This window comes from Roseomonas acroporae (assembly GCF_023223525.1).
In the GTDB taxonomy this organism is placed as follows: domain Bacteria; phylum Pseudomonadota; class Alphaproteobacteria; order Acetobacterales; family Acetobacteraceae; genus Roseomonas_E; species Roseomonas_E acroporae.
The window spans coordinates 1-46152 of record NZ_JALPRX010000120.1; the positions used below are offsets into that span (position 1 = coordinate 1).

General features: G+C 70.3%; 41 protein-coding genes and 1 pseudogene. 26 read left to right on the forward strand and 16 right to left on the reverse strand.

All coding sequences use genetic code 11. The features are described 5' to 3' along the window. Window positions 1-412: 412 nt before the first annotated feature. Together M0638_RS23630 and M0638_RS23635 are read left to right on the forward strand one after the other, a co-directional pair. The gene (locus M0638_RS23630) at window positions 413-955 is read left to right on the forward strand and encodes a DUF4365 domain-containing protein (RefSeq protein WP_248669418.1); all 543 of its coding nucleotides are present in this window, start codon (window positions 413-415) and stop codon (window positions 953-955) included. A gap of 115 nt (window positions 956-1070) precedes the next feature. Next, window positions 1071-1652, forward strand: a complete 582-nt coding sequence (locus tag M0638_RS23635; protein ID WP_248669419.1) for a hypothetical protein — start codon at window positions 1071-1073, stop codon at window positions 1650-1652. 182 nt (window positions 1653-1834) lie between these two features. Here M0638_RS23635 and M0638_RS23640 read toward each other — a convergent pair whose 3' ends face one another. Next, window positions 1835-3466 carry a peptide chain release factor 3 gene (locus M0638_RS23640; protein WP_248669420.1) on the reverse strand — a complete coding sequence of 544 codons (1632 nt, stop codon included), beginning with the start codon at window positions 3464-3466 and terminating at the stop codon, window positions 1835-1837. 280 nt (window positions 3467-3746) lie between these two features. Here M0638_RS23640 and M0638_RS23645 point away from each other — a divergent pair, with 280 nt between their 5' ends. The 9 genes and pseudogenes from M0638_RS23645 to M0638_RS23685 all read left to right on the forward strand — a co-directional run. Then, window positions 3747-4805: a ferritin family protein gene (locus M0638_RS23645; RefSeq protein WP_248669421.1), complete on the forward strand. Its 1059-nt coding sequence runs from the start codon at window positions 3747-3749 to the stop codon at window positions 4803-4805. 351 nt (window positions 4806-5156) lie between these two features. After that, the gene (locus tag M0638_RS23650) at window positions 5157-6119 is read left to right on the forward strand and encodes an alpha/beta fold hydrolase (protein ID WP_248669422.1); all 963 of its coding nucleotides are present in this window, start codon (window positions 5157-5159) and stop codon (window positions 6117-6119) included. A gap of 75 nt (window positions 6120-6194) precedes the next feature. Next, window positions 6195-6620 carry a transposase gene (locus tag M0638_RS29280; RefSeq protein ID WP_248669423.1) on the forward strand — a complete coding sequence of 142 codons (426 nt, stop codon included), beginning with the start codon at window positions 6195-6197 and terminating at the stop codon, window positions 6618-6620. 470 nt (window positions 6621-7090) lie between these two features. Continuing rightward, window positions 7091-7792 carry a peroxiredoxin gene (locus M0638_RS23660; RefSeq protein ID WP_408903664.1) on the forward strand — a complete coding sequence of 234 codons (702 nt, stop codon included), beginning with the start codon at window positions 7091-7093 and terminating at the stop codon, window positions 7790-7792. Beyond that, complete coding sequence (locus tag M0638_RS23665) at window positions 7789-8232, forward strand: ArsR/SmtB family transcription factor (RefSeq protein WP_248669424.1); 444 nt, start codon at window positions 7789-7791, stop codon at window positions 8230-8232. Before M0638_RS23660 ends, M0638_RS23665 begins: the two co-directional genes overlap by 4 nt. Continuing rightward, window positions 8229-8999, forward strand: coding sequence for a sulfite exporter TauE/SafE family protein (locus tag M0638_RS23670; protein WP_248669425.1), 771 nt, complete (start codon window positions 8229-8231; stop codon window positions 8997-8999). The genes M0638_RS23665 and M0638_RS23670 overlap by 4 nt, the downstream gene beginning before the upstream one ends. A 32-nt stretch (window positions 9000-9031) precedes the next feature. After that, window positions 9032-9925, forward strand: coding sequence for an MBL fold metallo-hydrolase (locus M0638_RS23675; protein WP_248669426.1), 894 nt, complete (start codon window positions 9032-9034; stop codon window positions 9923-9925). A gap of 16 nt (window positions 9926-9941) precedes the next feature. Then, window positions 9942-11615: a bifunctional protein tyrosine phosphatase family protein/NAD(P)/FAD-dependent oxidoreductase gene (locus tag M0638_RS23680; RefSeq protein WP_248669427.1), complete on the forward strand. Its 1674-nt coding sequence runs from the start codon at window positions 9942-9944 to the stop codon at window positions 11613-11615. Between the two features lie 250 nt (window positions 11616-11865). Next, a pseudogene (locus M0638_RS23685) lies at window positions 11866-12213 on the forward strand (efflux RND transporter permease subunit); the annotation flags it as partial. A gap of 166 nt (window positions 12214-12379) precedes the next feature. On the opposite strand, the gene M0638_RS23690 reads toward M0638_RS23685, so the two are convergent. The 5 genes from M0638_RS23690 to M0638_RS23710 form a co-directional block, all read right to left on the reverse strand. Further along, on the reverse strand, window positions 12380-13534 hold the full coding sequence (locus tag M0638_RS23690; RefSeq protein WP_248669429.1) for a 2-methylaconitate cis-trans isomerase PrpF family protein: 1155 nt from the start codon (window positions 13532-13534) through the stop codon (window positions 12380-12382). 397 nt (window positions 13535-13931) lie between these two features. Continuing rightward, window positions 13932-14921: an asparaginase gene (locus tag M0638_RS23695; RefSeq protein ID WP_248669430.1), complete on the reverse strand. Its 990-nt coding sequence runs from the start codon at window positions 14919-14921 to the stop codon at window positions 13932-13934. Window position 14922: 1 nt separating this feature from the next. Then, window positions 14923-16581, reverse strand: coding sequence for an MFS transporter (locus tag M0638_RS23700; RefSeq protein WP_248669431.1), 1659 nt, complete (start codon window positions 16579-16581; stop codon window positions 14923-14925). Between the two features lie 48 nt (window positions 16582-16629). After that, a complete protein-coding gene (glsA, locus tag M0638_RS23705) occupies window positions 16630-17631 on the reverse strand; it encodes a glutaminase A (protein WP_248669432.1) in 1002 nt (333 codons plus the stop codon). A 357-nt stretch (window positions 17632-17988) separates the two neighbouring features. Further along, a complete protein-coding gene (locus tag M0638_RS23710) occupies window positions 17989-18246 on the reverse strand; it encodes a DUF6538 domain-containing protein (RefSeq protein ID WP_248669433.1) in 258 nt (85 codons plus the stop codon). Between the two features lie 157 nt (window positions 18247-18403). Between M0638_RS23710 and M0638_RS23715 the strand changes: the two genes are divergently transcribed. The 4 genes from M0638_RS23715 to M0638_RS23730 all read left to right on the forward strand — a co-directional run bounded on the left by M0638_RS23715 (window position 18404) and on the right by M0638_RS23730 (window position 23268). Beyond that, window positions 18404-18745 carry a Uma2 family endonuclease gene (locus M0638_RS23715; RefSeq protein ID WP_248669434.1) on the forward strand — a complete coding sequence of 114 codons (342 nt, stop codon included), beginning with the start codon at window positions 18404-18406 and terminating at the stop codon, window positions 18743-18745. Between the two features lie 129 nt (window positions 18746-18874). After that, on the forward strand, window positions 18875-19237 hold the full coding sequence (locus M0638_RS23720; protein ID WP_248669435.1) for a hypothetical protein: 363 nt from the start codon (window positions 18875-18877) through the stop codon (window positions 19235-19237). Between the two features lie 37 nt (window positions 19238-19274). Continuing rightward, a complete protein-coding gene (locus M0638_RS23725; protein WP_248669436.1) occupies window positions 19275-22676 on the forward strand; it encodes a DEAD/DEAH box helicase in 3402 nt (1133 codons plus the stop codon). 274 nt (window positions 22677-22950) lie between these two features. Further along, complete coding sequence (locus M0638_RS23730) at window positions 22951-23268, forward strand: hypothetical protein (protein ID WP_248669437.1); 318 nt, start codon at window positions 22951-22953, stop codon at window positions 23266-23268. Between the two features lie 186 nt (window positions 23269-23454). Here the strand turns inward: M0638_RS23730 and M0638_RS23735 are convergent, their stop codons facing one another. The 3 genes from M0638_RS23735 to M0638_RS29285 form a co-directional block, all read right to left on the reverse strand. Next, complete coding sequence (locus M0638_RS23735; RefSeq protein ID WP_248669438.1) at window positions 23455-24375, reverse strand: SMP-30/gluconolactonase/LRE family protein; 921 nt, start codon at window positions 24373-24375, stop codon at window positions 23455-23457. Window positions 24376-24582: 207 nt separating this feature from the next. After that, complete coding sequence (locus M0638_RS23740) at window positions 24583-25557, reverse strand: Bug family tripartite tricarboxylate transporter substrate binding protein (protein WP_248669439.1); 975 nt, start codon at window positions 25555-25557, stop codon at window positions 24583-24585. A gap of 76 nt (window positions 25558-25633) precedes the next feature. Beyond that, window positions 25634-26272, reverse strand: coding sequence for a transposase family protein (locus tag M0638_RS29285; RefSeq protein ID WP_408903665.1), 639 nt, complete (start codon window positions 26270-26272; stop codon window positions 25634-25636). Between the two features lie 185 nt (window positions 26273-26457). Here M0638_RS29285 and M0638_RS23750 point away from each other — a divergent pair, with 185 nt between their 5' ends. The 6 genes from M0638_RS23750 (at window position 26458) to M0638_RS23775 (ending at window position 32819) form a co-directional block, all read left to right on the forward strand. Then, window positions 26458-27207 carry an IclR family transcriptional regulator gene (locus M0638_RS23750; RefSeq protein WP_248669440.1) on the forward strand — a complete coding sequence of 250 codons (750 nt, stop codon included), beginning with the start codon at window positions 26458-26460 and terminating at the stop codon, window positions 27205-27207. 123 nt (window positions 27208-27330) lie between these two features. Beyond that, on the forward strand, window positions 27331-28161 hold the full coding sequence (locus tag M0638_RS23755) for a VOC family protein (RefSeq protein ID WP_248669441.1): 831 nt from the start codon (window positions 27331-27333) through the stop codon (window positions 28159-28161). Between the two features lie 153 nt (window positions 28162-28314). After that, window positions 28315-29160, forward strand: a complete 846-nt coding sequence (locus M0638_RS23760; RefSeq protein ID WP_248669442.1) for a fumarylacetoacetate hydrolase family protein — start codon at window positions 28315-28317, stop codon at window positions 29158-29160. A 50-nt stretch (window positions 29161-29210) separates the two neighbouring features. Further along, on the forward strand, window positions 29211-30866 hold the full coding sequence (locus M0638_RS23765; protein ID WP_248669443.1) for a bifunctional 3-(3-hydroxy-phenyl)propionate/3-hydroxycinnamic acid hydroxylase: 1656 nt from the start codon (window positions 29211-29213) through the stop codon (window positions 30864-30866). Window positions 30867-30918: 52 nt separating this feature from the next. Then, complete coding sequence (locus M0638_RS23770; RefSeq protein ID WP_248669444.1) at window positions 30919-32292, forward strand: MFS transporter; 1374 nt, start codon at window positions 30919-30921, stop codon at window positions 32290-32292. A 182-nt stretch (window positions 32293-32474) separates the two neighbouring features. Next, complete coding sequence (locus M0638_RS23775) at window positions 32475-32819, forward strand: hypothetical protein (protein WP_248669445.1); 345 nt, start codon at window positions 32475-32477, stop codon at window positions 32817-32819. Between the two features lie 231 nt (window positions 32820-33050). Here the strand turns inward: M0638_RS23775 and M0638_RS23780 are convergent, their stop codons facing one another. Continuing rightward, the gene (locus M0638_RS23780) at window positions 33051-34832 is read right to left on the reverse strand and encodes a gamma-glutamyltransferase family protein (protein WP_248669446.1); all 1782 of its coding nucleotides are present in this window, start codon (window positions 34830-34832) and stop codon (window positions 33051-33053) included. 137 nt (window positions 34833-34969) lie between these two features. Here M0638_RS23780 and M0638_RS23785 point away from each other — a divergent pair, with 137 nt between their 5' ends. The 3 genes from M0638_RS23785 to M0638_RS23795 are packed head-to-tail and all read left to right on the forward strand — an operon-like array spanning window position 34970 to window position 37228. After that, window positions 34970-35749 carry a FadR/GntR family transcriptional regulator gene (locus tag M0638_RS23785; protein WP_248669447.1) on the forward strand — a complete coding sequence of 260 codons (780 nt, stop codon included), beginning with the start codon at window positions 34970-34972 and terminating at the stop codon, window positions 35747-35749. Next, entirely contained in the window at window positions 35746-36753 is a 1008-nt protein-coding gene (locus tag M0638_RS23790) for a Bug family tripartite tricarboxylate transporter substrate binding protein (protein ID WP_248669448.1), read from the forward strand. Before M0638_RS23785 ends, M0638_RS23790 begins: the two co-directional genes overlap by 4 nt. Then, window positions 36746-37228, forward strand: a complete 483-nt coding sequence (locus M0638_RS23795) for a GAF domain-containing protein (protein ID WP_248669449.1) — start codon at window positions 36746-36748, stop codon at window positions 37226-37228. The genes M0638_RS23790 and M0638_RS23795 overlap by 8 nt, the downstream gene beginning before the upstream one ends. 1146 nt (window positions 37229-38374) lie before the next feature. Here the strand turns inward: M0638_RS23795 and M0638_RS23800 are convergent. From M0638_RS23800 to M0638_RS23815, 4 genes are all read right to left on the reverse strand, one after another. Continuing rightward, window positions 38375-39595 (reverse strand): patatin-like phospholipase family protein, encoded by a 1221-nt coding sequence (locus M0638_RS23800; RefSeq protein ID WP_248669450.1) that lies wholly within the window; start codon window positions 39593-39595, stop codon window positions 38375-38377. A gap of 191 nt (window positions 39596-39786) precedes the next feature. Next, a complete protein-coding gene (locus M0638_RS23805) occupies window positions 39787-40368 on the reverse strand; it encodes a hypothetical protein (RefSeq protein ID WP_248669451.1) in 582 nt (193 codons plus the stop codon). An 84-nt stretch (window positions 40369-40452) separates the two neighbouring features. Next, a complete protein-coding gene (locus M0638_RS23810) occupies window positions 40453-41925 on the reverse strand; it encodes an arylsulfatase B (RefSeq protein WP_248669452.1) in 1473 nt (490 codons plus the stop codon). A gap of 4 nt (window positions 41926-41929) precedes the next feature. Next, on the reverse strand, window positions 41930-42862 hold the full coding sequence (locus M0638_RS23815) for a formylglycine-generating enzyme family protein (protein ID WP_282572257.1): 933 nt from the start codon (window positions 42860-42862) through the stop codon (window positions 41930-41932). A 41-nt stretch (window positions 42863-42903) separates the two neighbouring features. On the opposite strand from M0638_RS23815, the gene M0638_RS23820 reads away from it, so the two are divergent. Next, window positions 42904-43953: an AraC family transcriptional regulator gene (locus tag M0638_RS23820; RefSeq protein WP_248669454.1), complete on the forward strand. Its 1050-nt coding sequence runs from the start codon at window positions 42904-42906 to the stop codon at window positions 43951-43953. A gap of 100 nt (window positions 43954-44053) precedes the next feature. On the opposite strand, the gene M0638_RS23825 is transcribed toward M0638_RS23820, so the two are convergent. After that, window positions 44054-44884 carry a porin family protein gene (locus M0638_RS23825; protein ID WP_248669455.1) on the reverse strand — a complete coding sequence of 277 codons (831 nt, stop codon included), beginning with the start codon at window positions 44882-44884 and terminating at the stop codon, window positions 44054-44056. Window positions 44885-44901: 17 nt separating this feature from the next. Then, on the reverse strand, window positions 44902-45489 hold the full coding sequence (locus M0638_RS23830; protein WP_248669456.1) for a hypothetical protein: 588 nt from the start codon (window positions 45487-45489) through the stop codon (window positions 44902-44904). A 241-nt stretch (window positions 45490-45730) separates the two neighbouring features. Between M0638_RS23830 and M0638_RS23835 the strand changes: the two genes are divergently transcribed. Next, window positions 45731-46152 (forward strand): transposase (locus tag M0638_RS23835; RefSeq protein WP_248669457.1); only part of this gene is annotated, 422 nt, incomplete at its 3' end.

Consider the following 46152-nt stretch of genomic DNA (forward strand, 5'->3'; position numbering starts at 1 on the left):
AGTTCTCCGTGGCGAAACCGTCCAGTTCCGGATGTCGCTTGATAGGGGCTCTGCCCCGGACCCCGCGAAGGGGTGAAGCCCCCTTCGAGACCCCCGTTTGTTTGGGGGGTTCGGGTGGGGGATGGTTCGGGTTCGGGTTCGCCCCGCGTGGCTGGTGCCGCGCGGGGCTTTTCGTATGCGCGGCGTGGCGGGGGGGACGGTAGGGCGGCTCACAGAACAAGGTGAAAGCAACGGGGAAGGCGCTGGATGCCGTCGGCGAAGGGGAGAAGGGTACGGAACTGCTCGGGGGGGTGGGGGCGGTAGCGGGGTTTAGGGCCGCGCGCATGACGCCGCGACAGGCGGCCTGGGCTAGGGAACTCCCTCTTGGTAAAGGGAGCAGAGGAAGCCGTACTCAGGAGTGGGTTGCGAGAGTATGCAGTCAGTGATTCAGTGGAAACAGGGAACTAACGCGCAAGAAGATGTATCACAAGAACACGGCAGGAACTCGTTTGGACTGCCGCAGCGCGTTATTCTGCAAAATGAACCGGCCGTGCTTGACAATTTTCTGAAAGTAAGATGCAAATTCGCAACAGGTACATGTGCGCAGGATATGGTGTTCATGCCCATTACGACGCATCCGAACGACATTAAAGAGCGTCTTTCAATTGCCTACGTGACTGCTGTGGCAGCCCGCGCGGGATGTCAAATTAGCAAGTGTGATATCGATAAACAAAGCATTGATGTTACAATCAGACCGATCCTGGGTAGAAAAATATCCATCGATTTCCAACTTAAGGCAACTTCAATAGACTGCTTCAGTAACGATATGATATCATTTGATTTGCCAGTCAAGAATTACGATGACCTTCGCGACCCTCATTGCACGGCTCCGCATTATTTAATTATTTTGGTACTTGATTCAGATGATAATGCTTGGCTTGTAAACGACGAGGAGGCTTTGCTGATAAAGGTTTGAAGAGGTTAGTTCATATCTCGACAATGTTCGTCTTGGTCAAACTCAACGAGGCGGCTTTGTACTAACGATACTAAGCCCTTGGGATTTTACGCCGGATCAATTGCCATCATTGGACTTGGGTGAAGCGACTTTTGGCCGGCGCGTCACCAAAGCTCTCGCATCAGCACTCAAAGCAACTCAGACAGCAATCCAAAAATCTGTTGTTGATGGTGTTGCGCCTCTTGTCAATGCCTATAAAGACGGGGTCAGTTCTAACTTGTGTCAATCTCTCGCAAAACTTGCGCGTGACGGAGAAGGCGTCGATATTTCTATCGGGTGGAGCCCTGTGCAACCAGAAGAGGCGCCGGTAGAGATCAAGCTAATGAGGGAAGATGCTGCGGTATTAGTCGAGGCCGCAAAAATGCTTGCTCGGCAGGAGGACGAGCCTAACGTTAGTATTGAAGGGTTGGTTGCTCGCATTGACGAAGCGCCCGAGAGATTTGACGGTTCAGCCGTGCTCGAAACGGCGATTGGAGGTGTTGTACGTAAGGTGCGAGTGCAATTTCAGGAGGGTGACCGGCTGAAAATATATGACGCCGCCAAGGAAAAACGTTGGGTCCGAGTACTTGGTGATTTAAGTCGAGAAGGGCAAAAGCTTTCACTGCTAAATCCGAGAGATATAACTTTGATAGAAGCTTCCGATGCTGATCTTGCTTGAGCTTCAGTGCCACAAAGCAACCTCGCCGAGGTTTTCCAATATTTGACAGAAGTTGCAATGAACTAAAGATACTATCGTAGCGACACCCACGACATCGCGCCGGCGCAAATGAAAGGGAGGTCCAGGAGGGCTTCGCCTCCTGGTGGGGTTCGGGGCAGAGCCCCGATGACGGGTGCCTGCCGCTAAAGCGAAAGCGCGTGCTGCTCCCGCACCTCGTGGAATTTCAGCCCCGGGTGTTCTTCCTCCGCCCGCCGCCGCCGCCAGTCCGACGCGAAGAACGCCACCAGCGCGTTGTCGTGGTCCTCGGCGCTGTCGTGGGAGGCCTCCCGCCGGAATCGCTCCAAGGCCGCCGGGTCGTCCGAAGTGACCCAGCGGACGGTGTTCCAGGGCGTCGCGTCGAAGGCGGTGGGGACGCCGTATTCGGCCTTGAGGCGGGAGCCCAGCACGTCGAGCTGGAGGGAGCCGACGACGCCGACCACCCAGGGTGTGCCGTCGAGCGGGCGGAAGAGCTGGACGACGCCTTCGTCGGCGAGCTGTTCCAGGGCGCGCTTGAGCTTCTTCGCGGCCATGGCGTCCTCGATGCGGACGCGGCGGAGGATCTCGGGGGCGAAGGAGGGGACGCCGCGGAAGGCGAGGTCCTCGCCCTCGGTCAGCGTGTCGCCGATGCGCAGGATGCCGTGGTTGGCGATGCCGACGACGTCGCCGGGGAAGGCCTCCTCCGCCACCTGGCGGTCCTGGGCGAAGAAGAAGAGCGGCGCGTTGACCGGGACCTGCTTGCCGGTGCGGACCTGCTTCAGGCGCATCCCTTTCTGGAGGCGGCCGGAGCAGATGCGGAGGAAGGCGACGCGGTCCCGGTGGTTGGGGTCCATGTTCGCCTGGATCTTGAAGACGAAGCCGGTGAGGGCGGGCTCCTCGGGGGTCACGGTGCGGCCCTCGGCGGCGCGGGGGCCGGGGGCGGGGGCGTAGCGGCCGAGGCCGCGCAGGAGCTGGAGGACGCCGAAATTGCGCAGCGCCGAGCCGACATAGACGGGGGTGAGGTGGCCGGTGCGGAACGCCTCCAGGTCGAAGGCGGGGAAGCCGGCCTCGACGAGGAGGGCTTCCTCGCGCAGCGCCGTGGCGCGTTCGGGGGGGATGGCGGCGTCCAGGGCGGGGTCGTCGAGGGAGGTCAGGGGGACCTCGCGGACGGTCTCGCCCTCGATGAGCAGGAGGCGGTTGTTGAGCAGGTCGTAGGTGCCGCGGAAGTCGCGGCCCATGCCGACGGGCCAGGTGACGGGGCAGACGTCCAGCGCCAGGGTCTTCTCGATCTCGTCGAGCAGCTCGAAGGGGTCGCGGCCCTCGCGGTCCATCTTGTTGATGAAGGTGATGATGGGGATGTCGCGCAGGCGGCAGACCTCGAACAGCTTGCGGGTCTGCGCCTCGATGCCCTTCGCCGCGTCGATGACCATGACGGCGGCGTCGACGGCGGTGAGGGTGCGGTAGGTGTCCTCGGAGAAGTCCTCGTGGCCCGGCGTGTCGAGCAGGTTGTAGACGAGGCCCTCGTGCTCGAAGGTCATGACGCTGGTCGCGACGGAGATGCCGCGGTCCTGCTCGATCTTCATCCAGTCCGAGCGCGTGCGGCGGCGGTCGCCCTTGGCGCGCACCTGGCCGGCGAGCTGGATGGCGCCGCCGAACAGCAGCAGCTTCTCCGTCAGCGTGGTCTTGCCGGCGTCCGGGTGCGAGATGATCGCGAAGGTGCGGCGGCGGGCGGCGGGGGAGGACGGGAGCGCGCCGGCGGCGGCTTCGAGGATGGCGGCGTCGGGCGGGAGCTGGTCCATGGTGGGGGTTAGATAGGCCGGCGCGGCGGGGATTGACAGCGCGGCGGTGGCATGGCGGGGCGGCGGGCGGCCCGGCCTGCCGGGGGCGTTCCCGCGGGCGCGCGCGGGGCGTGGCCGGGGCGGTGGGACGGTGGTGCCGAGGCGTGTCGGGCGGGGTTGTCGGGGGCGGTTTCCCGGGTGAGTGGGCAATGCGTCGCAATTGCGTTCAAGTCATTGATTTTACGCGTTTTTCATAGAGATCAGGGCGGACAGGCGGGTGGCGATGCCGTAGCCTCGGCGCATGCGGGATTTCAGCGATTGCGACGAGCGGGACGTGCTGGCGCTGGCCATCTCCAGCGAGGAGGAGGACAGCCGGATCTACGCCGACTTCGCGGCCGGGCTGCGGGAGCGGTATCCGGACACGGCGACGGTGTTCGCGGCGATGGCGGCGCAGGAGGACGGGCATCGGCGGGCGCTGATCGAGCAGTACCGGCGACGCTTCGGGGAGCACATCCCCTACATCGCGCGGCGGCATGTGCGCGGGGCGCCGGTGCCGCCCGAGGCGGCCTCGGTGATGCGGCGGGGCATCGCGGCGGTGCGCGAGCAGGTGGCGCGGATGGAGGCGGCCTCGGCGCGCTTCTACCAGGAGGCGATCCCGCGCAGCACGGAGGCGGGGACGCGCAAGCTGCTGGGCGACCTGGCGGCGGCGGAGCGGCAGCACGAGCGGATCGGGCGGGAACTGGCGGCCGAGGCCCTGCCGGCGGCGGCGCTGGCGCGGGAGGACGAGGCGGAACGGCGGCGCTTCGTGCTGCAGGTGGTGCAGCCGGGGCTGGTGGGGCTGATGGACGGCTCCGTCTCCACGCTGGCGCCGGTCTTCGCGGCGGCCTTCGCGACCGGGCGGCCCTGGGATGCCTTCCTGGTGGGGATGGCGGCGAGCGTGGGGGCGGGCATCAGCATGGGCTTCGCCGAGGCGCTGGCCGATGACGGGCGGCTTTCCGGGCGCGGGGCGCCGCTGCTGCGCGGGCTGGTCTGCGGGCTGATGACGATGGCGGGCGGGGTCGGGCACACCCTGCCCTTCCTGATCGGCGATTTCCGGCTGGCGGTGGCGGTCTCGGCGACGGTGGTGGTGGTGGAGCTGGGGCTGATCGCCTGGATCCAGTGGCGGTTCATGGAGACGCCGCCCCTAACGGCCGCGCCGGACGTGGTTCTTGGCGGGGCGCGGGTGGGGGGGGTGGCGGGGGGGCTGATCGCCTGGACCCTGGGGCGGTTCTTGGCGACGCCGCCGCCCGCGGCGGCGGCGAAGGTGGTGCTGGGCGGGGCGCTGGTGCTGGCGGCGGGGGTGCTGATCGGCGGGGGGTAGGGCGGCCGGGGGGCAGGCGGCGCAAGCCGCCGGCGTGGCCCGCCGACGGGGCGTTGTCGGGCCGGCGAACCTCGGGTGGCGATCCTTGGGCGGGGCGCGGGCGTGGCGGCGGGAGGCGGCGGGGCGGCGGGGGATGCGCGGTTGCGGGGCGCATCGTCGGGGCGGGAGGGTGCCTGCGGGGTGGATGGTGTACAGGGGGCGCGGCCGGGCAGGACACGCCGCCTCGTTCGTCGCCGCGCCCGCTTCCATGGGTCCGGCTTTGGTGCCAGCCTGGAACATGGCGCAGCATGCCTCGGCGGCAACCGCGACGCGACCGAAGACACGAACGGAATGCGACCAGGGGAGACGGGAATGAACCAGTATCCGGCAGGCCGGCGGCAGGCGATGGGGGCGGCGGTCGTCGGACTCGGGCTGCTTTCCATGGCGCCGGCGGCGCCGGCCCGCGCGCAGCAAGCCGCCGCGCCGGCGCAGCGGGCGGCCTACGTGCCGCGCTTCGTCACCTCGCCCGACGGCGTCCGCCTCGCGACCTACGAGTTCGGCAACCCGCAGGGGCCGGCGATCCTGTTCCTGCACGGCTACGCGCAGGCCGCGCTTTCCTGGGACCGGCAATTGCAGGACCCGGAATTGGCGCGCGCGTTCCGCATGGTCGCGATCGACCTGCGCGGCCACGGGATGAGCGCCAAGCCGGAGGGGGATGCGTTCTACAAGCCGGGCCGGGTCTGGGCCGACGACGTGCGGGGCGTGATCGACGGGCTGGGGCTGCGGCGGCCGGTGCTGGTGGGCTGGTCCTATGCGGGGCGGCTGATCGGCGACTACCTCACCGCGCACGGCGCGGAGGCGCTGGCGGGGATCAACTACGTCGATGCGAGCAGCACGCTCGGGGATCCCGCCTTCCTCGGGCCCGCCGCGGCGCTGCTCGGGCCGCAGGCGATGCTGGCGCCGGCCCTGGATGGGTTCATCGAGGGGACGGCGCGGTTCCTGCGCGAGTGCTTCGCCACCCAGCCCGAGGCGGCGGACTTCCAGACCATGCTCGCCTTCAACATGCTGGCGCCGCACCATGTGCGGTCGGGGCTGGCGGGGCGGCCCGCCGACTACGTGGCCGTGCTGAAGGCGCTGCGGCTGCCGGTGCTGGTGACGCATGGCGAGAAGGACCGGGTCCTCACCCCGGCGCTCGCGCGCTTCACCGCCGCGACGGTGCCGGGGGCGCGGCTTTCGCTCTATGCCGAGAGCGGGCACTCGCCGTTCTGGGAGGAGCCGGCGCGCTTCAACCGGGAGCTGGCCGAGTTCGTGAAGCAGGCGCAGGGGACGCGCTGAGGCGCCGGCCGGGCAGAGGCGGCCGCCCCGGCGACGGCGTTGCCGACGCGGGCGAGCCCATGCGCCCCGGCGGGTATGCCGCCGCCCTGCCCAGCGCGGGCGGCGGTCGGGGGATCAGGCGGTCGGCAGGGGTGGCCCGGGCGGCGCGGCGCGCAGCGCGTCGGCGATGCCCCGCAGGACGGCGAGGCGGGGCGAGCGGTCCTCGGCCCGGAAGCTCATGAGGACGGGCGAGGTGACGCGCTCCTCGGCCAGGTCGACATAGGCGATGTCGTCGCGGCCGAGGCGGCGGACCGAGGCGGGCACGAGGTCGTCATCTCCCAGCATCCCCGCCGCACCAAGCCCCTCGCCATCGACAAGGAGAGGTACAAGCGGCGGCATCTCATCGAGAGCTTCTTCGCCAAGATCAAGGAGTTCAAGCGCATCGCCATGCGCAGCGACAAGACCGACCGCAGCTTCGCCGCCATGATCCATCTCGCCGCCGCCGTCATCCACTCACGATGAATCCCGACAAACCCTAGGCCGAACGGGTTCGACCCGCGCGCCTGGCTCGCCGACGACACCTTCACCGACGATCATGCCGTGGTCGCACGACGTGATCGACACCGTTTCGCCCAGCAGTACGGCACCCCCAGGTGACGGACGGTCCCCGAGTCATCGGGCGGGCCCGCGACCGCGTCGGTCGAAACCCGGTCCGTGATGTCGCCCCGATGCACGAGGAAGCCGTCATGCACGACCCGGTCCTGGGCCTTGTATGGCGCCCGCGGTCCGCCTCGACGACCTCGCACCGACATCGCGCGATCACCTCCCTGTTCGGCCGTGAGCCGGCCCATCACGGCAACGCCCGCAGGCTTGCCGCATCAATGCCCCGTCCGCCCCCGATGCCATGCCCCCGGGGCGCGAAGCGCAATCGGCTCTCGATTGACAATATAAGATATCGATAAGTATATATCGTTGAGCGAGGACGAGGACGCATGACCTTCACGCCCGGCACATCCCAGGCCCCACCCACCGGCGACGCGGCACCGGCCGCGTTCGAGGCCGCTCTTCGGATGCCCCGCCTCGGCGAGCCCGCCATTCCCTTCCGCGTCCGCACCACCATGGGCGAGCGGAGCCTGGCCGACTACCGCGGCCGCTGGCTGCTGCTCTTCTCCCACCCCGCCGACTTCACCCCGGTCTGCACCAGCGAGTTCATCGCCTTCGCCCGCGCGCACGACCGCTTCCGGGCGCTCGGCTGCGAGCTGCTCGGCCTCTCCGTGGACAGCCTCTTCGCCCACCTCGCCTGGGTCCGCTCCATCGAGGCCGGGTTCGGTGTCGCCATCCCCTTCCCGATCGCCGAGGACATCTCCATGGCGATGGCCCGCGCCTACGGGATGATCCACCCGGGCGACGCCAGCACGGCGACCGTGCGCGGCAGCTTCCTGATCGACCCCGCGGGCACGATCCGGATGCTCGCCTACTACCCGATGACCACCGGCCGCAGCGTCGAGGAGCTGCTGCGCACCCTCGCCGCGCTGCAGGAGAGCGACGCCTCGGGCGCCTCCACCCCGGCCGATTGGCAGCCGGGCGAGGAGAGCGTGCTGCCCCCGCCGCTCACCGTGCAGGAGGCCGCGGACCGCAAGGCAGGCGGCGCTCCCGCCTGGTACTACCAGCCGCAATCGGGCACGCGGCGATGAGCGCGCCCGGCTGCGACCCCGACCAGGCGGCGGAATTCCTCCGCGCGCTGGCGCATCCCATGCGCCTGCGCATCCTCTGCCGCCTGCTCGAGGGCGAGCTCGCCGTCGCGGGCTTCGAGAGCGAGCTCGGCCTCAGGCAGCCCAACCTGTCGCAGCAGCTCGCCGCGCTGCGCGAGGCGGGGCTCGTCGCCACGCGGCGCGAGTCGAAGTCGATCGTCTACAGCCTCGCCGATGCGCGCGTCGCCGGCGTGCTGGAAGCCCTCCGCGCCGCACTCCCGGCCGGCGCGCCCGAAGCCGCGCCGCCGTCCCGCCCCGCGCCATCGGCACCCCCGCCCGCTGCCGCCCCGACGCGGCCCGCCCGGCCCCAGCCGGGTGGCGAGGCGGGGATCTTCGCCATCGCCGGCTGGGACGTGCCGCCGGGCGGGGGGAGGAGAGGATGACGCAGACGATCCTGGCGCTCGGCTCGGGCGGCCTCGTCGGCTTCGTGCTCGGGCTGATCGGCGGCGGCGGCTCCGTCGTCGCGACGCCGCTGCTGCTCTACGCCGTCGGCCTGTCGCCGCACGTGGCGCTCGGCACCGGGGCGCTCGCCGTCTCGGCGAATGCCCTCGTCAACTTCGCCGGCCATGCCAGGGCCGGCAACGTCCGCTGGAACGTGGCCGGCATCTTCTCGGTCGCCGGCGTGCTCGGCGCGCTCCTGGGCTCGACTCTGGGCAAGGCGGTGGACGGGCAGCGCCTGGTGCTGCTCTTCGCCGCGATGATGGTGGTGATCGGGATCGCCATGCTGCGCCCGCGGCGCGGCGGCGGTCAGGCCGGGCCGATTGCGCTGACCGCGCCCATGGTGCTGCGGATCGGCGGCGTCGGCCTCGGCGTCGGGCTGCTCTCCGGCTTCTTCGGGATCGGTGGCGGCTTCCTGATCGTGCCCGGCCTGATCCTCGCCACCGGCATGCCGATGATCCACGCCGTCGGCACCTCGCTCCTCGCGGTCGGCGCCTTCGGGCTGGCGACGGCGCTCAATTACGCCGCCTCGGGCCTGGTGGACTGGGGCATCGCGGCGGAGTTCATCGCCGGCGGCATCGCCGGCGGCGCGCTCGGCATGCGCGCCGCCTGCCGGCTCGCCGCCGACCGCAACACGCTCAACCGCATCTTCGCCGCCATCGTCTTCGCCGTGGCCGCCTACATCGTCTGGCGCTCGGTCGGCCACGCCTGACAGCCGTGCACCGCAGGAGGAGGCCAACCAGGATGTCCCACATCGCCGCCGGCACCGACCTCTCGATCAAGCCCGAGGTCACGCCCTTCTTCGATCCGGACACCAACACCATCAGCTACGTGGTGAAGGATCCCGGCTCCTCCGCCTGCGCCGTCGTGGACGGCGTGCTCGACCTGGACTACGCCGCCGGCCGCATCGCCACCCGCTCCGCCGATACGATCATCGCCTACGTGCAGGGCCATGGCCTGACGGTGGAGTGGCTGATCGAGACGCACGTGCATGCCGACCACCTCTCGGCCGCCCCCTACATCCAGGCGCGGCTCGGCGGGAGGATCGGCATCGGCGAACGCATCACCGTCGTGCAGGAGACCTTCGGCAAGGTGTTCAACGAGGGCACCGAGTGGCGCCGCGACGGCAGCGAGTTCGACCGCCTCTTCAAGGACGGCGACACCTACATGGTGGGCGGGATGCGCTGCGTCGCCCTGCACACGCCGGGCCATACGCCCGCCTGCACGACGCATGTGATGGGCGACGCCGCCTTCGTCGGCGACACGCTGTTCATGCCGGATGGCGGCACGGCGCGCGCCGACTTCCCGGGCGGCGACGCCCGCGTGCTGTTCCGCTCGATCCGCCGCGTGCTGGAGCTGCCGGGCGGGACGCGGCTCTTCATGTGCCACGACTACGGCCCGAACGGCCGCGAGATACGCTGGGAGACGACGGTCGCCGCCGAGCGGACGGGGAACATCCATGTCCGCGACGGCATGACGGAGGAGGCGTTCGTCGCGATGCGCACCGCGCGCGACGCGACGCTCGCCATGCCGCGCCTGATCATCCCCTCGATCCAGGTGAACATGCATGCCGGCCGACTGCCGAAGCCGGCCGGGGACGGCAGGCGCTTCCTCAAGGTCCCGCTGGATGCGTTCTGAAAGGGAGGCGGGTGCCATGGAGGTGAAGTCCCTGACGCCGACCGTCTCGGTCGCGCCGCAGATCCTGCCGGAGGAGGTCGCCGCGCTCGCCGCCGCCGGCTTCCGTGCGATCCTCTGCAACCGGCCGGATGGCGAGGGCGCCGACCAGCCGGGCTTCGGGGAGGTGGCGCGGGCGGCGTCCCTCGCCGGGCTCGAGGCCGCCTACCTGCCGGTCGCCTCCGGCAAGGTCACCGATGCGGAGGCGGAGGCCTTCGCGCGGCTGCTCGACCGCCTGCCGAAGCCGGTGCTGGCCTACTGCCGCACCGGCACGCGCTCCGCGACGCTCTGGTCGCTCGCCGAGGCCGCGCGCGGCCGGCCGCTGCCGGAGATCGTCGCCGCCGCGAAGGCGGCCGGCCACGACATGGCGGCGGTGGCGCGCCGCATCGCCAATGGCGGCCGCACGCCGACCGGCGGCGGCGGGATCCGGCACGAGGTGGTGGTGGTCGGCGGCGGCGCCGCGGGCATCGCCGTCGCCTCGAGCCTGAGGGCGCGCAAGCCCGACCTCGACATCGCCATCGTCGATCCGGCCGACATCCACTACTACCAGCCCGGCTGGACGATGGTGGGCGGCGGCGTCTTCGACCCGCGTCGGACGGCGAAGACCATGGCCTCCCTCATCCCGCCCGGGGTGACGTGGATCAGGGCCGCGGTCGCCGCCTTCGAGCCGGAGAACGACGCCATCATCCTCGATGGCTGCCGCGTCGTCACCTACGGGAAGCTCGTCGTCGCGCCGGGGCTCAAGCTCGACTGGGGCGGGATCGAGGGGCTGGCGGAAACGCTCGGCCGCAACGGCGTCACCTCCAACTACCGCTACGACCTGGCGCCCTACACGTGGGAGCTGGTGCAGGGCCTGAAGCGCGGCACGGCGGTCTTCACCCAGCCGCCCATGCCCATCAAGTGCGCCGGCGCGCCGCAGAAGGCGATGTACCTGGCGGCCGACCACTGGCGCGCGGCCGGCGTGCTGAAGGACGTGGACATCCGGTTCTGCAACGCCGGCGCGGTGCTGTTCGGCGTGAAGGACTACGTCCCGGCGCTGATGGAGTACGTGCGGCGCTACGGCATCAACCTGCACTTCCAGGAGACGCTGACGCGCATCGACGGCCCGGCCCGCACCGCGTGGTTCACCCGCATCGGCCCCGGCGGCGCGACGGAGACGGTGGAGCGGCGCTTCGACATGATCCATGTCGTGCCCCCGCAGGTCGCGCCGGACTTCCTGCGCGTCTCGCCGCTGGCGGACGGGGCGGGCTGGATGGACGTGGACCAGGCGACGCTGCGCCACAGGCGCTACCCCGGCATCTACGGCCTGGGCGACGCCTGCAACGCGCCGAACGCCAAGACGGCCGCGGCCGCGCGCAAGCAGGCGCCAATCGTCGCCCACAACCTGCTGCGCGACATGGGCGCGGTGCAGGGAGGCGACGCGATCTACGACGGCTACGGCTCCTGCCCGCTGACCGTCGAGCGGGGGAAGATCGTGCTGGCCGAGTTCGGCTTCGGCGGCAGGCTCCTGCCGAGCTTCCCCGCCTGGCTGATCGACGGCCGCCGCCCGAGCCGCCTCGCCTGGCTGCTCAAGGAGCGGATGCTGCCCTGGATGTATTGGAAGGCGATGCTGCGCGGGCGCGAGTGGCTGGCCAGGCCGGAACTCGCGGCCTGACCGGCGGGGAAGGGGATCACCGATGACGGGCTTCAGCCCGTCGCCGCCGCCGGCGGCGTGCTGATCGGCGCCTCGGCGTCCCTGCTGTGGCTGGCGCCGGGCCGGATCGCCGGGATCAGCGGGATCCCGGGCGGGCAGCTCTACGGCTAGAGCATTTTCAAGCTGAGCGTCCTCGCTCAGCGGCTCGGAAAATGCGAAAAATCAAAAGGCTAGAGCCGTTCCGGCCTGATACAGTCAGGCTGGATCGGCTCTAGCGCGCATGGCGGCCCTGGCGCACGACACGCTGCCGGAGGGCTTCGGCTTCGAATGGACCGGCCTTGCCCTGCAGGAGCGCGAGGCAGGTGCCGAGACCCTGCTGATCGTCCTGGCGGGCATCATCTTCACCTACATGTTCCTCGTCGCCCAGTACGAGGGCTGGAGCGTCCCCGTCGCCGTGATGCTGTCGGTCTCGGGAGCGGGCGCGGCGAGCCGGCGGTCGATCGGGATGACGCTGTTCGGCGGACTGCTGGTGGGAACGCTGCTCGGCCTGATCGTGATTCCCGTTCTGTACGTGGCAGTCCAGACCATGCGCGAGAGGGTCAAGAAGCTTTTCCGATAGGAGGTGCTCGTTTGACGGATCGTGACACCCGCCGGCATCCGGCCGGCCTCGCGCGGGCGAACTCCTGGCCGAGCGGGACATCACCGTCACCCACGAGAGCATCCGCCGCTGGCGCCTGCGCTTCGGCGCCGGCTTTGCCCCGCGGATGCCTCTCTTCGAAGGGCGGTCAGGCGGCGGCCCTGGGCACCCAGACACGGCCGTCGAACAGGCGCCGCGCGGTGCGGTAGAAGGAGCCGGCGCGCGCCACCCACTGCCCGCCTTCCTCCGCGACATCCGCGCCGACGGTGAGGATGCCGGAGGGCATGCCGATGCGCAGCGGACCGGCCGCCGCGATCCCGGTCGGCAGCATCTCCGCGACCACCGTGCCTTCGATGCGCGCGGCGACGGCGGTGCAGAGCGAGACGGTGAGCGGCAGGGCGCGATGCGGCTGGCCGTTGGAGATCACCCGCGCCGCGAAGTCCATGTCGCCGGTGCGGATGGCCTCGCCCGAGAGGGTCGGCGCTTCGGCGGCCGGGCTGACGAAGCCGACATAGGGCACGGTGCTGATCCGCCGCGCCGACTCCACGTCCGGCGCGATGCCCATCAGCACCGAGCCCTGCACGCGGATGTCGTTGAGCAGCGTCAGGATGTCGGGATTGGCCTCGATCTGGTCCGGCAGTTCCAGCCCGGTCAGGCCGATGTCGCGCGCGCGGACGAAGACGGCGGCGTTGGCGGCATCGATCAGCGAGGCCTCGACCGTGCCGAAGCCCGGCACGTCCAGCCGGTCGAGCACCTTGCCGCTCGGCAGCAGCCGGCCCGTGGTCGCGCCGCCCGGCTGCACGAAGTCCAGCCGGATCGGCGCCCCGGTGCCGCCGACGCCGGGGATGGCGAGTTCGCCCTCGTACACCACCCGGCCCTCCGCCACCGGGAAGGTGGCGTGGATGATCTTCCGCGTGTTGGTGTTGTAGATGCGCACCGTCGCGCTGTCGCCGTCGGCGCGCACCAGCCCCTCCTCCACGGCGAAGGGGCCGACGGCGGAGCTCATGTTGCCGCAATTGCCCTTGTAGTCGACCCGCGCCTCGCGGATCAGCACCTGGCCGAAGGTGTAGTCGATGTCGGCATCCTCGCGCGCGGAGGGGGCGAGCACGCAGACCTTGGAGAGCGAGGAGACGCCGCCGCCCATGCCGTCGAGCTGCCGGCCGTTGGGATCGGGCGTGCCCATGGCGGCGGTGAAGATGGCGTCCCACTCGGCACGGTCGGCCGGCAGGTCGCAGGCATGGAACATGATGGCCTTGCTGGTGCCGCCACGCATGAAGACGGCGGGGATGGGGTACTGGGGCATGGCGTTTCCTCGGACGATCGGGGGTGGAGGGAGCGTCACCGCGGCATGCGGGCGGGGATTCGGGCAGGCGGGTGACGGGCGGCCCACCGGCCCGCTCCGCGACGATGCCGGCAAGGTCATGAGGCCTCCTCGTCGCGCGCGGAGGCGCCCGGCAGCCCGGTCGGCCCGCCGTCGCGGGGCATCCGCACCTTCTCGCGGCCGGCATCGGTCCGGTGATCGGCCAGCAGGCGGGACGCCTCGGCGCGCTCGCCCGGCTCCGGGAACGCGATGCCGGCGAGCGGCGTCGGCCTTGAAGGGCAAGCGGGTTTCTTCCCGATGGTTGGGGGCAACCTCGATCCTACCGCAAGCCCTTCCCGTCGCCGACCCATGGACCACGCTTGCCGGCCCGGAACATCGCCTACCGGTAGGGCAGGAAAGCGCCGGCCACCGTGTCCCGTCCGCTGCCCTCACGCAGCGCGCAGCCGAGCAGCAGCCTGGCCTTGAGGCCGGAGAGGATGCCCGCCGGCACCACGCCGCGCGCGATGAGGTCGATCTCGGCGCCGGGATAGGCGTAGGTGCGCGTGAACACCGGCCCGGTCATGCAGCGCGAGGCCAGCACCACCGGGATGCGCGCCGCCAGCTCGCCCACCAGCGGCGCGGCCTCGGCGGGTACGTGGCCGGCGCCCATCCCCTCCAGCACCGCGCCCTCGTAGCCGAGATCCGGCAGGGTGCGCAGCAGCCTTCCGTCATCGCCCATCGCCCACTTCACCAGCGCCACCGGCCGCGGCGGGCCGGCATCGGCCGGCAGGGTCGGCAGCCGCGCCACGCGGGCGAAGAAGCGCGGCTCGCCTTCCGCCACCGCGCCGACCGGGCCCATCAGCGGCGAGGCGAAGGCCGAGGGCAGGGTGGTGTGCGACTTCTGCACGAAGCGGGCGGCGTGGATGTCGTAGTTCAGCACCGCCAGCGCGCCGAGCCCGCGCGCCTCGGCCGAGGCGGCCACCCGCACCGCGGCGAGCAGGTTGGCCGGGCCGTCGGCGCCCGGTGCGTCGGCGCCGCGCATCGCGCCGGTCACCACCACCGGCCGGTCGCCGCCCACCAGCAGGTCGAGCAGGAAGGCCGATTCCTCGATCGTGTCGGTGCCCTGGACCACCACCGCCCCGTCGCAGCCGGCGGCGAAGCCCGCCCCGATCCGCCGCGCCACCGCGACGAGGTTCTCCGGCGTGAGCGAGGGGCTGGGCAGCCGGAACGGGGTCTCGGCCTCGATGTCGGCGACGGCCGACAGGGCCGGCACGGCGGCGATCAGCTCCGCCGCGCCGAGGCGGGGCACGATGCCCCCCGCCCCGGCCGCCGCCGGCACCATGGTGATGGTGCCGCCGAGCGAGAGGATCAGCAGGCGCGGGCGGCGCACCTTACGCCCCCTTCCCCGCCGCCCCGACTCCCGCCCCTCGGTCGGGCGGGATCTCGCCCGGCCGGTAGGCGGGCAGGCGGCTGGCCGGGATCAGGGCGAGCAGCGCGACGCCGGCCATCAGCAGCAGCCCGATCTTGAGCGCCTGCAACCGCGCCTCGGCGTTGATCCGCACCGCCTCGGCCACCTGCGCCGGATCGGCCGAGGTGCGCGCCATGATGTCGCCCAGCCGGTCGTTGCTGACGAAGTTGAGGCTGTCGAGATCGACCTCGGCCTGGATGTTCGCCGGCAGCAGCGGGTTCTCGTTGAGGCGGTAGAGGATGCCGGCGCTGAGCAGCCCCACCAGCAGCGCGCCGGCGACGGCCGTGCCGACGCCGGCGGCGAGGTTCTGCGTGGTGCCGCGCAGCGAGCCGACATCGCCGGCCAGCTCCTTCGGCGCCGCCGTCACCAGCACGTTGAACACCAGCGTCACCAGCGCGCCCTGGCCGATGCCGAACACGATCAGCCCGAGCATGACGGCGACCGCCGTCCAGTCGTTGCGCACCACCCAGGCGAGCCAGAGCAGGCCGACGATGCAGAGCGCGAAGCCGCCCTGCGCGATGCGGCGCGGCGTGACCGTCTTGTAGAGGCGCACCACCAGCATCGCGGTGAAGAACACGGTGAGGTTGAAGGGCAGCATCGCGATCGCCGTCTCGATCGGGGTGCGCCCCTGCACGATCTGGATGTAGAGCGGCACGGTGAAGTTCAGCATCGCCTCCAGCGCGACGACGGTGAACATCGCGTAGACCGCGGCCCGCTCCTCGCCCGAGGTGATCACCCGCAGGTCGAGCAGCGGCGTGCGCCCCGCCGCCGCCTGCCGGCGCGACCACAGGATGAAGCATTGCAGCAGGACGATGCCGACCACGATCATCGCCGGGGCGGGCGAGAGGCCGAGCAGGCTGAAGGGCGCGCCCGGCCGCGCGACGCCGAGGCCCCAGCGGTTCAGGTTGTTGAAGCCGAAGACGATGAGGATGATCGAGGCGGCGGCCAGCACCACGCCGACCAGGTCGATGCGGACCTCCGGCCGGCCCGGATCCGGCTTCAGCCGGAAGGTGAGGAAGAACACCAGGAAGGCCAGGACGACGAGGATGCCGAAGACCGGCCGCCAGCCGATGAAGGTGCCGAGCAGGCCGCCGATCAGGAAGGCGGCGACGCCCGCCCCGGCGCGGGCCGAGCCGAGCGCGCCGACCGCCGTCGCCTGCTGCTGCCCGCGGTAGTGGTTGGCGATCAGCGCCACCAGCGCCGGCACGATCACCGCCGCCGCCAGCCCGGCGAGGAGCTGCGCCGCCAGCATCACGGTGGCGACCGGGCTGATCACCATCAGCACCTGCGCCACCGCGAACAGGCCGATGACGGCGCGGAAGACGCGCGTCGCGCCGAAGCGCTGCACCAGCTTGGCGCCGAGCATGACGAAGCCCGCCACCGCCAGCGAGTACATCACGATGCCGGTGGCGACCGTGGTCGGCGGCACGCCGAAGCTCGCCACCATGCCGCTCAGAGAGACCGGCAGCGCCGCGACGTTGAAGGACATCAGCACCTGGGCGAGCGCGATGCAGATCATCGGCGTCCAGGATTCGCGCGCCTCCGCCAGCGCCGGTGTATCGGCAGCCGCTGTACCACTCATGAATCGTTTCCTCCGCTGGCGGTTTCGGGCGTCGTCCGGCGGCCGCCGTCAGGCCGCCTGCGAGGCGAAAAGGTTCAGGCCCAGCCGCTCCGACAGGAAGCGGGTGACGAGCTGGCCGCGCACGCTGTTGCCGGCGGCATCGAGCGGGGCCGAGAAGGTACCGACCCCGCCCTTGCCGGGCGAGATCGTCACGAGGCCGCCGGAGACGCCGCTCTTGCCCGGCAGGCCGGTTTCGTAGAGCCAATCGCCCGACTGCTCGTAGAGCCCGGCCGTGGCCATCACGGCGAGTACCCGGCGGCAGCGGTCGGGATCCACGACGCGCTCGTGCGTCACCGGGTTCACGCCGCCATCGGCGAGTGTCGCCCCCATCACGGCGAGGTCGCGCGCGGTGACGTTCAGCGCGCATTGCCGCGTGTAGACGTCGGTGGCCTCGTCGGGATCGGAATACATGCGGCCATAGGCCTGCAGCAGCCGCGCCATGCCCCGGTTGCGCTGGTTGGTCGCGGCCTCGGATTCGTAGACCGCCGTGTCCATCGCCAGCTCGCGCCCGGCGAAGCGGGACAGGCCCTCGCGGATGAAGCGCCAGCGTTCCTCGGCGTTGGCGCCCGGGGCGAGGCTGGTGGTCGCGATCGCGCCGGCGTTCACCATCGGGTTCATGGTGCGCTCGGCGTTCAGCTCGATCGCCATGACCGAGTTGAAGGGCAGGCCGGTGGCGTTGACGCCGATGCTCTCCCGCGCCCGGCCGCCGCCGAGTGCCTGGCAGACCAGTGCGAAGACGAAGGGCTTCGAGATGCTCTGGATCGAGAAGGGGTGGTCCACCTCGCCGGCGGCGTGCACCACGCCGTTCACCCCGACCAGGCAGATGCCGAACAGATCGGGCGAGACCCGAGCCAGGGCGGGGATGTAGTCCGCCACCTTGCCGTCGCCCACGCCCCGGTAGCGCTCCCAGGCCTCCAGCACCAGCGCGTCCACGTCCGGGTCGGCGGGCAGGTGTCCGGTCGAGACCTGGGCCGGGCCCATCGCCTCGTCGGCATGCAGTCGGCTGTCCATCCTCGCTTCCCCCTTCCCTGCGTCGCGGGCCGGCGCACCGCGCTCGGCATCCGCCCCGTCCGGCCGCCACCTCGGCCGCCGGGAGTCACCCATCGCAGGATACGCCCGATCACGACCCTGCGGATCAGCATTCCATCTCTGGACTGCGCCCTGCATCCCAATGGCAAGGCAGGCCGGGGCGGGATTGGCCCGGCGGTGGGTCGGCCGCCTCCCTGCTGCCGGGTGCCGCGTCCACGTCGCGGGCAAGGTATCGTTGGAGCATTTTCAAGCTGAGCGTCCTCGCTCAGCGGCTCGGAAAATGCGAAAAATCAAAAGGCTGGAGCCGTTCCGGCCTGATACAGTCAGGCTGGATCGGCTCTAGAAGCCGCCGGCCAGGACCGCCAGCCGGTTGTCCGGCACCGAGGCCACGGCTCCGCTCGCCTGCAACCGTGCCCGGTCCGGCTCGGCCTGGCGTGCCGTCATGGCCGCCGGATGGAGTCGCCTGGCCTCCTTCGGGTCCTTCGCGTTGAGGGACCGGCGCAGTTCCACGCGGCCGACCGCCGCCTGCAACGCGACGGGAGCGGCGAGGCGGGCCATGTAGGTGCCAGACTTGGGGCATTTGAAGGGACGGGGCATCGGCAGAGGCACGTCGGGTCACCCGATTGGATCACCGGGTGCACGCAATCTACTGATTTGCCGAAATATCTCCCGGGGTCAACACCTTGCGGTGGATGTGGCGTCCTGACCTACACACAAACCACCACAGATTTCACCCGCGTCGTGGTTTATCACGGTGGAGATCGGCGAGGACACCGACTACGAGCCGGATGCGGTGGTGAACTGTGGCGAGCCCATGCCGGACGACGCGGTCGCCGCGCCGAACCCGGTCATCGTGGTCGAGGTGCTGTCACCATCGACCCGCGCGGTCGACACCGGCGCGAAGCTCGCCGACTACTTCCGCCTGCCCTCGGTGATGCACTACCTGATCCTGCGCGCGGACCGGCCGCAGGTCATCCATCACCGGCGCAGCGGTCCGTCCCTGCTGACGGAGATCGTCACGACGGGCGCCATCAGCCTCGATCCACCCGGCATTGTCATTGGGATCGACGAGATCTATCCGTCACCTACGCGCTGATCGCCATGGTGGAATCACAACTCGGGCTGCTGGCTTGCCCTGCGCGTGATAGCCTCCACGGCATGAGCCGTTCCCCTGCCACTGCCGTCGTGTCGTCACGAGGTGGCTACCACGGCCACGGCGCCGGCGATGTTGACCGCCAAGGAACGCGAACTGCTCCGGCGCGAACTGGGGATGCGTTTCGGCCAGTACCCCAGCCTGGCCGAAGGGCTGTTCCTGCGCAACTGGCGGGGTGGTCCGCGGCAGGGCCAGCCCAAGCTGCCACCGGCGGTGCAGAGCATGCTGGCCCGCGGCCTCGTCGAGATCGGCCCAGGGCGGATCGGCTACCGCGCCTGCTTCACCGCGGCCGGTCTCACCGCCCTGCGCCAGTTCCTGCAAGGACGCCACGCCCTGGAGCCCGGCTTGCTCGCCCATCTGCGCCAGGAACTCGGGGTCGATGGCGTGACACCGCGATCATGCGGCGGCGTCCCGCGTGCCCCGGCGTCGGCCTGACGCAGGGCTGGCGCGATCGGCCAGCCAGGCAAACGCCATGCTGATCACGGACGCGGACCTGCGCCGCACCTTCACGGCCAACAGCTACCGCGCCGGCCAGGACTATCATCACGACGGCATGGTGGAGGAGATTGATCTGTCGGCCGACGGCAGGCTGCTCCGCGCCGCCGTGCGGGGCACCACCGCGCGTCCCTACCGCCAGACGATCCGCCTCGCCGCCACGCGCGCGGATGGCGTGTCGATCACGGGCACCTGCACCTGCCCGGTCGGCTTCAACTGCAAGCACGTCGCCGCCGCCCTGTTCGCGCTGCAAGCATGGCAGGAGCGGGAACGGCCGGCACACGCCGTGCCGTCACCGGCCGGCCGCGCCACGCCCGGCAACGCCCCGCCGCCCGCGCCGGCCCGGCCGGCGGTGTCGCCGGACATCACGGCGTGGCTGGATGCCATGGCCGCCGCCGGCGAGGCGGATGCCGAGGCCTACCCGGCCACGGTCCGCCGCCGCCTCCTCTACGTGCTGCAGCCGGGTCCCCGGCCGGGCGGCCTCGTCGTCCGGCTGGCCAGCGTCGAGACCAGGCGCGACGGCAGCCTCTCGGCGCAGACCCGGGACTACCTGCCCGGGCACCTGCTGCATACCACGCAGCAGCCGCGCTTCCTGCGCCCCTCCGACCACCGCATCGTGCGCCGCCTCGCCCTGCTCGGCAGCACCGCCGAGGGCGGCGAGGAATTCATCGAGACGCTCCGCCTCGTCCTCGCCACGGGGCGCGCCCGCTGGGGCGGCCATGACGGGCCGGCGCTCGCCGAGGGCAAGCCGGTCGCCGCGCCGCTGCGCTGGCGCGTCCTGGAGGATGGCGCCCAGCGGCCGGAACTCGACCTGCCGGCAGGGCTGCACGCGCTGCACCTCGCCGAGCCCTGGTACGCCGACCCGCAGGCGGGGCTGCTCGGTCCGGTCGCGCCGGACGGCCTGCCGCCGCGCCTCGCCCGCGCCCTGCTGGCCGCCCCGGCCCTGCCGCCCGAGCTGGCTTCCGAGGTCGGCGCCGAGCTGGCACGCCGCCTGCCCGGCGTGGCGCTGCCCGCCCTGGCGGACCTGCCGCCGCCGCAGCCGCTGGCCGGCCCGCCGGCGCCGCACCTGCTGCTGCTGGCGGGCGAACTGCCCTTCGACCCGCACGAGGCGATGCTGCACGGCAGCTACTACAGGGCGCCGGTGCCGACGCGACTGCCGCTGGCGCGCCTCTCCTTCCGCTACGGCCCGGTGCTGCTGCCGCTGACCGCCCCGGCCGCCCCGACCCTGCTGCACGAGGGCCGGCTCTACCGCGTCGCGCGCGACCGCGCCGTCGAGGCGGCGGCGATGGCGCGGCTGGAGGTGCTGGACTTCGCCCGCCTCGGCCCGATGTTCCATTCGCTCGCCGGGCACGCGCTGGCCGATGCCTGGCTGCTACAGGACCCCGACCCCGGCGCCTGGATCGACCTCATGCTGGACGAGGTGCCGGCGCTGCGCGAGGCGGGCTGGACGGTGGAGGTGGCCGAGGACTTCCCGCTGCGTCTGGTGACGCCCTCGGGCGGCTTCACGGCCGAGATCGGCGAGGGCTCCGGGATCGACTGGTTCGAGCTCGGCCTCGGCGTGATGGTCGAGGGCGAGCGGGTGGACCTGCTGCCGGCCCTGCTCGCCCTGATCCGCACGGCCGGTGCCGACGCGGCGCGGCTGACCGAGTTGCCGGAGGAGGGCGACGACACCCCCCTGCTGGTGCCGCTGCCCGATGGCCGGCTGCTGGCGGTGCCGATGGCGCGGCTGCGCGGCTTCGTCGCCATGCTGCTGGAGCTGTTCGCCGGCCGCGACCCGGAACTCTCGGACGGCAAGCTGCGCCTGCCGCGGTCGAGCGCCGCCGACCTCGCCCTGCTGGAGGCCGCCGGCGCCGAGGCCGGCCTCGTCTGGCAAGGCGGCGAGGCCCTGCGCGCCCTCGGGCGGCAGCTCCGCGAGGCCGGCGGCATCCCGCGCGCCGTGTTGCCCGAGGGCTTCGCCGCCATGCTGCGGCCCTACCAGGCGCGCGGCGTGGACTGGCTGCAATTCCTGCGCGCGGCCGGGCTCGGCGGCGTGCTGGCCGACGATATGGGGCTGGGCAAGACGGTACAGACCCTGGCCCACCTCGCCATCGAGCAGGCGGCGGGACGGCTGGACCGGCCGGCGCTGGTGGTCTGCCCCACCTCGCTGGTGGCGAACTGGCGCGCCGAGGCGGCACGCTTCGCGCCCAGGCTGCGCGTGCTGACGCTGCACGGGCGGGAGCGGCACGCGCAGTTCGCGGCGATCGACGGCCACGACCTCGTCGTCACCACCTACCCGCTGCTCAACCGCGACCATGCGGCGCTGACCGCGCGGGAGTGGTCGGTGGTGGTGCTGGACGAGGCGCAGACCATCAAGAACCCCGGCGCCAGCACCACGAAGCTCGCGGGAACGCTGCGGGGCGGCCAGCGCCTCTGTCTCTCCGGCACGCCGCTGGAGAACCATCTCGGCGAGCTGTGGTCGCTGTTCGACTTCCTGATGCCGGGCTTCCTGGGCGACCGGCAGGGCTTCGGCCGGCAGTGGCGGGCGCCGATCGAGCGCGGCGGCGACACGGCACGGCAGGCGATGCTGGCACGCCGCGTCTCGCCCTTCCTGCTGCGCCGGACCAAGGCCGAGGTGGCGGCCGACCTGCCGCCACGCACCGAGATCGTCGAGACGATCGCGCTGGAGGCCGGGCAGCGCGCCGTCTACGAAAGCATCCGGCTGACCATGCATGCGAAGGTGCGGCAGGCGGTCGCCGAGCGCGGGCTGGCGCGCTCGGGCATCATCATCCTCGACGCGCTGCTCAAGCTGCGCCAGGCCTGCTGCGACCCACGCCTGCTGAAGCTGAGGACGGCCAAGGCGGCGAAGGCGCGCTCGGCCAAGCTGGAGCGGCTGCTGGAGATGCTGCCGGCGCTGCTGGGCGAGGGGCGGCGCGTGCTGCTGTTCTCGCAGTTCACCTCCATGCTGGCGCTGATCGAGGCGGAGCTGGAGAAGGCACGTCAGCCTTATGTGACGCTGACCGGCGACACGCGCGACCGCGCGACGCCGGTGCGTCGCTTCCAGGCGGGCGAGGTGCCGCTGTTCCTGCTCAGCCTCAAGGCGGGCGGGGTGGGGCTGAACCTGACCGCGGCCGACACCGTCATCCACTACGACCCCTGGTGGAACCCGGCGGTGGAGGACCAGGCGACCGACCGCGCCCACCGCATCGGCCAGGACAAGCCGGTCTTCGTGCACCGGCTGGTCACCGAGGGCACCATCGAGAGCCGGATGGAGGACCTCAAGGCCCGCAAGCAGGCCATCGTCGCCGGCATCCTCGGCGCCGGCAGCGGCACCGGCGGCGGCAGGGCCCTCGCCGTTACCGAGGCCGATCTGGAGACCCTGTTCGCCCCGGCCACGCCGTGACGCCAGGCCCGGGACGATGATCGTGACGCCCCGCTCCGGGGAGATGGCGGCGGAGACCGGTCGCCTCACCAGGAGGGCACCGCCGGATCCGCCACTGCCTACAGGATGCTGAACGGTCCGTCGGTAGCGCAGTTTACTCGGTCGTTCACCTCGAAATGTTCAGGAGCAGCTCTGCGTTGCGGCCGAGCAGGTCTGCTGGGCGCCAGCGGCAAGGGGCACGAGTACTTCCTCAAGCACCTACCACTTCCGGGGCAAGGCGGATGGCCGGCGCTCCATGGCACCCTCGCGCAAGCTGTGGACTGCCTTGCGGACGCTGGACGACTACCTCACCGGCCAGAGCGACTGGCTGGTGAACTACGCCGAGCGACATCGGGTGGGACAGCGGGTCGGCACGGCCCTGACTGAAGGCACGGCCAACTTCCTGGTGAACCGCCGGATGGCCAAATCGCAGCAGATGCGCTGGACCCGGCGCGGGGCCGATCGCCTGCTCCAGGTCCGCTGCGCCGTCTACAACGGCACGCTCGGCACCAGCTTCGGGCAGCACTTCCAAGCCGCCAACGACCCGCACCCGACAGTCGCCATCGCGGCCTGAACCCCAAACCTGCGACAGTCCCCGTATCACCCTCGCCATGGCGTCGGGGCATCCCTTTCAGGACGAGTTCGCCCTCGCGCATGCGCGATTGACCGCCGCGGTGCCCTGACGACCCGGACACCGCAAGCCGCCTTCGCCCGCACCGGGCGCGTCGCCGCCTCACCGATGCTGAAGCGCCTTCGGCACCTACCCGCCGGGGACGCCCTGCGCCTCGACGTAGAGCGCGTAGACGGACTGGCTCGCCGCCATGAACAGCCGGTTCCGCTTGCGACCGCCGAAGCAGACATTGGCGCAGCGCTCGGGCAGCAGGATGCGGCCGATCAGCGTGCCGTCGGGCGCGAACACCGCCACGCCGTCCTGCCCCGGGCCGCCGGAGAAGCCGCACCAGACGTTGCCCTGGGTGTCGCAGCGCAGGCCGTCCGCATGTCCCGGGTTCGCGTCGAAGAACAGGCGTCCGTTCATCGCCTTGCCGTCCACGATGTCGTAGACGCGGGTAAGCTTCGGTGCCACCGGCGTATCCACCACGTAGAGCCGGGATTCGTCGGGCGAGAAGCACAGCCCGTTCGGCCGCGCCATGTCGTCGATCGCCACCGTCAGCGCGCCGGTCGCCGGGTCGAGGCGGTAGACGCGGAACGGCATCTCCTGCGGCGCCTTGTCGCCGAGGTAGTTGCCGCGGATGCCGGCGCCGTTGTCGCTGAACCAGATCGTGCCGTCGGACTTCACCACCACGTCGTTCGGCCCGGTCAGCCTCGTGCCCTCGAAATGCGAGGCGAGCACCGTGACCGTGCCGTCATGCTCCGTGCGCGTGAGCGTGCGGCTGCCGAGCTCGCAGGTGATCAGCCGGCCTTCCCGGTCCCGCGTGTTGCCGTCCGGGTTGCCGGCCGGGCTGCGTAGCACGGCGACCGAGCCGTTGACCTCGTCCCAGCGCATCAGCGCGTCGTTCGGCACGTCGGCGAACACCAGGTAGCGGCCGTCGCCGAACCAGGCCGGCCCCTCGGTGAAGCGGAAGCCGGTGGCGATGCGCTCGATCGCCGCGAGGCCGAGCACCAGCGGCTGGAAACGCGGATCCAGCACCACGACGTCGGGGTCCGGGTAGCGCACCGGCATGCCTGACATCCAGCGCGCAGACGTCTCCGGCGCCGACGGCCCGGCCGCGACGGTGTGACCTGATCCAGTCATGTCCTCTCCCTTTCCTGCGGACGCTGCGGCGTGCCGGAACGGCTTCCGTTCGCTTCGGCTCGCGGAATCCGCTCCCGCTCCCTGTTCTGCGAGCAGCTTCACCCGACCAGCCTACAAGGCTGGTCGGGATCTGCTCTATCGCCGCGCGAAGCCGGCCTTCTCGGCCACCCGGCCCCAGCGTTCGGTATCCGACCGCAGCAGCGCGCCGAATGCCTGCTGGCCCAGCCCGCCCGGCTCCAGGCCCTGCTCGGTCAGGCGGCGGCGAAGCTCGGGGTCCTGCAGCGCCGCCTGGGTGGTGGTCTCGACACGCTCGACGATCGGCGCTGGCGTGCCCGACGGCATGGCGAAGCCTGCCCAGATGCCGCCGAGGACGGAAGGCAGACCCAGCTCGGCGAAGGTGGGCACGTCCGGCATGAGCGGTGAACGCGCCGCGGCGGCGATGGCGAGCGCCCGCAGGCGGCCGGCAGCAAGCTGGCCGCGGGCGGCCGGGATCGTCGCCATGGAGAAGTCCACCTGCCCCGCGACCACGGCCGTCAGTGCCTCGGCGCCGCCGCGGAACGGCACGTGCAGCAGCCTGACATCCGCCGCCTGCTGGAAGGCCTCGGCCACGAAGTGGGGAGAGCTGCCGTTGCCGCCGGTGCCGAAGCTCAGGGCCTCGGGCGCCTCCCGGGCTGCCGCGAGGAATTGCCGGAGGTCCTGGAAGCGCGAGGCGGCGTTCACCACGAGCATGAAGGGCGCCGAGGCGATGAGCACGATCGGCACGAAGGCGTTCGCCACGTCCCATGGCAGCCTTTCCGTCGTGTGCGGCAGCATCGCGTAGCTGTTGTCGAGGACCAGCAGCGCCGAGCCGTCGGATGCCGCGCGGGCCGCCTCGCCGAAGCCGATGATGCCGCCGCCGCCCGTGCGGTTCTCGACCGGGAATGGCTGGCCCAGCGCCTCACCGAGGTGCCCTGCCATCAGGCGCGCGATGATGTCGACGGCGCCGCCGGGCGCCCATGGCACGATCACCCGCACCGGCCGGGTCGGCCAGGCCGTCTGGGCCTGCGCCTGGGCGCACCAGGGCGCCGCCAGGAGCGCGGCCGTTGCGCGCCTCGTGATCGTGCCGCGCATCATTTCCTCCGCATCGGATCTCTTTGGCGAAGCGAGGCTAGTCGGCCGTCGAACGAATCGCAATCACGTTCCGTTTTCACACGGCGTTCAGCCTCGCGCCCGGCCATGCGTGTCGCGCGGACGCGCGTCTGGAGCATTTTCCGGCCGGGCGTATCCGGCCGGTGGCTTGAAAATGCGTGAAGCCAATGGCTGGAGCGACTTCGGTCCCGGAAGCGGTGCCAGCTTTGATCCGGCGTATCTTCCGAGCCGCTGAGCGCGTGCGCTCAGCCTGGGAATGCCCTAGAGCGGATCGCCGACGGGCGGACACGCCCGGCGGCGTGAATCCGCGGCGAGAACAACGAGCGACAGCGAACCGCTGTCCCAACCGGACTGCGGTTCGCTGTAGCCGCCGCGCGAGACGCCGCGGCGCGGCACCGCCATGCTCGCCGTGTGCGGGCTGGTGGCAGCGGAAACGCCGGGCGCGGACAAGCAGCCGTACCGGCCGGCCCTGCCAGGGCAGGTCGTGCAGCACCCGATCGTAGCGGCTGTGGATGTGCCGGGATGGTATGCCGCAGATCGGGCATGCCGCCTGAGGCTGGAGCGGCGTGACGACGATGGTGAGGCGGTCGGGGTGGGCAGGATCTGCTGCACCGGCAGCCCTGCCGGGATCAAGGGCAAGAGGCGCTTCGACAAGAACCAAGCTTCGATGGAGGTGAGCCCCCCTCCATACGTTCACTCGGAACCGGAACGACTACCCGCAGCACGGGAAATGCGGGAGAACCAATTCACGCGTAGCATTGACAGCAACACCGGGGGCGGCTGGGTCGGCAACGGCCCAGGCGCCGCTCATCTGCCCCACAAGAACGTTTTTCCGTAGCTTCCGGACTGAAAGGAAGCAGGCGATTCGGAGGATGGCTCACAATGGCGGGGCATGACCGCACCATCAGCGTATTGAAGCTGTTCACCATCGATCGACCGGTCTGGACGGCCGAGAAGGTCGCCGAGGCGCTCGAGGTGTCGGTCAGCAGCGCCTATCGCTACGTGGCCATCCTGGTCGAGGCCGGCCTGCTGACGCCCGCGCGCGGTGGCAGCTACGTGCTTGGTCCCGCCATCATCCAGTACGACCGGCAGATCCAGTTAACCGACCCCCTGCTGGTAGCCGCCCGCCCCGTGATGGCCGACATCCTCCGCTACGCACCTTCCCACTCGGTGATCCTGCTATCCCGGATGTTCGAGGATACGGTGCTGTGCATCGATCAGCTCGTCGACGGCACGTATCCGACAGCAGAGGTGAGCTACGCGCGAGGCAGGCCGATGCCGCTCTTCCGCGGGGCCACCTCCAAGATCATGCTGCCCTATCTGCCGACGCGGGACCTCAGGCGCCTGCACGCGGCCCATGCTGGCGAGATCCGGGACGCCGGCCTCGGCGAAGGCTGGGACGAATTCCGCAAGGCCCTCACCGAGATGCGCCGCAGGGGCTACGTGATCACCTATTGGGAGATCGATCCGGAGCGGATCGGTATCGCCGCGCCGCTGCTGGAGGACCAGAAGCGCCTGCTCGGCAGCCTGAGCTACGTGATCCCGAAATCCGAACAGGATACCGCGCCGCGCCTTGGGCCGCTCCTCATGGCGGCGGCGCGGGAGGTGGAAGTGCGTCTGGCCGAAGATTGACCAAAGTCGCGTATTTCAGGAACTTATCCTGAGGACAGAGAAATTTTTCGCGTATAATGCGAATTATGTTGAATTGAGTTTTGCTTGAATCCAGTCTCCCGGCAGCAACGGGAGGGGATACCCATGACTGCCGCCATTCAAGCTGGTGCGTTCCTGCATCACATGGCGCTGGAGAGCGCCGATCCGGCCCGAATGGCCGAATTCTATGCCGACGCCATGAACATGGCGGTCCGGCAGGAGGGTAGCACCTACATCTGCGAGGGGCCGCTGCGCCGCCTGCTGTTCGTCAAGGGCGAGAGCCGCCGCCTCGGCTACGCCGCCTTTGGCTGCCGCGACGAGCAGGGGCTGGAGGCGATCAGGCAGAAGGCGGCCACCAGCGGGCTCCACCTGCTCCCGTCGCCGTCTCCCTACTTCCGGCCCGGCGCCTTCGCCGTGCGCGATTGCGACGACAATCTCGTCGTCTTCGGCCTCGCCACGCAGGAGCCGGCGCGCGAGGGCATCCGCGGCCCGCTGCAGCACCTGACGCTCGCCTCGCAGGACCCGGATGCCATCGAGGCCTTCTACGTCGGCAAGCTCGGCTTCCGGACGAGCGACTACGCGCGGGCCGAGGACGGCCGCACCCTGGCCGTGTGGACACGCTCCAACCACGAGCACCATACGCTGGCCTGTTTCCGCCGCAGCCGCCAGGGCATCGACCACTTCAGCTTCGAGGCCGGCGACTGGAACGTCATCAAGGACTGGTGCGACCGCATGGGCCGGCGCCGCACGCCGATCGTGTGGGGGCCGGGGCGCCATGGGCCTGGCAACAACCTCTTCATCTTCATCGAGGATCCGGACCGGAACTGGATCGAGATCAGCGCCGAGCTGGAGGTCGTCCATGACCGCCCGAGCCACACCTGGCCGGCGGAGGACTACACGCTGAACATGTGGGGGCGCGCGATCCACCGCGACTGAAGCCGCCCCGCACAGACGCGAATGCCGAGGGGGCGCGACGCGCGGGGCCGCGGGGGCGGTCCCGCACCGCGCCGTGCAGGCCCGCCGGTCCGCCCGCGCGCGGACGGGCACGGCAGAGCCCGGCGGCGCCGCTCCCTTTTCCCGGAGAAGAGCATGAAACTCGCTACAGTTCGTATCGCCGGCGCGCCCAGCTGGGGCCTCGTCATCGGCGACACCTTCCGCGACCTCGGCGCCGTGCTGGGCGACCGCCTGCCGGACCTCAAAAGCGTCATCGCGCAGGACGCGTTCGACGGACTGCCCGCCCACGCGGAAGCGGCGCCCGCCCTTCCGCTTGATGCGCTGGAATGGCTGCCAGTGATCCCCAACCCGGACAAGATCCTCTGCGTCGGCCTCAACTACGAGACCCACCGGAAGGAGACCGGTCGCGCCGAGGTGGGGCACCCCACCATCTTCGCCCGCTACGCCAACAGCCAGACCGGCCACCGCCAGCCGATCCTGCGGCCGAAGGTCTCGGCTGATCTCGACTACGAGGGCGAGCTGGCCGTGATCATCGGCAGGCCCGGCCGCTACATCGCGCGCGCCGACGCACTCGGCCACGTCGCCGGCTACGCATGCTACAACGACGGCAGCGTGCGCGACTGGCAGCGCCATACGCACCAGTTCACGCCGGGCAAGAATTTTCCGTGCACCGGGGCGTTCGGGCCCTGGATGGTGACGCCCGACGAGGTCGGCGAACTTGCCCCGCTGCTGCTGCAGACGCGCCTGAACGGCGTGGTGGTGCAGGAGGCGCGGATCGCCGACATGATCTTCGATGTACCGCGGCAGATCGAGTACTGCTCGGCCTTCACCCGCCTCGAGCCGGGCGACGTGATCGCCAGCGGCACGCCGGGCGGCGTCGGCGCCAAGCGCCAGCCACCCCTGTGGATGAAGCCCGGCGACACGGTGGAGGTCGAGATCGACCGCGTCGGCCTCCTGGTCAACATCATCGCCGACGAGTGACGTCGGCCTCCGGCGTACGCAACGAGAAGAACGGCAGCGGGGAATCGGACATGGAAAAGCCTCTGCATTATCCGGTCGTGGTGATCGGGAGCGGGCCGATCGGCCTCACCCTGACCAACCTGCTCGGCATCCACGGCGTCGGCACCGCCATCGTCGAGCGCAACCGGCTGACGGTGCAGGAGCCGCGCGCGGTCTCCATCGACGACGAGTCGCTGCGGACCCTGCAGAACGTCGGCGTGGTGGAGGCGGTACTGCACCACGTCGTGGCCGGCTACGGCTCGATCTACTACGGACCCAGTCGCAAGCCCTTCGCGAAGGTCGAGCCGACAGGCCGGCCCTACGGCTATCCCCGGCGCAACGCTTTCCGCCAGCCCATCCTGGAGCAGCAGCTTCGGGATGCGCTGGCCCGCTTCCCGCACGTCGAGACCTTCTACGGCTGGGACCTGATCGACCATGGCCAGGATGCCGAGCGCGTCACGCTGCGCCTGAAGGGGCCCGATGGGCAGCGCCGCAGCGTCACCTGCGACTACCTCGTGGGCTGCGACGGCGCGTCGAGCCGGGTGCGGGAAGGGCTCGGCATCCAGCTAGCAGGGACGACTTTCGAGGAACGCTGGTTGATCCTCGACCTGGAAGGCAACCGCAACACCACGAAGCACACCGAGGTGTTCTGCGACCGCCGCCGCCCCTGCATCACGCTGCCAGGCCCCGACGACACGCGCCGCTACGAGTTCAAGCTCCTGCCCGGCGAGACGGACGCCGAACTGCTCGACCCCGCGATGGTCGCCAGGCTGCTGGCGACCCATGGCGCCGATCCCGCGGCCACGCTGCGGCGCAAGGTCGTGTACCGCTTCCACGCCCGCTCCGCGCCGGAATGGTCCTCCGGCCGCGTCTTCCTGGCGGGCGACGCCGCCCATCTCACCCCTCCCTTCGCCGGCCAGGGCATGAACAGCGGGCTGCGCGACGCGCAGAACCTCGCCTGGAAGCTGGCCGCCGTGCTGCGCGGCCAGCTGGGGAGCAGCCTGCTCGCCACCTACCAGCAGGAGCGCAAGGATCATCTGTGGCAGATGATCCAGCTCGCCCTGCGGATGGGGCGGGTGATGGCGCCGCGCGGCGTGCTGCACGGCCTGGCCACGCGCGCCTTCTTCCACGCGCTCAACGTCTGGCCGGCCGCGCGCGACTACGTGGCGCAGATGAAGTACAAGCCGTCGCCCTATTTCGCGAGCGGGTTCCTGGTCGGCGGCGGCTCGCGCGGGCTGGTCGGGCGGCTGCTGTCGCAGCCGGAGGTGGCGGGGCCCGACGGCACGCGGATGCTGCTGGACGAGGCGCTCGGGCCGGGCTTCGCGCTCCTCGTGCGCACGGCCGATCCGCAGAGCGCCTTCGCGCGGCTAGACCAGCCGGTGTGGGCGGCGCTCGGCGCCCGGCGCGTCGCGCTGCTGCCGGAGGGAACGACCGGCGGCGAGGCGCCGGACGGTTCGTTCGTCGCCGTCCACGAGGTCACGCCGCTGCTCGCCGGCCAGCTCCCGCCCGACCAGGCCGTGCTGCTGCGACCAGACCGTTACGTGGCAGCGACGATCCCGCTCGCCGAGGCGGCGGCGGTGGCAGCGAAGGTCGAGGCGCTGGTCGACGGCACGTGGCCTGCCTCCCGGCCTAATCAGGTGCTCCTGGTGCGGCCGGAGCAGGCCCGCGAGACCGCGGCCGCGGCGTAGCGACGCCGCGACAGTACTCGAAAAGAATCAAGCCAAGAGGAAGGTCCCCGTGATGGCAGCCCAGCGTACGAGGATGGTCGGCGACATCGTCGACGAGAATCCGATGAGCCGGTTCCAGATCGGCATTATCGTCATGTGCGGCTGCGTCGCCGTGCTCGATGGGTTCGATACGCAGTGCATCGGCTTCCTCGCGCCGGCGATCTCCGAATCGCTCGGCCATCCGCTGTCCGGCTTTGCGCCGGTCTTCGTCGCGGGCCTGCTCGGCCTCATGGCCGGCGCGGCGGTCCTCGGGCCGCTCGCCGACCGGATCGGGCGCAAGTGGGTGCTGACCGGCTCGACCTTCGCCTTCGGCATCATGTCCTTCCTCTCCGCCTACGTTACCTCGTTCGACATGCTGGTGGTCCTGCGCTTCCTGACCGGCATCGGGCTCGGCGGCGCGCTGACCAACGTCGTCGCCATCACGGCGGAGTACGCGCCGAAGCGGATGCAGGCCATCTTCGTCTCCCTGCTCTTCACCGGCATGCCGCTGGGCGCGGGGATCGGCGGGCTGGTGGCGGCGGCGCTGCTGCCCGTCTGGGGCTGGCAGGCGGTCTTCGTCGCGGGCGGCGTGCTGCCCGTGGCGCTCGCCCTGGTCCTGGCGTTGCGGATGCCGGAATCGGCCCGCTTCCTGGTCACGCGGCGGACCGGCCAGTCGGATGTCCGCGCACTGCTGGCGCGCATCGTGCCGGACCCCGCCACGCTCGACGGCATCCGCTTCGTGCCCGGCACGCCGGCGCCCAAGGGGATGTCGGTCCGCCATCTCTTCACCGAGGGACGCGCGAGCGGCACGCTGCTGCTCTGGACCTCCTACTTCATGAACCTCATCATCATCTACTTCATCGTGAGCTGGCTGCCGGCGGTGATCCGGCAGGCGGGCATGCCGCTCTCGACCGGCATCATGGCGATCTCGCTGTTCAGCGCGGGCGGGGTGATCGGCTCCCTTCTCCAGGGCGTGACGATGCAGGCGGTGGGCGCGCGGCGCTGCCTCGCCGTGCAGTTCACCCTGTCGATGCTGCTCATCGGCTCGCTCGGCATGCTGCCGCCGAGCGCGGTGCTGCTGCAGGCCGTCGCGCTGCTGCTCGGCGTCGTCGTGCAGGGCGCGCAGGCCGGACTCAACGCGCTGGTAGCGGGCTTCTATCCGACCGCCATCCGCTCGACCGGAGTCGGCTGGGCGCTCGCGGTGGGGCGTATCGGCTCGATCGTCGGCCCGGTTCTCGGCGGCGTCGTCCTGTCCCTGGGCTGGTCCCTGCAGCAGATCTTCCTGGCTGGCGCCGTGCCAGCCCTGTGCGCCGGTCTCGCGGTGCTGGTCGGCGGCCTGATGCGGAACGCCGAATTACAGGGGCGCCCGGACGAGATGCGGTTCGAGGGCGACCCGTCCCACTACTAGAGCCGATCCAGCCTGACTGTATCAGGCCGGAACGGCTCCAGCCTTTGATCCGGCGCATTTTCCGAGCCGCTGAGCGAGTACGCTCAGCTTGAAAATGCTCTGGAGCCGTTCCCGGAGAGCCACGCCGCCTCCTTCGCAGCTCGCCTACGCCTCCGCCTGGCTGAAGTGCCACCAAGGGGATCGTGTTCGTCACCGTCGAGGACGAACACGGCGACGCCAACCTCGTGGTCTACGCCGATATCGGCCGGCGCGACCGGGCGGCGCTGGTCGGGGCGCGGCTGCTGATCGCCGAGGGGCGGGTGGAACGCGAGGACCGGCACGCCGAGGTGCCGATCCTGCACCTGATCTGCCGTCGGCTGATCGACCGTACCGAGTTGCTGGAGCAGCTCGGCGCGGTGGACGGCACCGCCGAAGGCTGGGCGCGGCTGCTGGCGCGGGCGGACGAGGTGCGCCGACCGGAGCCGGGGTCGCGGCGCGATGCGGCGCAGGCGGCGACCCGCATGCAGCGCAGCCGCGCTTTCAGGTGAATCCGGGCCGGCCGGATCCGCGCATGGCGGGTGGAGCGAGTGGCATGGCGACGGGCGGATGACGAGGATCCACCGATCCTGCCCCGGTGCTCGTCATGGCCGCACCACGTCGCCATCCATCGCGGCTTCCCTGGACACGGATCACCCCGGCCTGCGCGGCGTATGGGCGACACGTTTCCGCGTCGCCGTGGGGAAGGCGGACGGACGGGCCGCTGCCGCTACGGTCCCACTTCAACGCCCGATGGCGTAGGCCTGCATCAGCCGCGGCGTGGCGGCGGCGATGACGAAGCCGTCCTCCCGGCCCACGGCGCAGACGCGGCCGAGCGACCAGCCGCTCTCCACCTTGACGCGGTGCCCGCGGCGCTCCAGCGCGGCGATGGCGTCCGGCCCCAGCCGGTCCTCCACGAGCAGCCGCCCCGCCTCGAAGCTGCGGGGATAGAAGGATTGCGGGAAGTGCTTGCTGGTGAAGAGCGGCAGGTCGATCGCGGCCTGCAGGTCCAGCCCGTGGTGCAGCCGGCGCAGCAGGACGGCGAGAGTCCACTGGTCCTGCTGGTCGCCGCCCGGCGTGCCCAGGGCGAGGATCGCCTCGCCGTCGCGCGTCACCAGGGTCGGGGTCAGGGTGGTGCGGGGACGCGTGCCCGGCCGCAGGTCGCTGGGCAGGCCGGCATTCAGCCAGCTCATCTGCCCGCGCGTGGAGATGGAGAAGCCGAGGCCCGGCACGGCAGGGGAGGATTGCAGCCAGCCGCCGGACGGCGTGGCGGACACCATGTTGCCCCAGCGGTCGACCACGTCGAGATGGACCGTGTCGCCCCATTCCACCGGCAGGGGGGCGAAGGTGGGTTCGCCGAAGCCGATGCCGACGGGCGTCTCGGCGCCGGCCATGGCGAGGATGCGGCGCATCGCCGCCGCCGCGCCGGGCAGGTCGCCGGGGACGAGGTCCATCGAGGCCGTCTCGCCCACCAGGGCGCGGCGGCGGTCGGCGTAGCCGTCGGAAAGCAGGGTGGCGAGCGGGATGTCGGACGCGTCCGGATCGCCGTAGAACACCTCGCGGTCGGCGTAGGAGAGCTTCATGCACTCCACCAGCGTGTGCACGAAGCGCTCGCCGGCCGGGTCCATGCCGGCGATGTCCATGCCCTCCAGCAGACCGAGCGTCTGGAGCAGGACGGGGCCCTGGCCCCAGGGCCCGGTCTTGTGGACGGTCACGCCGGCATGGTCGCGCGACACCGTGCGCTCCACCCGCGCCTCGTAGCGGGCGAAGTCGTCGCCGCGCAGCAGGCCGGCATGGCGGCGGCCGCTCGAATCCATCAGCGCGGCGCCGCGGTAGAAGCGATCCACCGCCTCGGCCACGAAGCCTCGGTAGAAGGCGTCGCGGGCGGCGGCGATCTGGCGCTCGCGGTCGGCGCCGGCGGCCTCGGCCTCGCGCAGGAGGCGGCGATAGGTGGCGGCGATGCCGGGGGTACGGAAGCGGCTGCGGGGGCGGGGGACCTCGCCGCCGGGCAGCCAGACCTCGGCCGAGCTGGGCCATTCGGCCGGGAAGAATTCGCGGGCCGGCAGGATGGAGGACGAGACGCGGGGCAGGACGGGGAAGCCGTCCTCCGCGTAGCCGATGGCGGCCTCCAGCACGGCCCGCAGGCTCCAGGTGCCGTGGTCGCGCAGCAGCAGCATCCACGCGTCGAAGGCGCCGGGGACGACGGCGGGAAGCAGGCCGGTGCCCGGCACCTGCGCGAGGCCCAGCGCGGCGAAGGCCTCGGCCGTGGCCGCCATGGGAAAGGGCCCCTGGCCGCAGATGACCTGCGGCTCCGGCGCGTCGTGCCGCTTGAGGATGATGGGCACCTCGCCGCCCGGGCCGTTCAGGTGCGGCTCCACGATCTGCAGCACGAAGCCGGCGGCGATGGCGGCGTCGAAGGCGTTGCCGCCGCGCTCCAGCACGGACATGCCGACGGCGCTGGCGAGCCAGTGCGTGGTTGCCACCGCGCCGAAGGTGCCGCGGATCTCCGGCCGGGTGGTGAACATGCTGCGCTCCGTGTGTTTGGAACCAATCAGGATTGGTTCCATTCTGCTGCCTCTGAGGCCACCCTAGGCCAATAGAAATAGAGGTAGAAGGGGAAGCAGCCTTGTCGGTCAACGGCAACCGATCTAACAATGGTCCCATGTTCGCCCGCACCAACGCCGCCGGCCGGCTGGAGGCCCATCTGAGCGCGGCGGGGTTCAAGACCGGCGACCGGCTGCTCCCGGAGCGGCAGTTGACCACCCTGCTCGGCATCAGCCGTCGCGCGCTGCGCGAGGTGCTGGGCGAAATGGAGCTGCAGGGCCGCCTCTGGCGCGGCGTGGGGCAGGGTACCTTCCTCGGGCCGAAGCCGGCCGTCACCCACCCGACGCCGCGAACGGGGGGCGGGCAGCAGGCCAGCCATCCCCTGGCGGTGATGGAGGCGCGGCTGACGCTGGAGCCGGCCCTCGCGGCGCTGGCTGCCATCAAGGTGACGACGGCCGATGTCGAGGCGATCCGGCACGCCGCCCGGCGCGGGGCCGAGACGCGCGACCCGGAGAACTGGGGCCGCTGGGACGGGGCCTTCCACGGCGCCATCGCCCGCGCCTGCCACAACCCGCCGCTGCTCGCCGCCTTCGACGCGATCGAGGCAAGCCGCGCCCAGACCAACTGGGGCCGGCTGCGTGCCGTCATCACCACCGCCGCGATGCGCCAGGCCTCCGCGCTGGAGCATGCGGCGATCGCCGCCGCCATCGTCGCGCGGGATGCCGCCGCGGCGCAGCGGGCGATGCGCACCCATCTCCGATCCGTCCAGCTCGCCATCGAGAGCGAGGGGATCGGCTGGGACGACACCCCCGAACCGCGGGGCCAACACGCGGACGGACATGCCGACACGGACGAACCCACTGAGCGAGCCGTATCTCGCAGGACTCCGAAGCCATGAGCAGAACGATCGTGTCGCGCCGCGCGGCTCTCCTCCTTCTCGGTTCTCCCGCGGCGGGCGGCCTGCCGCGCGCGGCGCGGGCCCAGGGCGGCTATCCGGGCGGCTATCCGAACCGGCCGGTGAGCGTCATCGTGCCCTGGGCGCCGGGCGGCTCGACCGACATCCTGGCGCGGGCGCTGGCGGAGCCGCTGCGGGTCTCCCTGGGCCAGCCCTTCGTGGTGGAGAACCGCTCCGGCGCCTCGGGCAACATCGGCTCGGCCTATGTCGCCCGCTCGGCGCCGGACGGGCAGACCCTGCTCTTCGCCACGATGAGCACGCATGCGATGAACGACGCGCTGTTCCGCAACATGCCGTTCAACGGCGCCGAGGACTTCACGCCCATCGCGCTGCTGGCCTTCGTGCTGAACACGATGGTGATGCATCCCTCCGTGCCCGCGAACACGGTGCCGGAGTTCATCGCCTACGCGAAGGCCAATCCGGGCAGGATCGCCTACGCCTCGGCCGGGCTGGGTTCGACGAACCATCTCTGCGCCGCCATGTTCGCGCAGATGGCGGGGCTGGACATGATGCATGTGCCCTATCGCGGCGGCGCGCCGGCGACGCTGGACACGGTCGCGGGGCAGACGCAGCTCTTCTTCTCCGCCGGCACGCAGACGCTGGAGCATGTGCGCAACGGGCGGCTGAAGCTGCTGGCCGTCACGGAGGGCCGGCGATCCGCCCTGCTGCCCGACGTGCCGACGGTGGGCGAAGCACTGCCGGGCTTCGAGATGGCGGTCTGGTACGGCGCGCTGGGGCCGAAGGGCATGCCACCCGCGCTGGTGGGCCGGCTCAACGGCGAGATCAACAAGGCGCTGCTGCTGCCGGAGGTGCGCGACCGGATGGCCGCGATCGGCGTCGAGGTGGCGAACGAGACGCCGGACGCGTTCGCGGCCAGGCTGCGGGCGGATGCGGCGAAGTGGCACCGGGTCATCCAGGACCTCGGCATCGACAAGACCGATGCCTGACCTGCTGCCCTGCCTGATCGACGGGTTCGAGGCGGCAGCGCGCGAGGCGGGGCCGCTGCCACGCATCCGCGCCGCCGACCGGCTGGGGCAGGCGCTGACCGGGCACCGGCTCCTCACCGCCATGGTGTTCGATCGCGACGCCATGACGGTGCAGCGCATCTTCAGCTCCCGCCCCGGCGAGTATCCGGTGGGCGGGCGCAAGCCGAAGCGCGACACCGCCTGGGGCCGCCAGGTGCTGCTGGAGGGGCGCCGCTTCGAAGGGCGAGGCGAGGCGGACATCCGGGCGCACTTCGCGGATCACGAGGTGATCCTCGGCCTCGGGCTGCGCAGCGTCGTCAACCTGCCGATCATGGTGGCCGGTCACTGTGTCGGCACGCTGAACATGCTGTGGTCGGAGAGCGAGCCGGGGGCGGAGCACGTCCGGGTGGCGCGGCTGCTGGCCCTGCTGGCGACACCCGACTGGGACCCGCGATAGGGCAGACGCCGCCGGGCGACGTCACGGCAGGTAGCCGTGCAGGACCAGCGTGTGGGCCGGTCGGGACGGATCGGTCCCGCCCGTCCGATCCACAGCCGCGCGCCGGCGGCCAGCGCCACCCGGTAGTAGTCGCGGCCGGGCCGGGTCGCCGGCTCACGCCACCACTCGGCCTCCAGCCGGTCGGGACTGGCCCTGCCCCGCTGCTACGGACACCTTTGATAGGCTGAAGGGCCTGGAGGTACGAATGGCAGAGGGTAGCGGAAAGCGCCGGTTCTTTCCGGAGGCGTTCAAGCTGGAGGCGACCGCCGCGTCGTCGGCGAGTGGGTCGCGGCGGCGCGGCGCTCCGGGGAGGCGGCTCTGGAGGGAGGCCGGCGGGGTCGCCGGCGGGGGGGAGCGGAAGGCGCTCTCGCCGCGACAGGAGCAGCGGCTGCGGCGGCTGATCTCGGATCGTTGCCCGGATCGTCTGAAGCTGCCCTTCGCCTTGTGGACCGCCTGCAGGCGCCGCTTGCAACGACGCCCCGCCAAGGTCCGGCCCTTCTTCCAGGCCCCCTCCGTCCGCTACGCCGCATAGACAATATGATGCCTAACTGATGGCCTTGTCAGTAATATCGCCGACGGACGACTGCGCCATGCGGTCCGGCACATCCGGCACGATAGGGACCTGCACCGCAGACCACGGGTGGGCGTGGCGGCACATAGGGCGGTCGAGTAACAACCGCGCCGTTCGGTCCGGCGCAGCCGGCACGATACACGCCCTTGGCGCAGACCACGGCCCCGGCGGGCGAAGCGTAGACCAGTACCCCGTAGGTAATAGCGATTACAGGCAGAATCCATTTCATAAGCATGTCTCCTTCACTGGTATGTTGAGCCGTTTGTCTTGCAACCAGCGACGTCAGTTCTTTGCTCTCTCCACCGGCCGTCAAATCCGGTTTTCTCGAGAAGCGGGATAAGCCCTGAATTCAGGGCCAATTTCGGTAGACTTCCTCCTCAGAATGGAGCCAGCGATGATTGGTTGGTCGGAGTTACTACTCCGGCCACCAAATACGGAGCATGGGGATGCGCTGTCTCGGCGATCCTGCTTGCAGGAGCATGATGCGATGCGAGGCCTTGCCCAAGGTGGGATGTATTTGGTGGCCCGGGTAGTACTTAAGCGGTGAAGGGCGGCTGGCGTGACCAGGGATACCCGAACCGAGCCTTATCGAAGCCGTATTGGAACAGAGGCGTCATGTAGGTTTGGTCAAATGGTCGATCGTAGGCGATCGTGAACTCACTTCCGATATAGGCCATGCGGAAATCGATCCCGTCACGCTCCGCATTCAGCCAAATCCGCACTGCATCGTTGTAGCCGCTGACCGCGGTCATGGTGGAAATCGCGCGCTGGGCAATAGGCAGGGTCCGGCGATTGGTCGAAGCCCAGTTGGCGTCCAGGCGCGCGTTGCGGATCAGCCAGGCACGGACCGGGGGCGCCGGGCGCCCGGCGCGGAGGCGGGCGCGGCGCTGCTCGGCGACTGCCGTCGGATAGAGGAAGGCCTGCGCCACCGCGCCGCCATCCACGTGCAGTTCCTGGTACCTGCGTCCGTCCACCTCGACATCGAAGAGCACCGGCGGGAAGAAGCCTGGAATGGCCGCTGAGGCCAACAGGATGCGGCGGATGACGCCGGCCGCCCGCGGGTCACCGCTGTTGGCGATGGCGCCGATGTTCCAAATCACTGGCAGTTGGGTGTCGAGGTTGGTGGTACCGATGAGCAGCAGACGTCCCTCGCGGTAGCCCTGGGCGATGGCCGCCAGCATGGCATCGTCCAGTTGACGGGAGATGGTGGCCAGTAGTGGCGCGGTGTCGGACAGCGCGTCGTTGAAGATCACGGCCGTGAAGTTGCGCATGGTCGCGACGTCGGCGAAGGTGACGCCGGTGTAGACCTGCTTCAGCGCGGCATCCGCCGAGGAGCCGATGAAGGCGAAGGGCGCGGTCAGCGCGCCCGTACTCACGCCGGTCACGAGGTTGAAGACCGGACGCGAACCCTCCACTGTCCAGCCGTTCAGCAGCCCCGCACCGAAGGCCCCATCCTCGCCGCCACCCGAGATGGCCAGAAGGTCCAGGGGCGGGTTCACAGCGTCGGAAGCGAGGCCCAGGAAGGCGCGCCGGCGTGCGAGGGCAGCCATGTATTCCTGGGTTATGGATGCGTAGCCGCCACCGATCAGGAAGCGCTCGTTCGGCAGACCGAGCACTGTGGCGCGGTCCGACAGGCTTCTCGGCACCGCCGGTTCGCGGACAGGCAAAGCACAGGCCGTGACACTGCACGTGCCGAGGAGAAGAGTGGAACGGCGAGAAAGCGGATTCATGTCGTGCTCTTGCGGGAACTCGGGCATTGAGGCCGATCATGCATGCCGGCCGACGAGGCGGTGGGGGCGGGAGGCGCCGGGTATCGGCGTCGACAAGGCGACGGCCACCCCGCTGGCAGCGGCACTCCGAATGGCGGAGATTCGCACGGCGCGGCCGCCTTGCAGGGCAGGCAGATCGATTTCTTGCGGGCCACGTCCGGGTGCTCTGGCCTGATCCGTCAGCGCATGGAGACGACGACCGCATCGCCGCCCAGACTCAGCATGAGGCCCGTGCGCTGGGCCCGTAGATGCATGATCACGCCGGCGGCGTTCTGCAGCCAGAGGTCGCCGTTGCTCATCTGACCCAGGGCGAAGCCGTACCGCACCTGACCGTACTCACCCGCGAACCGGGAAACGTCGCGCAGGTTGTAGACTTCACCGGTGGCATCGATGGCGGATGCGCCGACACCCCCGACCCCGAGGCCACCGATCGTGAAAGGGTAGCTGTGGCCACGGAATTCGAGGTTTCCCGTGCCACCGGCCCCGCTGCCGATGAAGGCCACGTTCACCATCTGCATCCGGACCGTGCCGTCCGGATTTTGGCCTCTTATGGCGGCCGGGCCGATGCGGTCGTTCTGGCAGCCGCACGCCGGCAGCAGGGTGGCGAGCGCTCCTATGACGGCAGCCCGGCGGGGGGCCGCCTGAGACCATGCGATGGTTGCGCCGCTCCTGCCTCGGCCTTGTTGGGCTGGGCTTGCTCGGGCAGCAGCCGGGATGCGTACGCCCGAACCCGATCCGGCAAGTCCTGCGAAGCGTGCCATGCGATGCCCCCTGTCAGGTCCTACCTGCGCCGTCTCACTGCTCCGTCGGGGGCGGCCGACTGCATGACCGGCGCCCCGGCGTGTTCAGTCGTCTTGTGATCCGAGACGGGAGATCGCTTCGCTGGGCGTGGAGAGCGGCGCAGAGAGCGTCGCCCGCAAGGCTGCCGCGTAGAACAGAGGCGGTGCCATGGAGCGCGCCAGTTCCACCACACGCTGCTGCAGGCGAGTCACGATTTCCGGATTCTGTTCGGAGACGTCGCTGGTCTCGCTGGGGTCCCGATCAAGGTTGTACAGTTCGATCTTCGGAGGCAGCACGGCAGACCAGTGCAGCTTCCAGGGCCCCTCGCGCACCGCGCCCTGCGTCGGTTCCACGTTGTAGACCACGTCGTTCCGCGCCATGCCGCCGAGGCTGGAGAGGGCCTCCCAGGCATTCCGCCCGTCCAGCGGCCGGGCCTTCTCCAGGCTTGCACCGGCCAGATGCGCCAAGGTCGGCAGCATGTCGACGACATGCATGACGCCGCCCAGCTCGCCGGCGCGGATGCGGCCGGGCCAATTCGCCAGGGCGACAACGCGCGTGCCACCCTCGTAGAGCGTGCCCTTGCCGTCGCGGAAGGGCTCGTTGCTCGCGGGTAGATCGCCCGTAAACGCACCCTCGCCCACAAACATCTTGGAGCGTGTGCCGCCATTGTCGCTGTGGAAGACGATCAGGGTGTTCTCACGCATGCCGAGGCTCCGCAGTGCCTCAACGACCTTGCCGATCTGCTCGTCCATGGCCGTGATCATCGCCGCGTACAGGCGTCGCGAGGGATCGGCGAATCCGGCATAGCGATCGATGTAGCGCTGCGGTGCCTGGAAGGGCGTGTGCGGCGCGGTAAAGGACAGATAGAGGAAAAGCGGCGTCCGTGGGTCATGCGCACCGATGAGGCGGCTGGCCTCGGCGCCGAGGAGCTCCGTGTCGTAGCCATCCTCCCGCAGCAGCTCGTTGTCGCGGTACCAATCGAGCGCACCATGGGCCTCGTGCTTGAAATGGTCGATCTCGCCCACCAGTGGGCCGTAGAAATGGTCGAACCCGCGCTGTCGCGGCCAGAATTCCTGCCGGGCATGGCCGAGATGCCACTTGCCGACCAGCGCGGTCCTGTAGCCCACCTCCTTGAGTGCCTGTGGCAGAAGGAACTCTTCCGTTGCCAGCCCGTAGCTCGCGCCGGACGGGATGACTCCGGTCTGCAGCCCGTATCGCAGCGGATAGCGGCCCGTCATCAGCGCCGCGCGCGTCGGCGTGCACATGGGCTGGGCGTAGAATTGCCGCAGCCGCGCACCGTCACGCGCCAGCGCGTCGATGTTCGGGGTCTGGATGTCGGAGCCGTGGAAGCCGACATCGGCGTATCCGAGGTCGTCGGCCAGGATGTAGAGGATGTGCGGTCGCGGCGCCGCCTGGGCGCTCGCCCGCGGCGACATGGCGGAAAGGCCGGCGATCGCCGCCATGAATCCGGCCGCGCCGGCCAGGATGTCGCGCCGGCCGGGCAGCGAAGGCTCGATCTGGTCCGTGGAGGAGCTCATTGCATCATGCCTTCTGTGGGCGCTGGACACAGCGGAAGCCGATATGTCCCGTGGTGCTGTCGATGGCCTGTCCCTGCCGCGCCGCAGGTCGGTAGCGCTGGCAGTAGTTGGGGGCGCAGAGATGCGAGCCGCCCTTCAGGACCTTTCGCGGGAACGCGGACCCGGAATCCAAACTTTCCGCCGCCGTGCCACCCACGGGGTTGCGCGGCACGCAGCACGCGCCGCTCGCCGGCGTCGGATGCCGTTCCCGGTACCAGTCCGCGGTCCATTCCCAGACGTTCCCGATCATGTCGTGCAGCCCGTAGCCGTTCGGCGGGAAGGCCGTGACCGGCGAGGTTCCGACAAAACCATCCAGCGCGGTGTTCTCGGTCGGGAAGTGCCCCTGCCAGGTGTTGGCGCGATGCACGCCATCGGCCATCAGCTCCTCGCCCCAGGCATAGGTAGCGCCCCGCAGCCCGCCCCGTGCGGCGAATTCCCACTCGGCTTCGGTGGGCAGGGCCTTGCCGATCCAGGCCGCGTAAGCCTCCGCATCGGCATGCGCGACATGGACGACCGGGTGCTCCGGCAATTCCTGCCAGCAACTGTTCAGGCCGCGAGGGCGGCGCCAGTCCACGCCTGGCACGAAGCGCCACCAGCTGGACCAGTCCCTCGGCTCGCACGGCGCCGTCGGTGGGGTGAAGACCATCGAGCCGGACACCAGCGTCTCCGACGGTGCCCTCGGATAGTCTTGGGCGCGCGGCACCCGTTCAGCCAGGGTCACGTGGCCCGTGGCCGCGACGAAACGGGCGAATTCGCGGTTGGTGACCGGATGGCGGTCGATCCAGAAACCGTCCACCACCACGTCGCGTACCGGCCCTTCCTCGGGATAGTGCCGGTCGGAACCCATGGCGAAGCGCCCGCCCGGGAGCCAAACCACGGGTTGCGCATCACTTCCCATCACAAGGCAGTTCCGCTAAAAAAACGGATCGTGCCTGGCTGATGGAGGGCGATCGCTTGGCCGCATTTCCGGAGGCTCCCGCGCTGGAGGCCGAATTCAAGGACTTCAATGACCTGGCACAGGCGACCTCGGGCTGGAACCTGGTCTACACCCAGGCAGCGGGCGGCGCCTTCAGCGGCTCCATCCGGATGGCGGCGACTCCCGCCCTGCAGATCGTCGTGCAGAACTGGTCTGCGCCGCTCATGGTGGAGGGCGAACAGCCGCGCAACATGGCCTCCATCGCCATGACAATGTCGGCCAGCGGCGGAGCACGCTGGAAGGGATTGGATCTCGATCCGCATGCCAGCGTCTTCGGTGGCAGCCAAGGGCACGAAGTGGATTTCCGAAGCCTCGGCGAGATGGAGATCATGGCCGTATCGATGAGCCACACCCTGCTTGACCGGCATCTCGGGGCGCTCTTCGGCATCGACGGCATGACGCTCGGCAGCGAACTCCTGTGGCGTATTCCGCACGGCACCGCCGGGGTTCCTGAACGTGGTAGGGCGCTGGACCTGCTGCGCGCGGTGCTGGCCAATGGCGCCGCCAGCAGCGAGGCTGCACGCCACCATCTCGAGGAAGCCGTCATGCAGATCCTGCTGGGCGGCTTGCAGATCGAGCCGCGGCAGGGGCTGGTTTCGAACAGGCAGCGCTCCCGCATCGTTCGCCTGGCGGAGGAGGTGCTGCGTGCCCGATTGAACGACCCCCCATCGCTCAGCGAACTGTGCGGTTTGACGGCAGTGAGCGAGCGCGTGCTGCAGCTTGCCTTCCAGCACGTCCATGGGGTGTCGCCCAAGCGATACCTGCGCATCCTGCGGCTCAACGCCGCACGACGGAAGCTTCGGCGTTGCGAGGGAACCGTCACGGAGATCGCCGCCGACCTCGGCTTCTTCCATTTCGCGCGGTTCGCCATGGAGTATCGCGAGCTGTTCCACCAGCTTCCCTCGGAGACCCTGCGCCAGGCCCGGTTGGAGCACGGTATGACGCCACGCCCTTCCGACGGCCGGTGCGATCCGCCTGCGCCGAGGACGGCTTCCGCCGGGTTGCCTGCATGACGGGGCCGGCCCGGACGACACTTGGCTGCCACCGGCATGCGCCGGACCGGCCATGCGAATGGCGGCAACGACGTGCATAACTTGTCTCCGCGGCGTCGCCTTAAAACCTGAACGACACGGCCACGAGCGGGCCGCTGAGACCCACATCGACGTCCGTACCCTGTTTGCGATGCTCCAGCTGCATGTGGCGGTAGCCGGCACGCAGGCTGATCGAGTCGGAAACTTGGTAGTTGATCGTGCCGAGCAGCTGCCAGGTCAGATCGGATCCGGCACCGAAGCCACCGACGTCACCGTACACCGAAGCGCTCCAGCTGGTGCCCAGCCGGCGCGTGTAGCGCAGCGCCAGAACGGGATCGATCCAGCTCGCCGAGGGCTTCAGTGTCCGGGCAGCGAGAAGGCCCTCGTTGAGGCTGAGTCGCGTGTTCACGGACCAGGGACGGAAGCCGGCACCGAGATCGAGCGCATTGCTGCCGTCCTCCCAGGCGCGCCATGTCCCCAGCACCGTTCCCGAGGTCGTGCTGAAGCGGCCCTTGCCGCCCAGGAAGAGCCGGTCTCGTGGCGTTGAGACGTCGCTCTCGACCGTCAGTGTCAGGACGTCCGCGAGTAGGCCGAATCGGCCATAGCGCATCTCGGCCGAACCCATGAAGGCGAAGCCGCTGAGATTGGAGAGTGTGTCCCCGAAGTTAGCCTCCACGCTACGCTCGGGTACGCGGCTGAATGGCGTCGACACGGTGCCACTGATCCCGGCGATCCAGAGATACGGCGTCACGGTGAAGCTCAGGCCATTCTGCGGCGCCGTGCCCGTCGTCGATGCCGCCTCTTCGGCGAAGGCCGCTGTGCCGGTCAGCAGGTGCAGGGCGACCACGCAGGACGCAGCGATGAGGCGGATCTGTGCTGGCACGATAGCGTTCTCTCGTTCGGTAGCGAGCATGGCGAACTCGGCGTGATTCAGCGCGCCGCCGGTTCGATGCTGACGGCGAGCTCCTCGACGTAGTGGATATCCACCTGGTCGCCCGGCCTTAGCGTCCGCACGAAATTCCGCATCGGTTCTGCGCGCACCACCACCGTGTGCAGACTGTTGCCAGGGTCCAAGAAGCTGACCCTATAGGTGGCGCGATCGATGCTGACCACGGTGACGCGCACGCTCATCGCCTCGTAGGCGCCGGCGGCCGGTCGTTCCCCGAGCGCAGCGCGATATTCCGCGGAGTCCGCCGTGGGCGGCGGTGCCGAGCCCGGCGCGCCCATCTGCACCGCCACGGCCTGGTAGTAATCGACCGTCACGCGATCCCCGGGGCGGACCTGCGCCAGGTTCCGGACTTCAGGGCCCGCCTTCACGGTGAACAGGTTACCGCTCGAGGAGCGCAGCAGTACGGTCCGCGTGGCCATGTCGATCGTCTCTACCGTGGCGAGGAGCGTAACGCGGTCTTCGACCATGGCCGGCCCGGCCGCCTGGACAACCGAGCTGGCCAGGCCGCCAAAGCCGGTACCAAGCGCCAGGGCAGCGCAGGCGGCCAGCAGCAAACGTCGTGAGGTCAAGACGGGCTCTCCGAAGGAAGCGTCACGTCCTAGCGTGACTGCAACTGTTTCCTACGGTCGCCGAACCGGCGCTATCCGCTTTCCGAAAGCCGCTCCCACCCGGCCATAATCGCATCGGGGTTCTCTTGATCCTTCTCAAGGGGACGGTAGTGTCCGTCAGGGTGGTGGAATTTGCGGATGATCCTCCCTCGAGTTGATGGACACCCTTGAGTAAGCTCCATGGGAGTGAGGAAGGTGTCTGATGAGCAAGACGCGGCGGGAGTTCACGCCGGAGTTCAAGCGCGAGGCGGTCGAGTTGCTGCGCTCGAGCGGCCGCCCCCTGACCCGGGTGGCAGCCGAGCTGGGGATCCAGCCCTCGATGCCGCGCAACTGGCGCGCGATGCAGAACGGCGAGGCGCTGCGGTCGCGAGCCGCCGCGCCTGTGGCGGGGTCTGCCCCTACGGTGACGGCGCCCGCCATGGCCTTGCCGGCGGATCAGGCGGCCGAGGTGGCGCGGCTGCGCCGGGAGCTCGACCGCGCCCGCATGGAGCGCGACATTTTAAAAAAGGTCTCCCGCATTTCCCGTACTGCCATCGCGGCGTCAGGCGGCATGGAGAACGCGGGCGCGGAGGAGTTCGAAGCCTGCCTGGCCATACATGGTGCGCTTGATCATCTTGATGCGGT

Coding starts and splice junctions, on each gene's coding strand:
- M0638_RS23810 (WP_248669452.1), bottom strand. CDS start 41,925: ATGAGCTCCTCCACGGACCAGATCGAGCCTTCGCTGCCCGGCCGGCGC.
- M0638_RS23645 (WP_248669421.1), top strand. CDS start 3,747: ATGCGGGATTTCAGCGATTGCGACGAGCGGGACGTGCTGGCGCTGGCC.
- M0638_RS23650 (WP_248669422.1), top strand. CDS start 5,157: ATGAACCAGTATCCGGCAGGCCGGCGGCAGGCGATGGGGGCGGCGGTC.
- M0638_RS23720 (WP_248669435.1), top strand. CDS start 18,875: ATGTTGACCGCCAAGGAACGCGAACTGCTCCGGCGCGAACTGGGGATG.
- M0638_RS23630 (WP_248669418.1), top strand. CDS start 413: ATGCAGTCAGTGATTCAGTGGAAACAGGGAACTAACGCGCAAGAAGAT.
- M0638_RS23770 (WP_248669444.1), top strand. CDS start 30,919: ATGGCAGCCCAGCGTACGAGGATGGTCGGCGACATCGTCGACGAGAAT.
- M0638_RS23730 (WP_248669437.1), top strand. CDS start 22,951: ATGGCACCCTCGCGCAAGCTGTGGACTGCCTTGCGGACGCTGGACGAC.
- M0638_RS23680 (WP_248669427.1), top strand. CDS start 9,942: ATGGAGGTGAAGTCCCTGACGCCGACCGTCTCGGTCGCGCCGCAGATC.
- M0638_RS23675 (WP_248669426.1), top strand. CDS start 9,032: ATGTCCCACATCGCCGCCGGCACCGACCTCTCGATCAAGCCCGAGGTC.
- M0638_RS23700 (WP_248669431.1), bottom strand. CDS start 16,581: ATGAGTGGTACAGCGGCTGCCGATACACCGGCGCTGGCGGAGGCGCGC.
- M0638_RS23805 (WP_248669451.1), bottom strand. CDS start 40,368: ATGGCACGCTTCGCAGGACTTGCCGGATCGGGTTCGGGCGTACGCATC.
- M0638_RS23670 (WP_248669425.1), top strand. CDS start 8,229: ATGACGCAGACGATCCTGGCGCTCGGCTCGGGCGGCCTCGTCGGCTTC.
- M0638_RS23755 (WP_248669441.1), top strand. CDS start 27,331: ATGACTGCCGCCATTCAAGCTGGTGCGTTCCTGCATCACATGGCGCTG.
- M0638_RS23740 (WP_248669439.1), bottom strand. CDS start 25,557: ATGCGCGGCACGATCACGAGGCGCGCAACGGCCGCGCTCCTGGCGGCG.
- M0638_RS23665 (WP_248669424.1), top strand. CDS start 7,789: ATGAGCGCGCCCGGCTGCGACCCCGACCAGGCGGCGGAATTCCTCCGC.
- M0638_RS23735 (WP_248669438.1), bottom strand. CDS start 24,375: ATGCCGGTGCGCTACCCGGACCCCGACGTCGTGGTGCTGGATCCGCGT.
- M0638_RS23710 (WP_248669433.1), bottom strand. CDS start 18,246: ATGCCCCGTCCCTTCAAATGCCCCAAGTCTGGCACCTACATGGCCCGC.
- M0638_RS23725 (WP_248669436.1), top strand. CDS start 19,275: ATGCTGATCACGGACGCGGACCTGCGCCGCACCTTCACGGCCAACAGC.
- M0638_RS23690 (WP_248669429.1), bottom strand. CDS start 13,534: ATGCCCCAGTACCCCATCCCCGCCGTCTTCATGCGTGGCGGCACCAGC.
- M0638_RS23765 (WP_248669443.1), top strand. CDS start 29,211: ATGGAAAAGCCTCTGCATTATCCGGTCGTGGTGATCGGGAGCGGGCCG.
- M0638_RS23780 (WP_248669446.1), bottom strand. CDS start 34,832: ATGTTCACCACCCGGCCGGAGATCCGCGGCACCTTCGGCGCGGTGGCA.
- M0638_RS23790 (WP_248669448.1), top strand. CDS start 35,746: ATGAGCAGAACGATCGTGTCGCGCCGCGCGGCTCTCCTCCTTCTCGGT.
- M0638_RS23660 (WP_408903664.1), top strand. CDS start 7,091: ATGACCTTCACGCCCGGCACATCCCAGGCCCCACCCACCGGCGACGCG.
- glsA (WP_248669432.1), bottom strand. CDS start 17,631: ATGGACAGCCGACTGCATGCCGACGAGGCGATGGGCCCGGCCCAGGTC.
- M0638_RS29280 (WP_248669423.1), top strand. CDS start 6,195: ATGCCGCCGCCCTGCCCAGCGCGGGCGGCGGTCGGGGGATCAGGCGGT.
- M0638_RS23825 (WP_248669455.1), bottom strand. CDS start 44,884: ATGCTCGCTACCGAACGAGAGAACGCTATCGTGCCAGCACAGATCCGC.
- M0638_RS23800 (WP_248669450.1), bottom strand. CDS start 39,595: ATGCCCGAGTTCCCGCAAGAGCACGACATGAATCCGCTTTCTCGCCGT.
- M0638_RS23815 (WP_282572257.1), bottom strand. CDS start 42,862: ATGGGAAGTGATGCGCAACCCGTGGTTTGGCTCCCGGGCGGGCGCTTC.
- M0638_RS23820 (WP_248669454.1), top strand. CDS start 42,904: ATGGAGGGCGATCGCTTGGCCGCATTTCCGGAGGCTCCCGCGCTGGAG.
- M0638_RS23750 (WP_248669440.1), top strand. CDS start 26,458: ATGGCGGGGCATGACCGCACCATCAGCGTATTGAAGCTGTTCACCATC.
- M0638_RS23785 (WP_248669447.1), top strand. CDS start 34,970: ATGTTCGCCCGCACCAACGCCGCCGGCCGGCTGGAGGCCCATCTGAGC.
- M0638_RS23760 (WP_248669442.1), top strand. CDS start 28,315: ATGAAACTCGCTACAGTTCGTATCGCCGGCGCGCCCAGCTGGGGCCTC.
- M0638_RS23640 (WP_248669420.1), bottom strand. CDS start 3,466: ATGGACCAGCTCCCGCCCGACGCCGCCATCCTCGAAGCCGCCGCCGGC.
- M0638_RS23795 (WP_248669449.1), top strand. CDS start 36,746: ATGCCTGACCTGCTGCCCTGCCTGATCGACGGGTTCGAGGCGGCAGCG.